Genomic DNA, 56,704 nt, shown 5'->3' on the forward strand with positions numbered 1-56,704 from the left:
GATCATCAGCAGCGCCGGTTTTGCCATGAGTCTGCTCGCAACAATCTACCCGGCGTGGCGGGCTTCGCGGGTCGAGCCGGCGGAAGCGCTGCGCTATGAATAAGGACGCAACCATGAATTCAGATGTACCGGTTATTCACTGCAGTGGGATTACCCGCACCTACAGTGAAGGCCCCACCGAACTGACCATTTTCTCAGATATTTCCCTGACCGTTGCTGCCGGGGAGGCCGTGGCAATTGTGGGTAGCAGTGGTGCCGGTAAAACAACGCTGCTGAACCTTCTGGGCGGACTTGATCGTCCATCGTCAGGGCATATTGCTATCTGCGGCGAAGATATTCATCGGCTGAGCGAGGCCGGGCGGGCTCGTTTCCGTAATCGGCACCTTGGGTTTGTGTACCAGTTCCATCATCTGTTGCCCGAATTTTCCGCGCTTGAGAATGTGATGATGCCATGCGCTCTGGGTGGAATGTCGGTCAAGCAAGCCGCGGCCAAGGCCGAATCCTTGCTGGAGCGTGTTGGTCTGGGGCCACGCCTGGCGCATAAGCCTGGTGAACTGTCTGGTGGTGAGCGTCAGCGTGTGGCTATTGCCAGGGCGTTGGTCAACGAGCCAGAGTGTGTGCTGATGGACGAGCCTACGGGTAACCTGGATGAGCAAACGGCTGATAGTGTGCGGGCGCTGATCGAGTCTCTGCGTGATCAGTTGGGTATTGCGTTTGTGATGGTCACACACGATATGAGAATGGCCCGCAGCCTGGGGCGGGTTTTACGACTTGAGCAGGGCACGCTGGTCGATGAGGTGGTCGTGCAGCCGTGATGATGATATTGCGGCGCGACTTTTCACCCGTCAGTGGTTGTCTTGCTTGAGACGCCGCTGACGGCGTTCTTCCCAACTGGACCTGACCCTTCGGCGCCAGAGAAACTGAATCAGCAGATAGCAGGCGCAGCTCGAGATCGTGGCGATAATCAGTGATCCGAAGTACAGCGGGATGCCGATATCCACCAGGCTTTCCTTGATCCAGCTAACGGATAACTCAAACCGGTAGTCCACCACCGGATGATCGAGAAGCCAGGCGCCGACCTTGTAGTTGAAATAAAACATTGGCGGCATGGTGAGGGGATTGCTGATCCATACCAGCGCTACGGACAGCGGCAAGTTGGCATTGAGCCATATGGCACAGAGTGCGGCGGCTACCATCTGAAAGGGCATTGGTATAAAGCACAGGAAAATTCCGATCAGGAAGCCGCGCGCAATACCATGGCGGTTGATGTGCCAAAGATTCGGTTCATGAAGAATGTCTCCCAGAAAATGCAATGCCTTGATTGACCGGATTTTCTCCGGTGTCGGCATGTAACGCTTCATGAACCGCTTCGGCATCTGGGAGTTCTGCCTGTTTCTATACCGGGGTAGGAAGGTGTTGGTCTGCTTCCAGGCCGTCCGGCGCTAGTCAGTTAACGGACATGGATTGTCCAGGGAGTTACCTTTGCGGATACGGATGGCCGCGTTTTCCTGCGGCGTTATCTTACTGTATCGGGTTGGCGTCATTCCACCCTTGTACGGGCTTATTGCTGCAATCTTGTTGCTTATTCCAGTGTCTTGGGTCACGCCTCGACGAATCTCGCGTGAAACGCTCTCCATTCTGTTATTTGGGATCGTTGGACTGGGTTGGGCGACCGGATTTGCCAGCGATCGCCTGACCCAGCAACTTCCGCAGCAATGGGAAGGTCAGACGTTGATGGTCAGTGGCTATCTGTGTGACATTCCATCCCCCGGTAACTACCAGAGCATTCGCTTCAGCCTCTGTGTAACGGCATGGCCGGAAGTGCCTGAACACGAGGTGCAGGCTGGGCCGTTGCCCGACAAGCTGAGGCTCGCCTGGTACGGAGAGCAGGCGACGCTGGGGTTGCCCCACCGGGTGCGTGCGACGGTTGTGTTAAAACGCCCTCATGGCTCCCTGAATCCGCAGGGCTTCCGCTACGAGAGCTGGCTATTCCGGGCGGGCTATCGAGCAACGGGAACCGTGCGCGGGATTGAGCCTGAAACCAGGGTCCCATGCGGTCTGCGCTGCCGCTACCATCGGTGGCGGAATCTATGGGCATCTGCACTCCACCAGCAATTGTCCAGCACCCGGCATTATGGCCTTGCCGAAGCGCTGCTAATGGGTCACCGGGGCTGGATTGAGCCCTCGCAATGGGCGGTGTTCAAGGACACTGGCACGATTCACCTGGTTGCCATATCCGGGTTGCACCTGGGGCTGATCGCGTTTGGGGTTGGGGCCGTTGTCCGCCGGTTCCTCCTGATCCTGCCGCCGTCATTGGCAACGCCTGGTCGGCTGGGGCTGGTGACGGCGTGCCTGGTGCTGACGGTCTGTCTCGGTTATGCGTTGCTGGCCGGTTTCACGGTACCGACGCGACGAGCTCTGTTGATGGTTGCGGTCGCCTGCTGGGTTATGGTTCGGGCCCGTCAGTCGTCGCCATGGGATGGATGGCTGCTGGCGCTGTGTCTGGTGCTGTTGCTTGATCCGTTTGCGCCGCTCGATCAAGGTTTCTGGCTTTCCTTCGGTGCTGTGGCGGTGCTGATTCTTGTGTTTAGCCGCTGGCTAGGGCGATGTCACTGGGGTGTGGCGCTGCTATTGGCTCAGGCCGCAGTCTTTGTTGGTTTATGGCCGATCCTCGCCGGGTTGGGGCAGCCACAGGTCACCATGGGCGCGCTGGCGAACCTGATTGCTATCCCCTGGGTCTCGCTGGTCGTAATGCCGGTGTTGCTGCTGGGAGGGATCTTGCTTGTTGTGATTCCCGGAAGTGAAGGCGTTGTCGGTTGGGCTTATGACCTGGTGCTGGAAGCGCTTTGGCAGGTGTTGTCATGGCTGGCCGCCTGGTCTGTGCCGTTGCCGGCTGGCAATCTGGTTGTACCTTTGACTCTGGCGGCGGTTGTACTGACGGCCATCCTGATTCCGGTTCGTCATGCCCGTTTGCTGGCGGCGGTTGTCTGTGGGGTGTGGCTGGTCCGCTCACTCGCAGAACCTGGCGCAACGGCTTCCGGTAATGACGTTGTTGCCCGGCCAGAAGTCTGGATTTGGGACGTAGGGCAAGGGTTGTCGGTTCTGGTGCGTCATCAGGACCAGGTTCTGGTGTATGACACCGGGCCTTCATCTCCCGGGGGGTACAGTGCGGTTGAATCGGTTCTGTTGCCTAACTATGCCGCACTTGGTGTGCGATACCTCGACGCTCTGGTGCTGAGTCACGGTGATTCCGACCATTCGGGTGGGCTTGGGACCCTCCTCGCCGCTGTGCCGGTCGGATTGATGGTCAGTGGAGAGCCGGAACGGATTCGGCAGCAACTGGTGGTGGACAACGTCCCGCCGGTTTTGGATTGCGGGGCTGTTGATGGGCGTCGAGTCGGCGAGGTTCTGGTGGCGGCATGGCAATACTCTGAGGACGCCCGGGCGGACGGCAACGAACGATCCTGCGTGGTGAGCCTGCGTTTTGGTGGCATCGAACTGATACTTCCCGGGGATATTCCTGCGTCTGTGGAGCGCGCCTACCTTGCTGACCATGGGCCTCTAACGTCAACTTATAGAGTGGTGGTCGTTCCCCATCATGGCAGCAGGACCTCCTCAGGCGAGGATTGGGTGGCTGCACTGGTGCCGGATGTCGCGATCGTCAGCGCCGGCTACCGCCACCGTTTTGGTCATCCCCATCCGGACGTCAGCGAACGCTACCAAAGGGCAGGGGGCTGGCTTGTGAATACGGCCGAGAGCGGGGCTATCCACCTGCGATTCTTCTCTGACGGTGTGGCTATCAGTCGCGCTCGTGAAAACCCGCCATTCTGGATTGAGGCTGCCCCGCAACGGTTCGCAATTCATTAAAATACCGTGACATTCCAGGTGTGGTCTCTGTCGGTAGCTATGCTAAAGTAGCGCGGCTTGCTAATTATCAGGGAGACCAAGCGTGTTCGAGCTCTTGAAAGCCGGTGGCATCCTCATGGTGCCGATCGTTGCCTGTTCTGTTCTTGCCCTTGCGATCATTCTGGAGCGATTCTGGACCCTTCGTCCGTCCCGCATCGCGCCGGAGCAGACCATCAATGAATTGTGGCTCTGGATCAAGAAAAAAGAGCTGAACGGTCGCAAACTCAAGATACTTCAGGGCTCCTCGCCTCTCGGGCGCATATTGGCCGGCGGGCTGATGAATGCCAAACACGGCCGCGAGATCATGAAGGAAAGCATTGAGCACGAGGCCAGTCAGGTGATTCACGAGCTGGAGCGTTTCCTGAATCCTTTGGGGACTGTCGCCACGATTACACCCCTGCTGGGGCTGCTCGGTACGGTCATCGGTATGATCAAGGTGTTTGCCGAGATCCAGTTGGCCGGGGTTGGCGATGCCGGTAACCTCGCCGGCGGTATCTCCGAAGCACTGATCACCACGGCTGCGGGTCTCAGCGTCGCGATCCCTGCACTGATCTGTCACCGGTATTTCATCCGCCGGGTCGATGAACTGGTCGTTAATATGGAACAAGAAGCCATCAAGCTGGTGGAAGTTGTCCATGGCGACCGCGAAATCGACGTGGAAGGAGCCTGAGCGCCGTGAAATTCAAGCGCCAGAGGAGTCAGGAGGTTGGGGTAGACCTGACGCCTCTTATCGATGTGGTCTTTCTGCTGCTGATTTTTTTCATGGTGTCCACGACGTTTACCCGGGAAAGCCACCTCAAGGTGGAGTTGCCCGAAGCCAACGGTGAAGCGGTGGAGTCCGAGGTCCGTCAGATTGATGTTGTCATCAACGCCCAGGGGCAGTACTCCCTGAACGAACGGGCGCTGGTCAACAACCGTCTGGAAACTCTTGAGCGGGCCGTGCAGGAGTTGTCAGAGGGAGACTCGTCGTTGCCCTTTATCATCACAGCTGATGCCAATACTCCTCACCAGTACGTAGTCCGTGCCATGGACGTTGCCGGACGTTTGGGGTTCGCCAAGTTAAGCATCACCACCGAGCGATCCAGTGAAGAACGTTGATCCTGAGAACGGAGCGGTCATGGCTCAAGAGCCCTCCAACTGGCAGACCTACAAACGCCTGCTGAAATACGTGCGACCCTTCTGGGTCGCCTTTGTTTTTGCCGTCATCGGCAACATCATTTATGCCGCTGCATCCACGGCGATGGCCGCTGCGATGGAATACGTCATCGAGGCGATCGAGAACCCCACTGACCAGAACCGCCTTCTGCTGACCGGGTTGATTGTCGGGGTGTTTGGCCTGCGTGGTCTCGGTACCTTCATGAGCCAATATTTCATCAGCTACGTGGGGCGTAACGTAATCAATGCGTTGCGGGTTCAGTTATTTGACCGATTGTTGACCTTGCCTTCCCGGTATTTCGATGACAACGCCTCCGGGCGGCTGGTGTCGAAACTTACCTTCAACGTCGAGCAGGTCGCCGAGGCCACCACCGATGCGGTGACCATCACCTTGAGGGAAGGTCTGACGGTGATTGGTCTGCTTGGCTTCATGCTGTATACCAACTGGAAACTGACCGTGGTGTTCCTGGTGGTCGGTCCGGTGATTGGCGCGGTGGTCAGCTACGCCAGCAAGCGTTTCCGCCGTTTGAGCAAGCGTATTCAGGGTTCGATGGGGGACATCACGCACGTTGCTTCGGAAGGGATCGCCGGGTATCGGGTGGTCCGCACGTTTGGTGGTGAAGATTACGAGCGTCAGCGATTCCATCAGGTGAGCCAGCATAATCTCGTTCAGAGCCTGAAGATGGCATCGACCCAGGCCATCAGTGTACCGGTTATCCAGGTGTTGGTGGCACTGGCGATCGCCTCGCTGGTGTGGCTGATGTTGTCGCCAGAGATTCGCGGCACCATGTCGACGGGTGAGCTGATTGCGTTCATTACAGCGGCCACCACCATGGCCAAGCCGGTGCGCCAGGTGACGTCCGTGCATGCCAAGATCCAGAAAGGGGTGGCAGCCGCACACGATGTCTTTGAAACCATGGATCAGCCACCGGAACAGGATCATGGTACGTTTGCCCCTGAGCGAGTCACCGGTCAGATCACTCTCGACAAGGTCTGCTTCCGCTACCGTGACCAGCTCGACGACGTGCTTCACAACATCAGTCTCGACATCCCTGCAGGTCAGAGCGTCGCTCTGGTGGGGCGGTCCGGCAGTGGCAAGTCCACGCTGGTGAGCCTGCTGCCGCGGTTTTATGAGTACACTGACGGCGAGATCTCGATTGATGGTCATGCCTTGGCCGATTATCAGCTGCAGGCCCTGCGGGGCCAGATTGCTCTGGTGACCCAGAACGTGGTGTTGTTCAATGACACCATTGCGGCCAACATTGCCTATGGGGCCCTCAAGGATGCTACCCGCGAGCAGATCCGTGAAGCCGCCGCGAAGGCTCACGCCCTGGAATTTATCGACCGTATGCCCGAAGGCCTGGATACCATGATCGGTGACAACGGCGTGATGTTGTCCGGTGGTCAACGTCAGCGTCTGGCCATCGCCCGGGCCTTGCTCAAGAATGCCCCGATCCTGATTCTCGATGAAGCGACCTCCGCTCTGGATACGGAGTCTGAGCGCCATATCCAGGATGCCCTGGAGACAGTGATGGAAGGCCGGACCACATTGGTGATTGCACACCGCTTGTCGACCATCGAGAAGGCTGACCGGATCGTCGTCATGGACGCAGGCCAGATTGTTGAATCTGGTCGCCACGAGGAACTGCTGGCGGCAGGAGGGGCCTACGCCAACCTGCATCAGACCCAGTTTTCAGAATCGGCATGACAGGCCTGGTTGATCGGCTTTGGTATGGCACTGGACGTCCGCTCTGGCCACTCTGGCCCCTGGCCTGGTTGTTCAGGTGGGTGGCCGCGCGGCGGCGCAAGAAGGCGATTGCGCAGCCGCCTCACGAGCCATTGATGTTGCCGGTGGTGGTGGTCGGCAACATTACCGCTGGCGGCACCGGTAAGTCCCCCTTGACGGCTTGGCTGGTACAGACCCTCAGTGACGCCGGATGGTCGCCGGTGATCCTGACCCGGGGGTATGGCGGCAAGTCTGATCACTACCCGTTATTGGTATCCGCGGAGTCCAGCCCTGCCCAGGCAGGAGATGAGCCGGTCATGCTGGCGCAACAGTGTGGCTGTCCGGTAGTCGTCGACCCCCGGCGGTACCGTGGCGGTAGCTGGGCCATTGCTGAGGGGCTCGGTAATATTCTGGTATGCGACGACGGCCTGCAGCATTACGACCTGCCTAGGAATCTGGAGCTGGCGGTGTTTGATGGCCAGCGCGGAATTGGCAACGCCGCGCCCATTCCCGTTGGGCCGCTCCGGGAGCCGGTTGAACGCCTTGACAGTGTCGACTATGTCATCACCAATGGTGCTGAACCTCTTGCTCTGAATCACCGTGCACAATACTGCATGACTCTGAAGCCTTCAGCGCTCCGTAACCTGGCCTCAGGCGAGCACAAGCCATTGGCGTGGCTTGAGGGCAAAAAGGTCAGGGCAGTTGCCGGCATTGGTAATCCCCAACGATTCTTCGATACCTTGACAGGGCTCGGAGCCCGCGTGAGCTCGAAAGGCTTTCCTGATCATCACCGTTTTGGACCGGACGATCTGGCTGCAGACCCGGATGAGGTATTGGTGATGACGGCCAAGGACGCGGTCAAATGTCGGGAGCTGGCACCTGGAAATACCTGGGTGCTGGACGTCACTGCGGAGCTTCCGGAGGTGTTCCGGAAAAACCTGCTCGACAGGTTAGAATGACCGGTAGTGGAACCGCCCGCCGGTACTGAACAGAATCTGAACCATTTACGAGATTGAAACCATGGATAAAAAACTGTTGGCGATGCTGGCCTGCCCAGTCTGTAAGGGTGAGCTTAAGCTGGATCGGGAACACCAGGAGCTGATTTGCTACACGGATGCAATGGCATTCCCGATCCGTGAAGGCATCCCGGTCATGCTGGCGGTCGAAGCCCGCACCCTGAGCACCGATGAGCGTCTTGACCAGCATTGATTTCCACCACCAAACATCAGACAGGGTAGTGTCATGTCATTCACGGTAGTGATTCCGGCCCGTTACGCCTCCACCCGTTTGCCTGGCAAGCCGCTCGCCGATATTGGTGGCAAGCCAATGATTCAGCATGTCTATGAGCGCGCCACTGAGAGCAACGCCGAACGCGTCGTTGTGGCGACGGACGATGAACGGATACTGGCCGCCTGCCGGAGCTTTGGCGCTGAAGGGGTAATGACATCTGCGGATCATGTCAGTGGAACGGACCGGCTCGAGGAAGTGGCCCGAACGCTCGGCTTCTCCGCAGATCACCGGGTGATCAATGTCCAGGGAGATGAACCACTGATTCCGCCCGCGTTGATCAATCAGGTCGCGGCTAACCTGGCGAGTAATCCGGAGGCGTCTATTTCGACGCTCTGCGAGGAAATCCGGGATGCGGAAGCGGTCTTCAATCCCAACGTGGTCAAGGTGGTCTTTGACCATCGTGGCATGGCTCATTATTTCAGTCGCGCGCCTATCCCCTGGGCCAGGGATGCCTGGGCAGGTGGCGATCATCCGGAGGCGTTGCCGGAGGGCTCTCATTTCTACCGCCACATCGGAATCTATGGGTATCGGGTCGGGTTACTGTCCGATTTCGTGACCTGGGCTCCGGCTCCGATTGAAACTACAGAATGCCTGGAGCAGCTTCGGGCACTTTATAACGGCGCCCGAATCCATGTTGCCGAGGCCTGTCAGACGCCGCCCGCGGGTGTGGATACCGAAGGGGACCTTGAACGCCTTCGTCAGCTCATGACTGACGCCACCAGCCATTGAAAAGGGAGCGTTCCATCATGGATCAGGCCAGAGTCCTGTTTGTTTGTCTCGGTAACATCTGCCGGTCGCCTACGGCACAGGGGGTGTTCGAACAGGTGGTTTGTGAGGCAGGAATGGAACGCCGGGTGGTGGTGGACTCCTGTGGTACTGGATCCTGGCATGTCGGTAAGGCCCCTGATTCCCGGGCGATCGATGCCGCCTTGAAACGGGGAGTGGATATTCGTCACCTGAGGGCTCGGCAATTTACGCCGGATGACCTGGACGTCTTTGACTACATCCTGGTCATGGATCAGCAAAATCTGGCAGATACACGATCCCACTGGCTGCAGCGAGGCGGCACCGAGCCTCAGCTGTTTCTCAGCTACGGCGCCGGTTCAGAGTGTCTGGATGTGCCTGATCCCTATTATGGGGGGGAGCGAGGCTTTGAAACGGTGTTGGATCTGATTGAAGACGCCAGCCGGGGACTGCTGGATCAGATTCGGGAGCGTTTATCGTGAGTGCTCCAATCATGGTGGGCGAAGGGGTCAGTCTTGAGCGCTTTAACACCTTGGGTATCGATGTACAGGCCCGTTATTTCACTGAGGTCAAATCCCTTGATCAGCTGACACAAGCTCTGGACTGGGCACGGCAACGATCGCTTGAGGTGCTGGTGCTTGGTGGTGGCAGCAACCTGGTATTTGCGGGCAACGTTGAGGGATTGGTGGTCCGCATTGCGATGGCGGGCCGGCAGTGGGCTGATGTTAACGATGATCATGCAAAGTTGGTGTTAGGGGCCGGCGAGCGCTGGCACGATGCGGTTATCTATGCGGCTAAAGCAGGTTACCGGGGAATTGAGAACCTCGCACTGATTCCCGGAACTGCGGGCGCCGCTCCGGTTCAGAATATCGGCGCCTATGGCGTCGAGCTGAAGGACACACTCACCGAGGTGGTTGCGTGGGACCGGGAAACATCGGCGGTCGTCACGCTATCGGTGGATGAGTGCCAATTTGGCTACCGCGACAGCCTGTTCAAGCGGTGCCCCGAGCGCTACATTATTCTTGAGATTTCACTCTGTCTGTCCCGCTCTGCTCCTCTGAATCTTGGCTATGGGGAACTGCAAGCGTATTTTTCCGAGCGCCAGTCCAGCGACGCTCTTACGGCTCTTGATGTGGCTGAAGGCGTGGTGGCGATTCGGCGCCGAAAGCTGCCGGACCCGGAGTCGTTGCCCAACGTGGGCAGCTTTTTCAAGAATCCGGTGGTGCCGCTGCCGACGTGGGACCGGTTGCGGCAGGAATTCCCCGAGATTGCGGCCTATCCAGCGGAGCATTCCGTCAAGCTGGCCGCCGCCTGGCTGATCGATCAGTGTGGCTGGAAAGGTTACCGTAATGAGCGGGTTGGAGTGCATAGCCGGCAAGCGCTGGTTCTGGTGAACCATGCCGGGGGCAACGGAACGGATATTCTAGACTTGGCGAACCGGATTCGGGCGGATGTCCGGTCGCGTTTTGGTGTCGAGCTGGAAATGGAACCGAGGGTTGTGCCGGCACCAGCCCGGGTCTGACCGGTTCCGGCTGAAGGCTGGCGGCACAGGCCGCCAGCTCAGGGTAAAAGGCCTCAGTGTCAGAGGCCGCCTCGGGGAGAGGCCTTGACCAGGAACGACAGCGCGTCGGCTACCGGAATGTCCTGCTTGTCTGCATCGCGGCGTCCCTTGTATTCCAGGGTTCCGGCTTTCAGGCCGCGGTCGGATACCACAAAGCGATGGGGAATGCCGATCAGCTCCATATCCGCAAATTTCACGCCGGGGCGCTCGTTCCGGTCATCAAGAAGCACGTCGTAGCCTGCCTGACGCAGCTGATTGTAGAGCAATTCAGCGGCTTCCATGACTTCCGGTGATTTGTGAGCATTCAGCGTCACGATGGAAACTTCGAAAGGCGCAATGGCGTCTGGCCAGATAATGCCCCGGTCGTCGTGGTTTTGCTCAATGGACGACGCAACGATACGGGATACCCCGATACCGTAACAGCCCATCTCCATGATGGCCGTCTTGCCGTTTTCATCCAGGACCGTTGCATTCAGCGCTGTGCTGTACTTGTTGCCGAGTTTGAAAATGTGGCCAACCTCAATGCCACGACGGATTTCCAGGGTGCCATTACCGCAGGGGCTGGGATCGCCTTCAACGACGTTGCGAAGATCTTCGACCCGGTCCAGCGGTACATCGCGCTCCCAGTTGACACCCGTCAGGTGATACCCCTCCTTGTTGGCGCCGCAGACGAAATCAGCCAGGTGTGCTGCGCTGCGATCAACAATCACCGGAATGCTCAGGCTGACCGGACCGATGGAGCCAGGTTTGCAGCCAATGGCTTTTTCGATGTCCTCATCGCTGGCCATAGTCAGGGGCTCGGCGATGCCGGGCAGGTTTTCGGCCTTGATCTCGTTAAGGGTGTGATCACCGCGAAGAATCAGGGCAACCAGCCCCTGTTCTTCGTCATCGGCCGCTTCTGCTTTGACCACCAGTGTTTTTACCGTTTGCGTGGCGTCGACCTTGAGGAACGCTGCGACGTCATCGATGGTGCGCTGATCCGGCGTTGCCACTTCGGTCAGTGGTTGGGCCGCAGCGGGTCGTTCGCCAGGAGGGGCGATGGCTTCTGCCTTTTCAATATTGGCGGCGTAATCACTGCCGGTACTGAAGACGATGTCGTCTTCGCCGGAGCTGGCAAGCACGTGGAATTCATGGGAAGAGCTGCCCCCAATGGAGCCGGAGTCTGCCTGAACCGGGCGGTAATCGAGGCCCAGTCGGTCGAAGATGGCGCAGTAGGTTCCGTGCATGACCTGATAGGTTTCGTCGAGGGATTCCTGGTTCAGGTGAAAGGAATAGGCGTCCTTCATCAGGAACTCCCGTGCGCGCATGACCCCGAAGCGGGGGCGGCGTTCATCGCGGAATTTGGTCTGAATCTGATAGAAGTTGGCAGGAAGTTCTTTGTAGCTTTTGAGCTCATTGCGAACCAGATCTGTAATGACTTCCTCGTGGGTCGGGCCATAACAGAACTCGCGTCCGTGACGGTCGTTGAGGCGAAGGAGTTCGCCACCGTACTGTTCCCAGCGGCCAGACTCCTGCCACAGCTCGGCGGGCTGTATTGACGGCATAAGAACTTCCTGGGCTCCGCTCTTGTCCATTTCTTCACGGACGATGCGCTCAACCTTGCGCAACACTCTGAGCCCCAGAGGCAGCCAGGTGTATAGGCCTGCGGCCAGTTTGCGGATCATTCCGGCCCGGAGCATCAACTGGTGGCTGATGACTTCCGCATCGGCCGGAGTTTCTTTCTGGGTCGCAATCAGGTAGCGGCTTGCTCGCATCGTGTCTTCCGTTATCAGTAAACCAGGGAATTCTGCCAATAAAACGCTTGGGCCTTTCGGACCTTGGTCTTAGGCAGCTTTATTTGTTGCATCGTGGGGGGTATTGTACGGAGCCCGTGGGTTAAGGTACAGATTGCCCGGAGTTAAACAAAGACTCCTTAAGGTCTACATTAATAGGAAGGCTACATGAGTCTCAGTGCCAGCGACATAGAGATACTGATCAGGGAAGGGGTTCCGATGGCCAATGATATTGGCTTTAGGGTAGAGGAAGCCCGCTCCGGTTTTGCGAAAACACGGTTGAAGTTTTCGGACCGACAGATCAGGCCGGGTGGGACAATTTCCGGTCCGGTTCAGATGGCTCTGGCGGATGCCTCCATGTATGCGGCCGTTCTGGCCTCTTTGGGCAAGGTAGAAATGGCTGTGACCAGTAACCTATCGATAAACTTTCTGCAGCGGCCCGCGCCCGGAGATCTTTCTGCTGAAGCCGTCGTGCTACGCATGGGGCGGCGATTGGCCTTCTGTGAAGTCCGTTTGCTGTCTGGAGAGGGCAGTGATCAGCAGTTAGTGGCCCATGTCACCGGAAGTTACGCGCTCCCGGCCCAGTAATTAGAGCAGGTCTCAGGATGAACGAAGATTCGATTGACGTAAAACAGCGCAGGAAGCCGGTACAGGCTCGAAGTCGGGAGCGGGTGAGCACCATCCTCCGGCATGCGGCTGAGATCTTCAATGAGTACGGTGTGGACGGAACCAGCATGTCGGCCATCGCTCGCAGTTCGGATATGTCGCTGGCGTCTCTGTATCGCTACTACCCGAACAAGGCGGCCATCGTAAAAGCCATTGCTGAAACCCATGTCACCAAGATGGAGCAGGAGTTACGGGACCGGCTGGCAGCGACCGACATGGAAAACGCGGTTGATGTTCTGGTAGACCTCTATTATGACTTTTACCGTAACGAGCCGGCCTATTCCGCGATCTGGAGTGGTGTCGAATCGATGCCAGAACTCAGGACGCTAGACCTGAACGAGCTTTACACCAATGCCAGGGATCTCGATGCCCGGCTGAAGCAGGAGTTGCCGGGTCTTGCCGATGAGCGTCGTCGAAGCGCCAGTCTGCTGCTGCCACGCTCGGTGGGTACCATACTGCGATTGGCGGTGACTCTGCCCGAGGAAGAAGCAGAGAGCCTTGTACGGGAAATAAAGGTTATGGCACAGGCCTACCTGGCCACTCTTGCGAACTAACGACACTCCGGTATTGGCCTGAAGAGGGAATGTCAGGCCAGGTATCCCAATGGCAGCGCAGTGCTGTCGATCACCCGCCTCAATACAAAGCTGGAATGAACGCCGCTGACGCCCTGTATACGGGTAATGCGGTTCAGCAGAAAGTGGTGGTAATGATCCATATCCGGCACCACAACCTTCAGCATGTAGTCCGCATCCTGCCCGGTGATCAAATAGCACTCCTGGACCTCAGGGTATTCTGCGATCTGTTCCTCGAACGCTGAAAAACGCTCAGGTGTGTGCCGGTCCATCCCGATTAGAATGATTGCGGTCAACGCCAGCCCCAGTTTTTTATGATCCAGGATGGTGGCGCGTTTGAGAATGATACCAGCTTCCTCCAAAGCGCGGACCCGCCTCAGGCACGGAGAGGGGGACAGGCCAACTTTTTCTGCCAGTTCCTGATTGCTCAGTGAGCCGTCTTGCTGGAGATGTTCCAGTATGCTTCGGTCCATCCTGTCCAGTTTTATCAACTCTTGCTTTTTTATGGGCATAAAATGTCCTTGTTAATAATATATGTCGAATTATATTGCCAAAAATAGTGCTTTTTATAGGTAGAACGCAAGCCGATGCCTCGATGATTGCCGTAATCTAGTCATTCATAGATTTTCTCAGTCAGCCATAACGAAGGAAGCACTGACATGTCGTTCGATCACCGCAAATACGTTGCTTTTCCTCCAGTCAGAAAAAGAAATCGCCTCTGGCCGGATCAGGTCATCCAGAAGGCGCCCACCTGGTGTGCCGTTGATCTCAGAGACGGTAACCAGGCTCTGGTGAAGCCAATGAGCGTGGCGCAAAAGCAACGACTGTTTGATTTGCTGGTGAAGTTGGGGTTCAAGGAAATCGAAATCGGGTTTCCAGCGGCCAGCCAACCGGACTTCGAATTCTGCCGCAAGTTGATTGACGAAAACCGCATACCCGGGGATGTCACCATTCAGGTACTGACCCAGGCGCGGGCGGAATTGATTGCTCGAACCTTCGAGGCGTTGAAAGGTGCTTCCCGGGCGGTCGTGCATGTATACAACTCGACCTCGACCGTTCAGCGTGAGCAGGTGTTTGGTCTGGACCGTGAGGGCATTCGCCGAATTGCGGTATCCGGAGCGGAGATCGTACGGGATTTCGCTGCGGGCTATCCGGACACCGATTGGACCTTCCAGTATTCTCCGGAAAGCTTTACCGGAACTGAGCTGGATTTTGCGGTCGAGGTTATTGATGCTGTTAATGATGTCTGGCGCCCCGACTGCGGTCAGAAGGTCATCATCAACCTGCCCGCAACCGTCGAGATGTCCACTCCGAATGTGTTTGCGGATCAGGTGGAATGGGTCTGTGACCATATCCGCTATCGCGAGCATGTCAGTGTCAGTGTGCACACTCACAATGACCGAGGCTGCGCTGTGGCGGCCGCCGAGTTGGCCGTAATGGCGGGTGCAGACAGAGTGGAGGGGACCCTGATGGGTAATGGAGAGCGTACCGGTAATATGGATCTGGTGACCATGGCCATGAACCTGTATTCCCAGGGCGTCGATCCATGCCTGGACTTGTCTGGAATGGCAGAAATCACCGATGTGGTCGAGGCCTGTACCGAGATCCCAACCCATCCTCGCCACCCGTATGCCGGGGAGCTGGTCTTTACGGCTTTTTCCGGAAGCCACCAGGACGCTATTCGAAAATGTCTGGCGCAGTGTGATGAGGGGCAGGCCTGGAATGTGGCGTATCTGCCTATCAACCCCAGCGATGTGGGGCGTCGTTACGATGAGGTTGTGCGCATTAACAGCCAGTCCGGGAAGGGCGGTGTGGCGTATGTGTTGGAGCGTGATTATGGCATCAGTCTGCCGCGTTGGTTGCAAATCGAGTTCAGTAAACTGGTGCAGAAGGAGGCAGAGCGCAATGGTGGAGAGCTCGATTCAGATACTATTCACGGTTTATTTGAATCCTGTTACCTGCAGGTGCCAGAGCCGTGGCGGTTAACTTCCTACGACCTGCATCGGGATGACCAGGGGGTGCGTGCCGAAGTACGGATCGGTGGAGCTGATGAGGTGCTTGCAGGTCGCGGATTGGGTGCAGTCGAAGCCGTGGTTGTGGCCATCAGTGAGCGGTTTGGTATCTCGGTCATGGTCGAGACCTATGATGAATTTGCACTTGGGAAGGGTACGGCTGCCAACGCCCTGGCTTGCATTCGTGTTACTGCAGACGGGCAGGCCAGCAGTGCGGCCGCATTGGCAGAAGATACCGCATCGGCCACTATTCAGGCTTTGCTGTCAGCCGTCGCACGACTGGCGCCTGCCAGAGAGCTGCCTAACGAAGCCGTGGTGGGGGGCGTCGCCCTGGCCTGAACGCGGGGTAGGCCAAACCAGGGTAATAAAAAAGCCGGCATTCGCCGGCTTTTTTAGGTTCCGCAGCCCGTGAGGGGCAGGGGGCAGATCGGAGACATAACCTCAGACCGGGGTTACGTTCTCTGCCTGCGGGCCTTTCGGGCCCTGAGTAACGGTGAACTGTACTTGCTGACCTTCGGTCAGAGTACGGAAGCCGCTGGAGTTGATTGCGCTGTAGTGAACAAATACGTCGCTACCGCCTTCCTGAGCAATGAAGCCAAACCCTTTGGACTCGTTGAACCACTTAACGTGGCCAGTTTTGGTATCAGACATCGATCTTTCCTGTATTCCTGAAATTGTGCCCTCACGGGACCTAAGTATTCCTTGCGGAATTATCAGTGCTGAGAAATTCAGAGAGTACCGAGGATGGAGCAACGAAAAGCTTGCGAGCAGGACGTTGAAACGCAATCACTTAATACCGCTGTATTTTCACAGCAAATTCAGTATAGACCCTGTTTGAGGGTCGTCAACGCATTTTTTGGGCTTTGATCACCAATTTTTAGAGATAAAAAACAATGCCTTGTCACACGCTCTCCATACACCCTGTCACTGCCTTACGCATGCCGTGACAGGGTGCATGGGAGAGGGCTCAGCTGGAAAAATGCTGGCTGATTTCTTCAAGGATAGCGGGGTCATCAATGGTGCTGGGCACCGCATAGTCCTGTCCGTCTGCAATTTGTCGTATCACCCTTCGCAGAATCTTCCCAGACCGGGTCTTCGGTAGCCGGTCGACAATGATCGCCTGGCGGAAACAGGCAATCGCGCCGATACGCTCCCGCACCATCTCGACCAGTTCCTCCTCGAGTTCTTCCTCGGAAATGGTGGCGCCATCCTTAACCAGAACCAGCCCGAGTGGCACTTGTCCTTTGAGTTCGTCATTAGCTCCGACCACGCAGCACTCGGCAACGGCAGGATGAGAGGCAATGATTTCTTCCATCTCCCCAGTGGACAGCCGATGGCCGGCAACGTTGATGACGTCGTCAGTCCGTCCCATGATGAAGACATAACCCTCTTCATCAATGTAACCGCCATCGCCCGAGGCGTAATATCCGGGAATGGGCGACAAGTAGGTGCTCTTGAAGCGGTCGTCATCACCCCATACGGAGGTCAGACATCCGGGAGGCAGGGGAAGCTTAACGGCAACGTCGCCCTGTTCACCGGCCTGAACGGGCAGCCCCTCGGGGTCAAGGACCTGGACATTGAAGCCCGGGGACGGGTACGTCGCGGATCCCGGTTTGGTCTGCACCATATCGATGCCAACAGGGTTGCAGCAAATGGCCCAGCCGGTTTCGGTTTGCCACCAGTGATCGAGTACGGGCAGTCCGGTGTGTTCGCGCAACCATTCATAGGTGGGCGGATCCAGGCGCTCGCCAGCCAGATAAATCCGTTTCAGTGAGCTGATATCGTAGCGGCGAAGCTGGTCGGCCTCCGGGTCCTCCTTGCGTACCGCACGAAAGGCCGTTGGCGCCGTGAACAGGATATTGACCTTGTGGTCCTGGCAAACACGCCAGAACGCCCCGGCATCGGGGGTGCGCACCGGTTTCCCTTCATAGAGGACGGTTGTGCAACCGGTAAACAGGGGGCCATACACAATATAGCTGTGGCCGACTACCCAGCCGACATCCGATGCCGCCCAGTAAACATCACCCGGTCGCGCGTCGTAGACCAGCGACATGCTGTAACGCATGGCAACCGCGTGGCCCCCATTATCTCTTACCACACCCTTTGGCTTTCCTGTCGTGCCTGAGGTGTAGAGGATGTAGAGTGGGTCAGTGGCTTTGACCGGTACCGGGTCTGCAGTAGCGGCACCAGACACAAAGTTGTTCCAGTCATGGTCCCGTTCTGGAATCAGGCTTGCGGTAACTTGTGAGCGTTGGTAGAGAACGCAAAACTCCGGTTTGTGTACGGCCTCGGCGATCGCATCATCCACCAGAGGCTTGTATTCAATGACCCGTGAAACCTCGATACCGCAGGATGCAGTGATGATGGCCTTGGGTTTGGCATCATCGATACGTACGGCCAGCTCGTGGGCAGCGAAGCCTCCGAATACGACCGAATGAATGGCGCCCAGGCGGGCGCAGGCCAGCATGGCAATCACGGCCTGGGGAATCATCGGCATGTAGATGATGACACGGTCACCCTTTTCAACGCCCTGATTGCGCAATGCACCCGCGAAAACTGCGACCTGGTCGCGAAGTTCCTGGTAGGTATAGGACTGCTGGGTATCCGTAACCGGAGAGTCGTAGATCAGCGCTTTCTGCTCGCCCCGGCCGGCGCGGATGTGGGCGTCAAGGGCAATGTCGCTGGTGTTCAGGGTGCCGTCGGGGAACCAGTGGCCATGGCCGTTCTCGAGCTTTTCCCAAATGGTCTGTGGTGGCTGGTGCCAGTCGATCATGGTCGACTGCTCGCGCCAAAAGTCCTCTGGCTGTTCAATCGATCTCTTGAACTCGGAGTGATAAGTCATTCGTCCACCTCGAATCAACGCTTGTTGGAATTATTTTTATGCACGGTTGATAACAGACTTTAGGCCGTTTGAAACTGGGAACCAGTAGACCATAGGCTAATTTGGGGTAGTCCGGAGGTGCGGGTGCGGGCTCAGGCGTCGGGTCCGGAAGGCTTCGAAACAGCGGTAACCGTGGCGGTTATGGAACCTTCTGAAACGCGGGCGTTGATTGTGGTGCCCACGTTGACCTGATTGGCTTGGCGCACGATGTTGCCGGATTCGTCCTGGAGAATGGCATAACCGCGATCCAGGGTGGCAAGAGGGCTGACCACGTTGAGTGTCTGGGCGAGGTGGGCCAGTTGGTCCTGCCGATTGCGCACCAGTCTCCGAAGGCCAGTTTCCAGGTGGGATCTTAGTTGCAGGATCGCATCCTGGTATGTCTGAAGCTGGCGGCTCGGAGACTGGGCGCTCAGGCGGGCGCTGAGGCTATCCAGTCGGGTAATTTCCTGGCGTTGGCGCTGCTTGATGGCGCCTTTCAAACGCACTTCGAGGTCGTCCAGGCGTTGGGCTTTCTCCTGTAACTCCCGTCGGGGATCCCGGAGTCGGGCGGTGAGGTGCTGAAGTTGCGTTTGCTGACGCTGGATATGACGGAGAGCTGCTTGCTGGAGGCGGAACTCCTGCTCCTTCAGTCGCCGCAGCCATTCGCTCTGATCCGGAGAGATTTTTTCGGCGGCCGCCGAGGGCGTAGGGGCTCTCAGGTCAGCGACAAAGTCGGCAATGGTGACGTCAATTTCGTGGCCGACAGCACTGACGGTCGGGATGCTGCATTGCGCTATAGCCCGTGCGACCCGTTCCTCGTTAAAGCACCAGAGATCCTCAAGCGATCCGCCTCCTCTGCCAATAATGAGCACATCGGCCTGATTATGGCGCTGGGCCAGCTGGATGGCGTTAACAATACTATCGGTGGCAGCCTGGCCCTGTACCGCGGTCGGATAAAGCGTGACCGGCACCGTTGGGCACCGTCGCGCCAGTACGGTCAGTATGTCATGAATGGCGGCGCCGGTGGGTGAGGTGACCACACCGATGTGTCGGGGTGGAAAGGGAATGCTTTTTTTTCGCGCCGGGTCAAACAGACCTTCCTGGTTGAGTTTCAGCTTGAGTGCATCAAAGGCCTGTTGCAGCGCGCCCAGTCCGGCCGGCTCCATGTGTTCGACGATAATCTGAAAGTCGCCACGGTTCTCGTACAGGCTCACCTTGCCGCGAATGCGGATCTGGTCGCCTTCCCGGGGCGTTGGCTGAACCCGCTGATTGAACCCGCGAAACATGGCGCAGCGCACCTGACACTTGCTGTCCTTGAGGGTGAAGTACCAGTGGCCGGAGGACGGGCGAGAGAAGCTGGACAGCTCTCCTTCGATCCAGGCCTGCATAAAACTTGTTTCTAGCAAATGCCGAACCTGATGGTTCAGTTCACTGACGGTGAGCGCCCGCGGGCGTGTGGAAAGAGGGAAATTATCCATGGTTTCCTGCGCTTAGATCCGTCACGTATACGTGTTTGCCGAAAAAGGAGGGTGCTAAAAATAGCTAAATTTCAAAAAGATGCAATCGAAAGTACAGATTGCCCCGGTTTACTGTTGTCAGCCACCTAATTTATAATCGGTCGATTAAGGATTTTGCTTTGTAACTGAGCTGGTATGACCGACACCGGACCGGCGGCAAATCCTCAACTTAGCACGTTCAAAAGGCGGGTCCCAATGCTGCGAATAGCCGAAGAAGCCCTCACGTTCGATGATGTCCTGCTCATCCCCGGACATTCCGAAGTTCTGCCAAAAGATGTCAGTCTGAAAACCCAGCTGACCAAGGGCATTTCCCTGAACATCCCACTGGTATCCGCTGCCATGGATACGGTGACCGAAGCCGAGCTGGCCATCGCGATGGCTCAGGAGGGCGGTATCGGCATCATGCACAAAAACATGAGTGTTGAGCAACAGGCTGCGGCGGTTCGCAAGGTTAAGAAATTCGAGAGTGGCGTGGTCAAAGATCCGATCACGGTTTCTCCGGGTACGACCGTGCGCGAGCTGGTGGACATTACCACGGCTAATAGCATTTCCGGGTTGCCGGTGGTGGATGGCAAAGATCTCGTGGGTATTGTGACAGGTCGCGACATTCGGTTCGAAAGCCGTATGGATACGCCGGTCTCCGAAATCATGACCCCGAAAGAGAAACTGGTTACCGTCAAGGAAGGCGCTAATCTGGATGAGGTTAAAGAATTGCTCCACAAGAACCGTATCGAGAAGGTGCTTGTGGTCAATGATGAATTTGAGTTGCGTGGCCTGATCACGGTTAAGGATATCCAGAAAGCCAAGGACTACCCGCTGGCCTGTAAGGATGAGCTGGGGCGCCTGCGAGTAGGTGCAGCGGTCGGTACGGGCGGCGATACCGCCGACCGTGTGGCTGCCCTGGTGGAAGCAGGGGTGGATGTAATCGTGGTTGATACCGCGCACGGGCATTCCAAGGGCGTGATCGAGCGGGTTCGCTGGGTTAAGGAAAGCTTCCCGGAAGTGCAGGTGATCGGCGGAAACATTGCGACGGCAGATGCCGCCATCGCGCTGGCAGATGCGGGTGCGGACGCAGTGAAGGTCGGAATTGGCCCCGGTTCCATCTGCACCACCCGGATTGTAGCGGGTATTGGTGTTCCCCAGATAACGGCAGTATCCAATGTTGCTGCTGCACTGGCTGATCGTGGCATACCGCTGATTGCGGATGGTGGTGTCCGTTTCTCCGGCGACATTTCAAAAGCCATCGCTGCCGGCGCCCACTGTGTCATGGTGGGGAGCCTGCTTGCCGGTACTGATGAAGCGCCTGGTGAAGTCGAATTGTTCCAGGGCCGAAGCTACAAGGCCTATCGCGGTATGGGATCCCTTGGCGCCATGGGGCAGGGTTCCAGCGACCGTTATTTCCAGGATGCCAGTGAAGGTGTTGAGAAGTTGGTTCCGGAAGGGATCGAGGGCCGTGTCGCCTGCAAGGGCCCGATGCGCAACATTGTCCATCAGATGATGGGCGGCCTGAGGGCTTCCATGGGCTACACCGGGAGCGCCAACATGGATGAGATGCGGACCCGTCCACAGTTTGTCCGTATCACCAACGCTGGTATGCGTGAAAGTCATGTACATGATGTGACGATCACCAAGGAAGCTCCCAACTACCGCGTCGGCTAAGCACTATCTTCTGGCCCGTTCCATTCCCGGAACGGGCCATTTTACTTTTTGATTTGAGGACCACATGGCCCAGAACATCCATGACCACCGCATCCTGATTCTTGATTTCGGTTCCCAGTACACGCAGCTGATTGCCCGCCGTGTGCGTGAAATCGGGGTTTACTGCGAGATCCGCGCGTTCGACATCACTGCCGAAGAGCTCGCGGAATTCAATCCCAAGGGGATCGTTCTTGCGGGCGGCCCGGAGTCGGTTACCCAGCTGGGTGGCCCGAGGGCGCCGGAAGGCCTGTTCGAGAGCGGTATTCCGGTTCTTGGTATCTGCTACGGCATGCAAACCATGGCCGAGCAGCTGGGCGGCAAGGTCGCCAGTTCTGACAAACGCGAGTTCGGTTACGCCCAGGTCAAGGTGCGTGCAGAAGGACCGCTGCTCAAGGACATCAAGGATCATCTCGGGCCCAATGGAGAATCCCTGCTGGACGTCTGGATGAGTCATGGCGACAAGGTCGTTACCTTGCCAGAAGGCTTTGAGCTGCTGGCGTCCACTGAGAGCGCGCCCATCGCTGCCATGCAGGATGTAAGTCGCAATCTGTACGGTGTTCAGTTCCATCCGGAAGTTACCCATACGCTGCAAGGCAAACGTCTGCTCGAACACTTCGCACTGGATATCTGTCAGTGCGAACCGTTGTGGACGCCAGCGAAGATTGTCGACGATGCCGTCGAAAAGATTCGTGCCCAGGTCGGTAGTGACAAGGTGCTGCTGGGGTTGTCTGGTGGCGTCGATTCGTCGGTAACTGCAGCCTTGCTGCACAAGGCTATTGGCGATCAGCTGACCTGTGTGTTTGTTGACAACGGCTTGCTGCGCCTCAATGAGGGGGAGCAGGTCATGGACATGTTCGCCCGCAACATGGGCGTCAAGGTAATCAAGGCGGATTCCGAGGAGCAGTTCCTGTCCCGTCTCGCGGGTGTCCAGGACCCGGAGCAGAAGCGCAAGATCATCGGAAACACGTTCATTGAAGTGTTTGACGAAGAGGCTGCCCGGATCACCGACGTTAACTGGCTGGCGCAGGGCACCATATACCCTGACGTTATTGAGTCGGCTGCGTCAAAGACCGGTAAGGCTCATGTCATCAAATCCCACCACAATGTGGGAGGTCTCCCTGAGACCATGAAGATGAAACTGGTCGAGCCACTGCGTGAGCTGTTCAAGGATGAGGTCCGCAAGATCGGCCTTGAGTTGGGCCTGCCTTACGATATGGTCTACCGCCATCCGTTCCCGGGACCTGGTCTGGGTGTCCGGATCCTGGGCGAAGTGAAGAAAGAGTACGCGGATATTCTGCGTGTCGCCGATGCGATCTTCCTTGAAGAGCTGCATCGGGCAGACTACTACCACAAGACCAGTCAGGCCTTTGCCGTGTTCCTGCCAGTCAAGTCTGTGGGTGTAGTGGGTGATGCTCGTCGCTATGAATACGTCATCGCGCTGCGAGCGGTCGAAACGGTCGATTTCATGACTGCGCGTTGGGCGCATCTGCCTTACGATCTGCTGGAGACCGTTTCCAATCGCATCATCAATGAGATCTCGGGGGTTTCCCGGGTGACCTATGATGTGTCGTCCAAGCCGCCTGCTACTATTGAGTGGGAATGATCGCGGTTGGACGGGCATAGCATCGGATTATGACGGTGCGGGCTGATGATGAGTTCTGGATGGCCAGGGCTCTGGAATTGGCAAGGCTGGCGGCGTCGAGGGGCGAGGTGCCGGTGGGTGCAGTCGTCGTTCGTGATGGCTGTGAAATCGGCGCCGGCTTCAACGCCCCGATCAGTGGCTGTGACCCGACGGCTCATGCCGAGGTGCGGGCGCTGCGGGATGCGGCGGCCAGGGTTGGAAATTATCGCCTCACCGGGGCAACCTTATATGTCACGCTTGAACCTTGTGGCATGTGCGCCGGAGCGATCGTCCATAGCCGAATTTCCCGTCTGGTTTACGGGGCAAGGGAACCCAAGGCCGGGGTGGTTGAATCCACCCGGAATGCGCTCGACGATGCATCACTGAACTGGCGGGTTGAAGCCTGCGGCGGGGTGCTGGAGACGGCGTGCAGTCAAGAGATCAGTTCGTTTTTCGCGCGGCGCAGGGAAGAGCGCCGGCGTTTGCGAATGGCCCGGGGTTTACGAGATACATAGTCCCGCTCAGGTTGGGGACTTCAGGGAAGGAGCAAAAACAGATTATGAAAGTGTTGGTAACCGGCGGAGCCGGGTATATTGGAAGTCATGTTGTGCGTCAGCTTGGGCAGGCCGGTCACGAGGTGGTTGTTTACGATAACCTGTCCACCGGCTATCGCTGGGCGGTCACCTGTGGTGAGCTTGTTGTCGGTGATCTTGCGGATGAGCAGGCGCTGGAAGCGGTGTTTCGGGCCCACAGCTTTGAGGCCGTGTTGCATTTTGCCGCCAATATCGTGGTGCCGGAATCGGTCTCCAACCCCCTTAAGTATTACAGCAACAACACCCGTAACACCCTTAATCTGCTCAAGGCTATCGACCGGCACCAGATTCCATATATGGTGTTTTCATCGACGGCGGCTGTCTACGGTATGCCTGAGCAGACCGTGTTGACGGAAGAGTTGCCGTTGGCGCCGATCAATCCCTACGGCGCATCAAAGATGATGAGCGAACGGATGATTATGGACGTGGCGGCGACCTCGGATCTGAAATACGTGATTCTCAGGTATTTCAACGTCGCTGGTGCCAACCCTGAGGGAGTGCTGGGTCAGGCTACGCCGGAAGCAACGCATCTCATCAAGGTGGCGTGTGAGTGTGTTACCGGAGCCCGTGAAGGCATGAGCGTGTTCGGTACCGATTACGATACCCGCGATGGCACCTGTATACGCGACTACATCCATGTTGAAGATCTGGCCAAAGCGCATGTGATGGCGCTTGCCTATATGGCTGAGGGTGGTAAGTCCGATGTGCTCAATTGTGGTTATGGTCGCGGATTTACCGTGCGCGAAGTGATTGATGTGGTGCAGCGGTTGTCAGGGGTGGAGTTTCCGGTCACTGAAACGGGGCGTCGGGCGGGAGATCCGGCGGCACTGATGGCTGACAATCGGCGGATATCCCGGGTTCTGGGGTGGGTGCCTGATCATGATGATCTCGACATCATTGTCCAGACCGCACTGAACTGGGAGAAATCCTGGCAGGCCAGGAAAGATGCCTGACGGGCGGCCGCAAAGGCATGTCGTCGATGTATGTGAACCTTTACGACTGAAAAATCTACAGGGATTCCACGGATGAAAATTACGATTTTTGGTACCGGATACGTTGGCCTGGTCACAGGCGCCTGTCTTGCTGATGTGGGGCACGACGTTGTCTGTATGGACGTCGACCAGGGCAAGATCGACAAGCTGCGTAACGGTCAGATACCGATCTACGAACCAGGGCTTGAGTCCATCGTCAAGCACAACGCCGAATCTGGCCGTCTTTCGTTTACGACGGACCCTGAACAAGCGGTAGCACACGGCCTGATCCAGTTCATCGCTGTGGGAACACCGCCGGATGAAGACGGTTCTGCTGACCTTCAGTACGTCACTGCAGTTGCGCGGACCATAGGTCAGTACATGGACGATTACCGAGTGGTGGTCGACAAGTCGACGGTGCCGGTGGGTACGGGTGACAAGGTCCGTGATGCGGTCAGGGCAGAGCTGGACAAGCGCGGTCTGGAATTGGATTTTGACGTGGTTTCGAATCCCGAATTCCTGAAAGAAGGTGCGGCGATCACCGATTTTATGAAGCCGGACCGGATTGTGGTCGGCACAGATAGTGAGCGCGCCCAAGAGCTGCTGCGGGAAACCTATTACCCGTTCAACCGCAATCATGACCGAATGATTTTCATGGATATCCGTTCAGCGGAGCTGACCAAGTATGCGGCCAACGCCATGCTGGCGACCAAAATCAGCTTCATGAATGAGATTGCCAATCTATCTGAGCGGCTAGGGGCTGACATCGAGGCCGTTCGCCGTGGTATCGGTTCAGATCCTCGGATTGGCTACCACTTTATCTACCCGGGCTGCGGCTATGGTGGTTCCTGCTTCCCCAAGGACGTTCAGGCGTTGGCCCGTACGGCCCGCGGTTGTGACTATGATGCGAAGCTGCTTAATGCTGTTGAGGAAGTGAATCTGTCCCAGAAGCATGTCCTGTTCGACAAGGTCAGTCATTATTTCCAGGGCCAGCTGTCGGGTAAGGTTGTGGCTTTGTGGGGATTGGCATTCAAGCCGAATACCGACGACATGCGTGAGGCCTCATCCCGCACACTGATGGAATCGCTCTGGAAGGCTGGCGCGAGCGTTCAGGCCTTTGACCCTGAGGCAATGGGTGAGACCCAGCGCATCTACGGTGATCAGGAAGGGCTGACCCTCTGTGGCACCAAGGAACAGGCGCTCAAGGGAGCGGATGTGCTGGTTATCTGCACCGAATGGAAAGAGTTCCGTTCCCCGGATTTCGCCAATATTGCCAGTGCCCTCAGCGAGCCAGTGGTGTTTGATGGCCGTAATCTTTATGAGCCCGAAATGCTGGATCGACATGGGTTGATCTACTACGCCATTGGGCGTGGGCGCAACCAGTTCCGGATGGACTGAGGGTACGGTATGACATTTCAGCTTCACCCCCGGTTGCAGGCAGACACCATTTCAATCGGCAGGACTCGCTTGAGTGAGATTTTGCTGATGAATGATTGTACCTGGCCGTGGGTGTTGCTGGTGCCCCGTCGAGAAGGTGTCCGCGAGATCTATGAGCTTGAGGATGCTGAGCAGATTCAGTTGCTGAGGGAGTCGTCAGTTCTGGGGCAGGGTATGATGAGCCTGTTCGGGGGCGACAAGCTGAATGTAGCGGCATTGGGCAACATGGTGCCTCAGTTGCACCTGCACCATATCGTCCGCGTTGAGGGAGATCCGGCCTGGCCTGGCCCGGTTTGGGGCACCCAGGCCCCGGTACCCTATGACCCTGTCGGGCTTAACCATCGTCTGGCCGAGCTGGAACCGGTTGTCACCAGAGTGATGGCGGCGGACTAGTTCAGGCCCAGGTGAGAGAGTGTCTGGGAGCCCACCAGAATCATTCGCAACTCAGCCTTGAGCTTCGTTTTCAGAATTTCCCGCTCCTTGGGTGTGGCATCCAGGGCCTCTGCGCCCTGATTGAATACCAGTGTAACCATCGCTTCGGCCACCAGTCTTGCATCGGACAGCGGCTTACCCTCGTCCTCTGCAAAGCGGCGCAAGTCATCAGCCAATTCCGTTACAAAGTGTTCAATTTCCGTCTGAATGGCGGTACGGAATGGCTTCGAAACGCCGGTGCGCTCTCGCAGCATCAGGCGAAAAAGATTGGCGTTGTTGGCCAGGTACTCCATGAAGGTATCCACAGAGGTGCTTATGGCACTGCCATTGCGGGCGATGCGTTTGCGGGCCTGCCTCATCAGCTGGCGCAGGGCAACCCCGCCTTCATCCACCAGGGCCAGGCCCAGTTCATCCAGTTCCGAAAAATGACGGTAAAAGGACGTGGGTGCGATGCCAGCTTCCCGGGCTACTTCCCGGAGGCTGAGGCTACCGAACCCACGGTCCGCGCTCAGCTGGGCAAGCGCGGCATCCATTAATGCCCGTCGTGTTCGGAGTTTCTGTTCAGCTCGGGATGACACTCGCGTACTCCAGTCAGGTCGTGCGAAAGCTCGCTATTCTAGCCCTTGCACCGGTCACCGTCATCAACGTTGAGTTTTGCGCCGTTGATCCAGCGCTCATCACGGAAAACGAAGCCTGATTTTCGAAGGCATTGTGTTTATAATGTCCCGCTTTTCACGGGGAGCAGAATTCGGGCTCCCCGGCAGGGTTGATTTGTTTGTAGGGTATACGAAAAGGGTATACGCAATGCCAATCTATGAATACGTCTGTGACGCCTGTGGTTTTGAGAAGGATGTGATCCAGAAAATGAGCGATGCGCCGTTGAAGGATTGTCCGACCTGCAACGAGGCATCGTTTCGCAAAAGAATCTCGGCCGCGGGTTTCCGTCTTGCTGGCAGTGGCTGGTATGAAACCGACTTCAAAACAGGCAGCAAGAAAAATCTGGCAGATGGCGGCAAGTCATCGGCTTCAGAGTCAGCGGCAGGCTGAACCAACAATTTACGCACTTTGAAATCAATGGGAATGGGTATGCGCAGTCATTATTGCGGTGGAATCAACGAGTCTCATATTGATCAGGATGTAACCCTGTGTGGTTGGGTCCATCGTCGCCGGGATCACGGTGGTGTTATTTTCCTGGATCTGCGAGACCGGGACGGTATTTCACAGGTTGTTGTTGACCCCGATACCCCTGAAAGCTTTGCGCTGGCAGAAAAGGTCCGCAGTGAGTTCGTTATCCAGATTACAGGTCGTGTTCGTCGTCGCCCTGCGGGCACGGAAAACGACAACATGGCTACCGGGCAGGTAGAACTGCTGGGTAAGCAACTGACCATCCTCAATGCGGCCGCGACACCTCCGTTCCCTCTTGATGAGCACGTTGATGTCGGCGAAGACGTTCGCCTTCGCTACCGGTTCATTGATCTGCGTCGTCCGGAAATGCTTAACCGTCTGCGTTTCCGTTCCAAGGTCACCAGTTACATCCGCAACTACCTCGACCGTAACGAGTTTATGGATGTGGAAACTCCGATCCTGACTCGTGCGACCCCAGAAGGTGCTCGCGATTATCTGGTTCCCAGCCGCACCCATAACGGCTCATTTTTCGCGCTGCCGCAGTCTCCACAGCTGTTCAAGCAGTTGCTGATGGTTTCCGGTATGGATCGCTACTACCAGATCGCCAAGTGTTTCCGGGACGAAGACCTGCGGGCAGATCGCCAGCCGGAATTCACCCAGATCGACATGGAGGCTTCCTTCGTCAATGAGGAAGATCTTATGTCCATCACCGAAGGTATGATCCGTGAACTTTTCAAGGATCTGCTCAAGGTTGAGCTGCCGGCATTCCCACGTATGCCTTACGAAGAAGCCATGCGCCGTTTTGGTAGTGACAAGCCGGATCTGCGGATTCCGCTGGAACTGATTGATGTGGCCGACCTGGTTGAAGGTGTCGACTTCAAAGTGTTTGCCGGTCCAGCCAAGGATCCCAAGGGGCGTGTTGCTGCACTAAGAGTGCCTCAGGGTGGTGAACTGACCCGTAAGCAGATCGACGAATACACCAAGTACGTTGGCATTTATGGTGCCAAGGGGCTGGCTTACATCAAGGTTAACGATCTCAGCAAGGGTGCTGAGGGCCTGCAGTCACCGATCGTCAAGTTCCTCGGTGATGAGGTTGCGCTGGCAGTGATTGAGCGTGCGGCAGCGGAAGACGGCGATATCGTTTTCTTCGGAGCGGATTCCCGCACTGTTGTGAACGAGGCGCTGGGCGCTCTGCGCATCAAGGTCGGTCATGACCTCAACCTGCTGACCTCTGAATGGGCACCGATGTGGGTAGTGGACTTCCCGATGTTCGAGGAGACTTCCGACGGTGGCCTGACGGCGATCCATCACCCGTTCACTGCTCCGTCCTGCACTGCGGAAGAGCTTGAAGCGAATCCGGCAACTGCGTTGTCACGGGCTTATGACATGGTGCTGAACGGCACGGAGCTGGGTGGCGGGTCCATTCGTATCCACGATGAACAGATGCAGGAAACTGTATTCCGTGTTCTGGGTATCGATCACGACGAGGCCCGCAGCAAGTTTGGCTTCCTGCTTGACGCCCTGAAATTTGGTTGCCCGCCCCATGGCGGCCTGGCCTTTGGTCTTGACCGCCTGATCATGCTGATGACCGGTGCGACCTCCATCCGGGACGTGATTGCCTTCCCGAAAACCCAGAGCGCTACCTGCCTGATGACTCAGGCGCCGGGCATTGTTGATGAAAAACAGTTGAAAGAGCTTAATATCCGCCTGCGCAAGCCGGCAGTGAAAGCAGCAGACGCCAGTGCCGGGGAAGGGGACAAAGCCGAGGGCTGATCCCCGTAGTGGTGAACTGAGCGGAGTGATCTATGGCTGGTCACAGCAAATGGTCGAATATCAAACACCGTAAGGCAGCACAGGACGCCCGGCGGGGAAAGGTATTTACCAAGATCATTCGCGAACTGACGGTTGCGGCTCGCCAGGGCGGGGGAAATCCTGAGGATAACCCCCGGCTGCGGGCCGTTGTCGATAAAGCGCTCACCGCCAATATGAAAAAAGACACCATCGAGCGTGCCATCGAACGGGGCGCCGGTGGTGGCGATGACGGTAATTTCGACGAGCTGACCTATGAGGGCTATGGCCCCGGTGGGGTGGCTGTCCTGGTCGAAGCCATGACCGATAACCGCAATCGAACCGTGGCTGATGTGCGCCACGCCTTCAGCAAGACAGGCGGAAATCTGGGTACCGATGGCTCCGTCGCCTATCTGTTCAGCAAAAAAAGTGTCATTGTATTTGCGCCCGGAGTCGATGAAGAGCGGCTGATGGAAGCTGGCCTTGAGGCCGGCGCGGACGACATCGCCGAGCAGGATGATGGTTCGTTTGAGGTGATCGCCGAGGCTGAACGGTTTTTCGACCTGAAGCGGGCCCTGGTCGCAGCTGGTCTGGAACCCGACAGCTCGGAAGTGAGCATGGTGCCGTCTACCCGGGTTGAGCTTGATCTGGAAAGTGCTGAAAAGATCCTCAGGCTGGTGGATATGCTGGAAGACCTCGACGATGTGCAGGCGGTGTACTCAAACGCTGATATTCCCGGGGATGTGATGGAGAAACTGGGCGCCTGAAGCCTGTTTGCTCTGCCCGTACCAACTAGGAGCGTTCGTGGCGATTATACTTGGTGTGGATCCTGGTTCCCGGATTACCGGCTATGGCCTTATCCGTACCCAGGGTCGTCAACTGGAGTACCTCGATAGCGGCTGCATTCGTCTTGGCGAGAAGCCGCTTCCCGAAAGGCTCCAGTCCATTTTCCACAGTCTCGCCACGCTCATCGGCGAATACCGGCCGGACGAGTTTGCCATTGAACAGGTGTTCATGGCACGAAACCCGGACTCGGCCCTGAAGTTGGGCCAGGCGCGGGGGGCGGCAATCGTTAGCGCTGCCAACAGTGGGCTACCCGTCTTTGAATATTCAGCCCGCCAGGTTAAGCAGGCTGTGGTGGGGCGGGGCAGCGCGGAGAAGTCCCAGGTGCAGCACATGGTGCAGGCGATTCTGAGTCTGCCACGAAAACCTCAGGCGGATGCCGCAGACGCACTGGCCATAGCGCTGTGTCATGCCCATATGAATCAAAGCGTGATTCGGGTTGGGGCCGGCTCGGTCGCACTGGATGAGGTAACGCGCGGCAAAGTCCGTGGTGGTCGTATCCGCTGAAAAAAATTCCGAAGATGACGATGATCGGCTACAGGCCAGAGGAGTGTTGCATTGATCGGACGTATTCGAGGCGTACTGCTTGAAAAGTCGCCAGCTCAGGCCCTGGTTGAATGTTCCGGTCTGGGATATGAAGTCGACATTCCCTTTACTACCTTTTTTCATCTCCCTGACACCGGCGGCGAGATTACCCTCCATACCCATTTTGCGGTACGCGAAGATGCCCAGAGCCTCTTTGGTTTTTCGGCGAGGCTCGATCGTGATCTATTCCGGTTGTTGATCAAGGTCAATGGGGTTGGGCCAAAACTCGCGCTTGCCATTCTTTCCGGCCTCGACGCCAATCAGTTTATACAGTGTGTCGAAACCAAAGATATCAACTCGCTGGTCAAGTTACCTGGTGTGGGAAAGAAAACCGCTGAACGTTTGTTGATTGAAATGGCCGACCGGATTGGTCAGCTTGAAGGGCCGTTTGCTGTCGCAGCAGATGCAGGCTCAAAGGGTGTGTCGATGCCTGCAGCGGCCGACAGTGCGGTTGAGGAGGCGGAGTCCGCATTGATCGCCCTGGGCTACAAGCCTCAGGAAGCCAGTAAAGTGGTCGGCAAGGTGGCCGAAGACGGCATGAGTCGCGAAGATCTGATCCGCCGGGCGCTCAAGAGTATGATTCCGGCAGGGCAGTGAGGGTGTGTGCGGTGTGACCATAACGGCGCTGAACCTGTAGAGAGCGTAACGTGACAGCCACCAAGGCGTTTGTACAATAAAGGCAATTCAATATCCGGGGCGTGTGCATCCGGATTTGCCTCAAAACTACTGGCAGGTACATGATTGAATCCGATCGTCTGATCTCCGCCCAGGGTGGGCTCCACGAAGAAGTCCATGATCGAGCCATACGGCCGACCCTGCTCAACGAATATGTTGGTCAGCCGACGGTACGTGAGCAGATGGAAATCTTCATCTCTGCCGCCCGCCGCCGGGAAGAGGCGCTGGATCATGTCTTGATCTTCGGTCCGCCCGGGCTTGGTAAAACGACCCTCGCGAATATCATTGCCAACGAGATGGGCGTCGCCATCAAGACCACATCCGGTCCGGTGCTGGAGAAGGCGGGTGATCTTGCGGCCATGCTGACCAATCTCGAAGAAGGCGATGTGTTGTTCATTGACGAGATTCATCGCCTCAATGCGGCGGTCGAGGAAGTCCTTTATCCGGCGATGGAAGATTATCAGCTCGACATCATGATCGGTGAAGGGCCAGCGGCGCGCTCCATAAAGCTGGATTTGCCGCCATTTACCCTGGTCGGGGCCACGACCCGAGCCGGTTTGCTGACGTCCCCCCTGCGTGACCGCTTTGGTATTGTGCAGCGGCTTGAGTTCTACAATACGGCAGATCTGACCCACATTATCCAGCGCTCGGCGCGGTTGTCGGGTGTACAGATTGACCAGGAGGGGGCCTTTGAAATTGCCCGCCGTTCTCGCGGCACACCCCGGATCGCCAACCGATTGTTGAGGCGGGTGAGGGATTTTGCCGAGGTGCGTCATGATGGCCATATAACCGCAGCGGTTTCCGACGCGGCCCTTAACCTGCTGAAAGTGGACAGTGAGGGCTTCGACCATATGGATCGGCGGCTGCTGTTGGCCATGATCGAAAAGTTTGATGGCGGGCCCGTCGGCGTCGAGAGCCTGGCTGCTGCGATCAGTGAGGAGCGGGGTACCATCGAGGATGTTATCGAGCCATTTCTGATTCAGCAGGGCTTCATGGTCCGCACACCCAGAGGTCGCATGGCGACCTCGAATGCCTACCTTCACTTTGGCGTATCGCCGCCGGGTTCGGCGCAGGAGAATCCCCTTGACTGAACAATCAGTTTCCCATGGGCTTTTCGAATTACCGCTAAGGGTCTATATCGAAGACACCGACGCCGGTGGTATCGTCTTTCATGCCAAGTATCTGCATTACATGGAGCGGGCCAGAACCGAATGGGTTCGTAGCCATGGTATCGGGCTTCGGGATGGCCTGGCTGAGAACATCAGCTACGTTGTGCAAAAACTCAACATTCATTACGCCGCGGCTGCCCGTCTGGATGACGAAGTGGTCGTCACCGCAGAGCCGGTGGGGCATGGTCGTGTCTGGATGGATTTTCGTCAGCGGGTCATCGACCGCAATGACGGTCGCCTTTACGCGGAAGCGACTATCCGGGTGGCCTGTATTGCGCTCGATTCAGGCCGGCCCCGACGGCTGCCGGACTCGTTGGCAGCGCTGTTGGAAAGCTGCGTTGGCTAATAAGCACTGCTCGTTAAAACACTGTAACTGGAATGCGCCAGGAGTAAATCGTGGAGTCTGAAATTTCTGTATGGTCACTCATTGCCAACGCTGGCCCTTTGGTTCAGTTGGTGATGCTGCTGTTGATGGCGGCCTCAGTCATGTCCTGGACGTTGATCTATCAGCGGTTACAGGTGTTCAGCAAGGCCAGGAAAGCCCAGCTGGCTTTTGAAGAGCAGTTCTGGTCCGGCATGGATCTGGGGCAGCTCTACCGGGACGTCAATGCAAACCCAACTCCGTTTTCCGGGATGGAGTCGGTTTTTCGTGCTGGCTTCAAGGAGTTTTCACGTCTTCGCCAGCAAAGCCGCGATGCCGATGCGGTCATGGAGGGGGCTCAGCGTGCCATGCGTGTGGCGTTCTCCCGGGAGCAGGAACGTCTTGAACATCACCTGCCTTTTCTTGCCACGGTAGGATCGACCAGCCCCTACGTTGGGCTGTTCGGAACCGTTTGGGGGATTATGAATTCCTTTCGCGGCCTCGCCCAGGTTCAGCAAGCGACCCTGGCAACCGTTGCTCCGGGTATATCAGAAGCACTGATTGCGACTGCCATGGGGCTGTTTGCTGCGATACCGGCGGTCATTGCCTATAACCGGTTCGCTGCCAAGTCCGATGCTTTGCTGAAAAACTACGAAACCTTTGCTGAGGAATTTTCAAGCATCCTGCACCGACGCGTTCATAGCAGCGACAGTGCTGGGCGTTCGTGATCCACAGGCATAGGGGAGATCGAACATGAAAGGCATGGGAATGATGCCCTCCAACCGACGCAAACCAATGTCGGAAATCAATGTGGTGCCCTACATCGATGTGATGCTGGTGCTGCTGGTCATTTTTATGGTCACCGCACCGATGCTGACCCAGGGGGTTAAGGTCGACCTACCGGAAACCACCTCCGATCCCATCCAGGCGCAGAAGGATGTGGAGTCAATTATTGTGAGTGTTGACTCTACCGGCGCTTACTACCTTGAGATTGGTGATCAGGGCAGTGATCCGATGACATTGCCGGAGGTCAGGGAACAGGTCGCCAAGATACTGTCCGAGCGTAGCAACCGACAGGTACTGGTGCGAGGGGATCAGCATGTGGAATATGGCCGCGTGGTTCGTCTGATGGCTGAGTTGCAGTCGGCAGGTGCAAGCAGTGTCGGGTTGATCACCGAAGCTCCGGGCGACGACGGTTGAGGCGAATGATCTGTGACAGGTAAGGATAGGGACTATACCAGCACCGGGCAGGCTCCCTGGAAGTCGCCTGTTTTGTTCTCGGTCGTGCTCCACGGGATGTTGCTTGTTGTCGTCCTGGTCGGATGGCAATGGTCAACGCCGGTTCACGAAGATACGCCGCGTAGCATTGCCGCGACGCTGGTGTTGCAACAACCGGAGTCTGTTGAGCCACCGACGCCGGCGCCCACGCCTCAGCCGGATCCGGCGGCACAACAGCGTCGTCAGGAGGAGGCCGCCAGGCAGGCCGCAGCCGAGGCTGAGCGACGTAGACAGGCCGAGCGAGAGGAGCAGCAGCGACGGGCAACCGCAGAGCGGGAACGCCAGCGCCAGGCTGAGGCCGAAGAGGCAGCGCGCCTGAAAGCCGCGGCGGAGGCCGAGGCACTGGCCAGGCAGCGCGCCGAGGAGCAGCGACGCCGGGAGCAGGAACAGGCCCGGCAGGCTGAAGAGCAGCGGCGTCAGGAGCAGGAACGCCAGCGCGCGGCTGAAGAAGAACGTCAACGGCGTGAAGCCGAAGCCCGGCGACTGGAAGCGGAGCGGCAACTGAGGGAACAGCAACTGGAAGCCATTGCTGAGCAGGCTGCCCGAGATCAGGCTGAGGCTGAGCGGCAACGGGCAGCTGCGGCGGCGGCAGCCCGTGTGCGGGAAGCTCAGATGCTGAGCGAGAAAGACCGATATCTTGCGCTGATCCGCAGCAAGCTGAGTCGGGCGTGGTACAAGCCACCATCAGCAACAGAGTCCATGGAAGCCCGTCTCCAGATTACCCTGCTGCCAACAGGAGAACTTGCCCGGGTGGAGTTGGTTCAGGGCAGCGGCAATGCGGCTTTTGATAATTCCGCTCTGAGTGCGGCGCGATCCATAGGCAATTACCCGGTTCCTCAGGAACGGGATACATTCGAACGTTACTTTCGTCAGTTTACCATCAGATTTACGCCCAGGGAGCTACGGTGAAAAACTTCCGACTATTGAAGGCTAAAAACCGGACTTGCAGAAAGTTCAGGCCGAACAGGTTCACGACGTACCGCAACGGCTTAGCAGCCCTTATGCTTTGGCTGGTCTCCGTTCAGGCTCAGGCAGAACTGATGATCACCATCAGCGAAGGGGTCGAGAGCGCGATCCCGGTTGCGGTGGTTCCGTTTAAGGAAACCGGAGTGGTTCCCGGGGGTGATCGGCTCAGCGATATTCTTCGTGATGATCTCACCTTGAGTGGTGAATTCAACACCCTCGCGCCAGCCAAGATGCTCAGCTTGCCATCACGCGGCGATGACGTGTTCTATCGCGACTGGCGCTTACTGGGCCAGCGTTATCTCGTCGTTGGTGAGGTGACTCAGCAAGGCGATCGTCTCAACGCTCGCTTTGAAGTGTTTGATGTTGCCAGTCAGCAGCGAATTCTGGGTGAAACAGCCGGGGCGCCTGTTGCCAGCGCGCGCTCACTGGCCCATTACATCAGTGACAAGGTGTATGAGGCCATCACCGGTGTGCCCGGTGCTTTCTCAACCCGTCTGGCCTATGTGACGCTGCAGTCGAACAACGGTCAGCTGTTGTATAAGTTGCAGGTCAGTGATGTGGATGGCAAGCGCGCGCGGGTTCGCCTGGAAAGCCCTGAGCCAATTCTGTCCCCGGCCTGGTCGCCGGATGCCCGTAAACTCGCTTACGTATCGTTTGAGACCGGCAAACCTGTGGTCTATATCCATGAGCTGGCCTCCGGCCAGCGGACGGCCATTGCCGATTTTCCCGGTCTCAATTCTGCGCCGGCCTGGTCTGCGGACGGGCGCTCTCTATTGCTGACACTGTCGAAAGACGGAAACGCGGAAATTTACAAGATGGATATCGCCAGCCGCTCGCTGACACGTCTGACCAATCATTGGTCGATTGATACCGAAGGCAGCTGGTCTGCGGATGGCCGGGGCTTCTTTTTTACCTCTGACCGCTCAGGTGGGCCACAGATCTATCACATGGAGAACGAGCGCGCCGAACCGCGCAGAGTCACTTTTGGCAGTCGGTACAATGCACGGCCCAGGCCCAGTGATGATGGACGCTACGTCTACTACGTCCACCAGCGCGAAGGTGCCTTCCACATCGCCAGGACCCACCTTGAGACAGGTGAGGAAACGGTATTGACCCGGACCCAGCTGGACGAGTCTCCCAGTGTCTCGCCCAATGGCCGGATGTTGATTTATGCCACCAAGCAGGGGGGCAGAAGTGTACTTACCGTAATCACGTCAGAGGGCGGTTCCAGTTACACTCTGCCAGCATCGGAAGGCGATGTGCGCGAACCGGCCTGGTCGCCCATTGTTCGATAATGATTCACTCGATAATTTTTAATCAAAACGGAAGGAAAGAAAAATGAGCCTCTCTATGAAGACTAAGGCATTCGCAATGGCACTGTCCCTCGGACTGGTTGCTGGTTGTAGCTCCACCGGCGATACCGGTGAAACAGGTGATGCCTACGGTTCAGACGTGTCTGCGGTTGATCAGCAGGGTGGCACTGTCTATGGCGGTGCAGAGGATGCTGGTATTTCCGCGGGTGGACTGACTGACGCCGAGCGTGATCGGGCCCGTGCAGCAGCCGAACAGGCGGCTGAAGAAGCCAAGCGCGCGATCACTACGTTCTATTTCGATTTCGATACCTCTGAGATCAAGCCGGCAGCCCGCGATGTGCTGATCGCCCATGCTGCGTTCCTCGCTGCCAATCCTGGCCAGCAGGTTCGTCTGGAAGGTCATGCTGACGAGCGCGGCACCAAGGAATACAACCTGGCTCTGGGCGAGCGTCGCGCCAATGCTGTTCAGCGTTTCCTGATCGTAAATGGGGCGAATCGTGGCCAGATTGAAACCGTAAGCTACGGTGAAGAAAAGCCGGCGGTGATGGGCACCGACGACAGCTCCTGGGCACAAAACCGTCGTGTTGAGCTGATTTTCAAGTAAAGTACTGATTTAATAGTACGACTGAAAATCAATTCCGACAGGAAATACCATGAGACAAATCCTCATGGCGACCTTCGCACTATCGCTGGCCGGTAGTGCGTTGGCGCAATCAGCAACACCAGCCTATCAGGATGGCCGGTCTCAGGCGCAGCGCAGTGCTGATGCCGGGCAGGCGAACGCCGAACTGTTTTATATGATTGAGCAGTTGCAGGGAGAGGTCCGTCAGTTACGTGGCGAGCTCGAAGAGCAGCGGAATCAGCTGGACCGGTTATCCCAGCAATCCCGCAGCCGGTACATCGACCTGGATCAGCGTATTCTGGGGTTGAGTGAGAAAGTCAGTGACCAGGAAGCGGTAGCGGCCAGTGAACCGGCAGTGCCGGTGGCAGAACGCCCGCAGCCTCGTGACTACCGTGCCCCGTCAGATGAAGAGCGACAGGCATACCAGCATATTCAGGCACTGATCCGCGACGATAAGAACTATGACGCGGCGATTGGCGAATTATACGACTTTATCGGCAAGTATCCGGAAGGTGACCTCACTGTTAATGCCTACTACTGGTTGGGCGAGGTGTATCTCGTTAAGCCGCAGCTCGAGCAGGCCAAGCAGGCGTTCACGATTGTCGCCAGTCGTTTTGCCGATCATCGTAAGGCGCCTGACGCGGCCTACAAGCTGGGTGTTACCCTGAACAAGATGGGGGACACGGAGGATGCTCGTCGGCAGATGGATGAGGTGATTCGCAACTACCCAGACTCGGGAGCGGCGGGCTTGGCCCGTAGTTTTCTGGGTGCGCAATAAAATCTGAAAATTTCCTCCAAAAAGGGGTTGAAAGGCGCAAAAATATCAGTACTATATGCGCCTCGCTTGGGTCGTTAGCTCAGTTGGTAGAGCAGTTGGCTTTTAACCAATTGGTCGAAGGTTCGAATCCTTCACGACCCACCATTATTTCGGACCGGCTGTTTCTCTGAGCGACAGTCCAGTTCGGGAGAAGAGCGGGCTGATGCCCAATCTGATCCAGCCTGTTACGGGTCGTTAGCTCAGTTGGTAGAGCAGTTGGCTTTTAACCAATTGGTCGAAGGTTCGAATCCTTCACGACCCACCAATAGAATCGCCGTGACATGTTCATGGTGGATCGAAAAAAAGAGCCTTCGGGCTCTTTTTTTTTGCCTGTCAGACCATACACCTAGTGTCTTAAGGCTTTGATTGCCAGAGCTGTGTGACCAATGCATGAAGCGTTTCTCTCGGTGGTATACTTGGCCACGAGAGGCGTAATTCGAGATATAGGCTATGACACGATCTGAAGACAGAATACTGGTACAGGAACATCTGGCCCATGCCGCCGAGCCGAAGGCGCTGAGTGATGAAGAAAAGCTGCGTCTTGAGGGCGCTATCCGTGATGCCCTGAAAGCCCAGGACGCTGTTCTTGTCGCCCATTACTACACCGACCCGGATATTCAGCGACTGGCCGAGGAAACGGGTGGCTGTGTCGCCGATTCACTGGAAATGGCGAGGTTCGGCAATCAGCATCCGGCATCAACCGTGGTTGTGGCCGGGGTACGCTTTATGGGTGAGACAGCCAAGATTCTCAATCCGGAAAAGCGCGTGCTGATGCCAACCCTTGAGGCTACCTGCTCCCTGGATGTTGGCTGTGAGGCCGATGAATTTGCTGCATTCTGTGATCAGCACCCCGATCGCACCGTTGTGGTTTATGCCAATACCTCGGCAGCGGTCAAAGCCCGTGCTGACTGGGTGGTAACATCAAGCTGTGCGCAGTCGATTGTTGAGGATCTTGACGCTCGCGGCGAAAAAATTCTCTGGGCGCCAGATAAGCACCTGGGACACTACGTCCAGAAAACCACAGGTGCCGATATGCTGTTGTGGGATGGTTCCTGCATCGTACACGAGGAGTTCAAGCATCGTGGCCTTGAAGATCTCAAGGCGTTGTACCCGGACGCGGCCATTCTGGTGCATCCGGAATCACCGGATGCGGTTGTTGAAATGGCGGATGTGGTCGGATCAACCTCGCAGCTCATACACGCGGTGCAGACGCTGCCCAACGATAAGTTTGTCGTGGCAACGGATAACGGCATTTTCTACAAGATGCAGCAACTGGCGCCCAACAAGACCCTGATTGAGGCGCCGACGGCGGGCAATGGCGCAACTTGTCGCAGTTGTGCTCATTGTCCGTGGATGGCAATGAATGGTCTGGAGAATCTACTGGCGGTTCTGGAGCGTGGTGATCAGGAGGTTCACGTGGATGATGCTCTGCGTGAGCGGGCATTGAAGCCACTGCAGAGAATGCTGGACTTCACCGCAGGTATGAACCTGCAGGCTGCCGGCAACGCCTGATCAGTCAGCTGAGGGAGATCAGCGGATTGCCGCCTGATCTCCGGTTGCTGCTGACAGTGCAGTCAGACGTTCGGTAATCTGTTGGTAGGTTGGTGAACCAGGCAGGGCTCTCTCCTGGGCCTGAAGCAACTGGCGCCTGGCTGACGAGTAATCCCCTATGAGTAAATCGTACTCAGCTCTGGCCTGGTGCACGCCAACAATGTTTCGTGCCTGTCCTTCGGCTTCTGCCAGTCTACGCCAAAGTGTTTCTTTGTCCGGATAATCCCGGGTCAGCCTCTTAAGCGTAGCCGCCGCTGCAGCGCTGTTGCCAAGCGCCAGTTCAGTGCGGGCAAGCATGTCTGTGATCGGGAGGTTGTTCGGGTTGCGGGTCAGTGCCTGGCGAATGAGTTTGTTGGCTTCTTCATTGCGATCCTGGGCGAGGAGCGCCTCCGCCAGTGTAACCATGTAGGTGATGCGTCCGGGTTGGTGCGACAGCAGTTCACGGAGGATTTCCTCGGCCTCGCTGGTGCGATTGCCGGCAAGCAGTGCCACGGCGAGTCCGTACCTGGTGGCCGGATTGATCTGGCCAGGGAACTGGGCATCCAAACGCTGAAACTGCTCAATGGCCCGTTCCGGTGTGCCCAGGTAATGCACCTGGACGCGGGCTCGCGCAAGGTGAAATTCAAGGCTGTCCTCCACGTGCCGGTCGGGATACTGTTCGGCCCGTGCCCAGGTATCGGATACCCGGCTCTGGGTCAGTGGGTGTGTGGACAAATATTCGGGAAGCCGGCTGCCCTGGAGACGGTTCTCGCGCATCATCTGTTCAAACATTTCCGGCATGCCCTTCGGATCCAGTCCCGAATCCGCCATGATTTGCAGCCCGATTCTGTCGGCTTCCTGTTCGTGGGCGCGGCTGTATTGAAGCATGTTCTGGGCGGTGAGTGCCTGGGTGCCTACGATTGCTGCAATACCGACATCCGAGCGGGTCATGGCGGACAATACGATCCCTGCAATCATGCCTGCAAGGGCCATCGGCGTGTTGGTTTGTTGCTGTTCAAGGCGGCGTGAAAAATGGCGCTGGCTGAGGTGGGCAAGTTCGTGGGCCAGTACAGAGCTGAACGCCTGTTCGGAGTCAGTGTGGAGGAACAGGCCGCCGTTCACCCCAACGATGTTGCCGGGTACTGCAAATGCGTTAAGTGCCGGACTGTCGATCAGGACGAGATGAATGTTCTTGTCGTTGAGTGGTACTGACGGGAGCAGCCTAAAGATCAGGGAGCGAAGGTAATCTTCCGTCAGTGGGTCGTCAATGCGCGCTTCACTTCGTCGCAGGTAGGTGAGCACCTGTTCGCCAATTTCGGTTTCCTGCTGTTGTGAAATCAGTCCGCCCCCAAGGCCGCCAATGGTGGGCAGCTCCTGGTTCTGGGCGAGGGCGGGGTTGATCGTTGAGCAGAGCAGGGTGCAAGACAGCAGGGCTCTGGCTGCCAGGTGGCGATATCGCTGTGTGCGATGGGGCTTGGCGCTCATGTCTTGATTCAGTGTCCCTTGCCGTGTGCTGAATGGGGAAATCTGCATATTTGTTCGTGTATACGCGAGTTGGTTCCTTTGCGTATTGTCATCAGATCCATGGCTGTTTGCGTTGAGCCATGATGGTAATATGCTGCATTGGCCACCGGGATGCCGGTGTGCTGTGTTGATCTTGTTAATCAAAACTTTGGTGATTCCCTACAGTGCCAGATCGAATCCTTGATGCTTCCGGGCTTCAGTGCCCGATGCCCCTGCTCAAAACCAAGCTTGAGCTGAATTCCATGAGTCCGGGTCAGGAGCTCGAGGTCATTGCGACCGACGCCGGATCTGCTAAAGATATTCCCGCTTTTCTCAAGCTGTCGAGCCACGAGCTGGTAAGCGCCTCGGAGTCCGATGGCGGTTATCGCTTTGTGATAAGGTGCGGCCAACGCTAAGTGTCCACGGAGCAGTCAATGGTCAGAATTCTACGCGGTCTTGCCGATAAATACTTTTCAGATGACGAAGCTGTCATCCTTTTGCTGCTGCTCATAATCGGCACCCTGGCGATTATCTACCTAGGCGCGATGCTGGCACCGGTTATTGCAGCTGTTATTGTGGCGTTCATTCTTCAGGGCCTTGTGGCCAAACTCCTGAAACTTGGTGTTCCTCAGGGCGTAGCGGTCATCGGGGTTTTCCTCCTGTTCCTTGGGATATTGGTTGGCTTCCTGTTCGGGTTGCTCCCTCTGGTCTGGACCCAGGTGACGGCGCTGGCTGGTGAGGCACCGCGGATTCTGCGCGAACTGCAGATTTATATCGAGGTGCTGCCCGAAGAATACCCGAACCTGGTTTCCATTGATGCGCTGCAGGCAGTCTACCAAGAGGTCACGTTTGAAGCGGCGAGAATGACGCAATGGCTGGTATCGTTCTCGCTCAGCAGTATTCCCGATCTCGTGGCGGTCATGATCTACATGGTGTTGCTGCCGATCCTGGTGTTCTTTTTTCTCAAGGACCGAGCAGTGCTGCTGGGCGCACTTGGGAAGCTGTTGCCCCATCAGCGACCGCTGATGCTGCACATCTGGGAAGAGGTCAATCTGCAGTGCGCCAACTATGTGCGCGGAAAGGCGGTTGAGATTCTTATTGTCGGTGGCTCGACCTATATTGCTTTTAAGCTTTTTGGTGTGCCGTACGCAGCGCTGCTGTCGTTCCTTGTCGGTTTGAGCGTTGTCATTCCCTATATCGGCGCCGCTGTGGTGACAGTGCCTGTGGCTATTATTGCTCTGGTGGCATTCGGATGGGGAAGTCACTTTATCTGGGTGATGGTGATCTATGGCATCATTCAGGCGCTGGACGGCAATGTCCTGGTGCCGTTGCTGTTTTCCGAGGTAAATAACCTCCACCCGGTGGTCATCATTATTGCAGTGCTGTTTTTCGGTGGAATCTGGGGGCTCTGGGGCGTGTTCTTTGCCATCCCTCTGGCGACGATGCTGAAAGCGATTTTCTCGGCATGGCCGGTAAAGGGGGAGCTGCCGCCGACGACAGAGACGGGGCAGCATTAACGGGGTAGGGCGGGTCAGAGGTTGCGGGCGCTTGCCAGCACCTCTTCGACATGCCCTTTGACCTTGACTGTACGCCACTGCTCACGCAACACGCCTTCCTTGTCAATCAGGAAGGTACTGCGGTCAATGCCCAGGTATTCCTTGCCGTAGAGCTTCTTAAGCTTGATGACATCAAAGTGCTTGCAGAGGGTCTCATCCGGGTCCGAAATAAGCTGGAACGGGAACTCATGCTTGGTGCGGAAGTTGGTGTGGGTTCTCAGGCTGTCTCGGGATACCCCGAAGACCACCGTATCGGCGGCTTCAAATTCGGCATAATGGTCACGGAAGTCCTGGCCTTCAGTCGTGCAGCCCGGAGTGTTGTCCTTGGGGTAGAAATAGATAACGACATTTTTCTGACCCCGGAAGTCCGAGAGTCGAATGGTTTGCTCGTCGGTTGCGGCTGCTTCGAAATCGGCCACCGGTTTGTTCAGTTCAACCGTAGACATGGGTTCTCCTCTATTTCCCTTGTGTCAGTCAGCACCCAACATTACCATAACCGTTTTATCTGGACGGAGTCTTTATGATTACTGGTAGCCTCGTCGCACTGGTGACGCCAATGCATGCGGATGGCAGCATCCACTGGGAGCATCTGGACGCACTGGTGGACTTCCATCTTGAAAACGGTACAGATGGCATTGTAGCCGTCGGAACCACCGGTGAGTCCGCTACCCTGGCTCCGGAAGAGCATTGTCAGGCAATCGGTCACATCATCAAGCGCGTCAATGGACGCATTGCGGTTATCGCTGGCACCGGGGCCAACAGTACCCGGGAGGCGATCGAGCTTACCGCAGAAGCGCACAAGCTTGGCGCAGACGCCTGTTTGCTGGTGGTACCGTATTACAATAAGCCGACTCAGGAAGGCCTGTACCGTCATTACAAGGCCATTGCTGAAGCGGTGCCGGTTGATCAGATTCTTTACAACGTGCCCGGTCGTACCGCGTGTGACATGTCGAACGAGACCGTTCTGCGTCTGGCTGATGTTCCCAATATCGTGGGTATCAAGGACGCGACGGGGGATATCCCCAGAGGGATTGAGTTGATCGAGTCGTTGCAGGGGCGCCTCGCGGTGTATTCAGGCGACGATGCGACTGCGGCTGAGCTGATGCTGGCTGGCGCGAAAGGCAATATCTCTGTGACGGCGAATATCGCCCCTAAGGCAATGGCGGACCTGTGTCGTGCGGCAATGGCCGGAGACCGTGACGAAGCTGCGCGCTTGAATGAGCTCTTGATGCCGCTGAATCACAAGCTGTTTGTTGAAGCCAATCCCATTCCCGTCAAGTGGGCCCTGCATCGTATGGGGCTCATCGGTGAGGCCATTCGCCTGCCATTGACGCCGCTGGATGTGAAGTTCCAAGGCGTGGTTGAAGACGCCATGCGGGCGTCAGGCGTACTCAATTAATCAAATCCGTGGTTTGAACTGGAGAAGCTTGATGGTAGTTCCTTTCCGGAAACAGTCGCACCCGAAGCGATGTGTGCTTGGTGTGGCTGGGGCCATGGTTTTCGTGACTTTGGCGGGATGCAGCTTTCTGGAGGATCGTTCCGAGCGTTATGTCAGTGCGCCATTGGGTGAGCCGCTGAAAACCGTCGACGAGCGGCAGCGCAATCGGATCGGTGAGGCGTATCCGATTCGTGAGATCGATAACGCTGAGGCCGGCCGTCTTTATCCGGATGAGTTGCCGGTGCCGCCAGACATGACCTCAGAAATCCTGGAGCAGAACTATCTGGTTGAGTCTCTCGATGACCAGACCTGGCTACTGGTCAATGAATTGCCGGGACAGGTCTGGCCCAGTGTGACTGCTTATCTGAATGACCGCGGTTTCAGCGTAGCGTATGACAACCCTGCATTAGGGCTCGTTCAGAGTGAACTGGTAAACTACAGCCGTCAGGCTCGTGGTCTGGTGGGGTTGGCGGACGTAGCCGGTAGCGAATCACTGGTGGTGGTTCAGGCGCGGGTCGCGTCGGGTGTACGCCGAAAGACCACTGAGATCCAGCTTCGTCCACGGATTGTTGAAAGTGACCCGGACAGGTTGTATGCCTGGCAGTCCTTGTCGAGAAATCCGGAGCTTGAGAAGTCCCTGCTGGAAGATCTGGCAGCGTTCCTGAAGGAGCGGGAGGGGACCAAATCCTATTCCCGTGTGGCATCGGGCATCACTAATGAGCCATTGGTGAATCTGGTCAGCGACAATGAACTGCCGGTTGCTATTCGTATGGACCTGGAATATGGCCGGGCGTGGAGCGAAGTAAAGCGTGCGCTGGAAGAAGCCAGTGTTGCGATTGTCGATCTGGATCGCAGCTCAGGGAATTTCTTGGTGGACTATCGTTCCCGTGAAGAGCGGGATCCGGGTATGTTCAGCTGGTTCTCGGATGAGCCTGAGGCGCAATACACCTTCGATGTTCAGCTGGTTCAGCAAGACAGTTTTGTGTTGGTCACCGCAGGGCGTGCCCCTGACTACAGTGGGGCGGATCGCTCGTCGCTTCTGCTGAACCAACTCTTTGATCACCTCTATTAAATACATAGGCAAGGCGGAGCTGGCTTCGCTCTGGTTTCTGGAGACAGTAAATGGAAAAGCGTGAAGAACTTTACGCAGGCAAGGCAAAATCAGTCTATCGCACAGACGATCCGGAGCGGTTTGTGCTCGAATTTCGTGATGATACCTCTGCTTTTGATGGCGAAAAGAAAGAACAGCTGAACCGCAAGGGTATGGTGAATAACCGCTTCAACGGATTCATCATGGAAAAACTTGAGCAGGCTGGCGTTCCCACGCATTTTGAAGGTTTGCTGTCGCCGACCGAGTCTCTGGTCAAGAACCTCGACATGATTCCCGTGGAGTGTGTTGTCCGTAATATTTCTGCAGGAAGTCTGTGTCGTCGTCTCGGGGTGGAAGAAGGCTTGAACCTTAACCCGCCGACCTTTGAGCTGTTCCTGAAGAACGATGCTCTGCATGATCCTATGGTGAACGAATCCCTGGCGGTCAGCTTCGGTTGGGCCACGGAGGAAGAGTTGGCCCGCATGAAGGCGCTCACCTTCAAGGTCAATGACGTGCTCAAAGGATTGTTCGACGACGCCGGCATGCTGCTGGTCGACTACAAGCTTGAGTTTGGCCGTTCTGGTGGTGAAATCGTCCTGGGTGATGAGTTCAGCCCTGACGGTTGCCGTATCTGGGACAAGGAAACCCGCAAGAAGATGGACAAGGACCGGTTCCGCCAGGGACTCGGTGACGTTATCGAGATGTACGAAGAGGTTGGTCGTCGGCTTGGTATGTCGTTCGACTGATCGGGTCGATCTATAAAAACATAAATATAAGGGTGTTTTATGCGTAAATTGATAGTAGCCGTTGGTGGCTCCCTGGTTCTGGCAGCTCCGCTGGCCCATGCAGATATTGTTGGTGTAGGCGCATCGGTAAGCTACTGGGATTCAGAGACTTCAGGTCAGGCCGCGTCGGGTAATGACGTTGTCGACATGGAAAATGACCTGAATCTGGACAGCGATAGCACGACCAACGCCACTCTCTATTTTGAGCACCCGGTCCCGTTGCTGCCGAATGTCCGCCTTAACCTGACAGCGATTGAACAAAGCGGCCGAGGCCGGCTGAGTTCTGGTTATGGTCCTATTGTGGTGGGCTCCGACGTCACGTCTGACCTGGATCTTCAGCAGATCGATCTGACTCTCTACTACGAAGTGCTGGATAACTGGGTCAACCTGGACCTGGGTTTGACCGCCCGGGATCTGTCCAGCGAGCTGACAATCAAGCAGGCCCAGTTGGGCGGCGTTGTGGTGGACAAGACCGAAGTGGATGTGATTATTCCCATGGGTTATGCCGCTGCACGTTTTGATCTGCCGTTGACCGGGTTGTCTGTTGGGGGAGAGATCAATGCGATCGGGTATGGCGGCGACTCTATTTATGACGTCAACGCCTACGGTCAGTACGAGATCTCTCTGCTTCAGTTGCAGTTGGGTTATCGTCAGATGTCCGTTGATTATGAGGACGGTGACGACAAACTTGATATCGATATTGACGGCCCCTTTATCAGTGCTGGTCTGACATTCTGATGTTTTGTCCGAGCTGAAAAAAAGCGCCCCGAAGGGGCGCTTTTTTTATGAATGTACGGATGGGCTGCATCGTCCGCTTCGTATCCGGTAAAATGGGTGCAACCCTCTCGATTGATTACGAGCTATGGAGATGCCATTTTGAAAATTCTGGTCACAGGGACTGCTGGATTCATTGGTTCACACCTCGCCCATCGTTTGCTGGATCGTGGCGATGAGGTGATCGGTGTGGATAACGTCAATGACTACTACGACGTATCACTCAAGGAAGCTCGTTTGGCCAGGCTAACCGTCAAACCCGGATTCACCGAGGTCCGGCAGGACGTGGCGGACCGGGAGGCGATGGCAGAGGTGTTCAAGGAACACCAGCCGGAACGGGTGGTACACCTGGCGGCCCAGGCTGGTGTGCGTTACTCCCTGGAAAACCCGCATGCCTATGTGGATGCAAACCTGGTCGGCTTCATGAATATTCTTGAAGGCTGTCGCCATAACGAGGTCAAGCACCTGGTTTATGCCTCCAGCAGTTCGGTGTACGGCGCCAACGAGGCGATGCCGTTCTCGGTCCACGACAACGTTGACCATCCACTCAGTCTCTACGCCGCGTCCAAGAAGGCGAATGAGCTGATGGCCCATACCTACAGTCACCTCTATGGATTGCCTACGACAGGGCTGCGTTTCTTTACCGTATACGGCCCCTGGGGGCGTCCTGATATGGCGCTGTTCATCTTTACCCGCAAGATCCTGGCCGGTGAGCCAATTGATGTGTTTAATCATGGCCACCACAAGCGCGACTTTACGTATATTGACGATATCGTAGAGGGCGTTATTCGTACGCTGGATCATGTGGCTGAGCCCAATGCCAGCTGGTCAGGACAAAATCCCGATCCCGGTACCAGCAAGGCGCCGTACCGTATTTACAACATCGGCAGCAATAACCCGGTTGAGCTATCCCGCTTCATCGAGATCATCGAAGAGCGGGTTGGTCGGAAAGCGCAAAAGAATCTGCTTCCGCTACAGGCCGGAGATGTGCCGGCCACCTATGCCGATGTGGATGCCCTGATAGATGATGTGGGCTACAAGCCTGCCACGACGGTGGACGAGGGTATTGCCAACTTCGTCGACTGGTACAGGGACTTCTACAAGGTCTGAGAGGGTGTCGTACGCCTGTGTAAGCGAAGAGTGAAAGGGAAGCGAGGCTTCCCTTTTTTATGTTTCCTGTAAGGCGTCTCCTGCGGTGCCTGCCTTCCTGGACACAAAAAAGCCGCTGACTGTTTCCAGTAGCGGCTTTTTATGAATTCTTTTGCAGAAATGGTAGGACCACCCAGATTCGAACTGGGGACCTCTACCATGTCAAGGTAGCGCTCTAACCAACTGAGCTATGGTCCTGTGTCCTGCAACGGGGACGCATTATGCTGATTGCGGTGGGTGCGGTCAAGCCCTTTTTACCAACCATTTTTTTAGTGCCCGCCCGAGGGTGTGCCAACGATTCACCAGCAGGGCAGCAAAGATCAGGGCGCAGCCTGCCAGTTGCGTCGTCGTCATGGTTTCTCCGAACCATCCGGCGGCAAAAATCGCGACCCAGACGGGTTCCAGCACCATAATCACGACACCGTGACTGTGGCTGGACAGGCTTTGGGCATAGGTTTGCAGGAAGAAGCGGCCGGCGGTACCAATAATCGCGCTGGCGAGTATCCAGCCGCCAAGTATCCAGCTGGCGTTGTTCACGGTTGCTTGCCACGGCTCAAGAGCAAAAGATTCAATCAGCGCGAAGGTGCCAACCGTAAGCAACGAAATGGCGCTGAGGGGGAGGGCTGGGATGGGGGATATGGTTTTGTGAGTACCGTCGGGCTGGCGCTCACTACGGGTGTTAGCCGCTCGGGTGTTCATAAGGAAGAACAGCGCAAAAATACAGGCAGCCAGTACAAAGAATATTTGCCCGGCTTCAATGCGGAATCCATTTTCAAGAGAAAGGCACGCGAGACCGCCAACCGCGATAGGGATAGCCATCCATGTGCTGAGCGGTTGGTGCTGGCGAAACACCAGCCGATCGACAATCGGTACCAGTACGACACCGAGGCTGGTAAGAAACGCACCTTCGCCCAGGTGATTGCCGTAGAAAAGGCCCATGATCCAGCAGCTCATGGCGATGCCAAAGACAATGCCCACGTTGATTCCGCGACGGATCTGGGCTCGGTTCAGGCGGCGTAATGATGAGGTGGCCGCGAAGGCCAGTATGGCTCCGGCAATGAGGAATCGTAGCGCCATGAACAGCAGGGGCGGCATCAGCAGCACCGCTTCCTTGGAAAACATCCAGCTGATGGCTGCCAGTAGAGTGACACCGACCAGCAATAGGTCTGATTTATGAGTATCTGAAACGGCCATCGGCGTAGCTCTTGGATTGATAGGTACCTTATCGATCGCTGAGCATATCACGGGTAGGGTGGCGTTGGTCCCGGGTGGAGTTAATTCCACGCCGGGTTTGTCAAATCGCTGATTCTCGGATGTAATGTCTGGGTGTTCCGTCTGGCTAACTGTTTAGAGGGTAACTGAACCATGCGTTATATGGAGTCTTTTAACCGGCGGCTCAGGGGTGTCCGCGAACGACTGTCGTTGTCGACCGCGGAACTCGCCGAACTGTGTGGAGTAGAGGAACGCGAGGTATTGGCATGGGAAAGTGCCGACCCCAGACAGCGCGGGTTTCCCGCGGTGGCCGAGTTGATGGATCTGTGTGTGTGTACGGAAACACCCCTGGAAACCCTGCTGGACTTTGGAAGTCAGGTCGACGAGGGGCAGATGGAACTGCCGGGATTGGCCTTTAGTAACGGCGGGGATCTTAACCGGGTGCTGGAGGAGCTGGAGCAGGCGTTGCAGAACGTTCAGCTGACCGAGCAGGAGCTGGAATTGTTGAAGCGGTTTCGCAAGACTACGGCGGACAATCGCCAGATGATACTTCAGTTGCTTGGCGAATAGCGGCTACGGAGAGCGATACAGGGCGGGCTGGGCTCCGCCCTGTGTTGACGGGCTTACTTTTCGTTCTTGTAGATGTTTTCGTAGACGTAGTTGGTGGCCTGGACAAAACCGTCGATGCTTCCGCAATCGAACCGCTTGCCCTTGAATTTATAAGCCAGAACACAGCCGTTCTTGGCCTGCTCCAGCAGGGCGTCGGTGATCTGGACTTCGCCGTTCTTACCCGGTGGCGTCCGCTCAATAATGTCGAAAATATCCGGAGTCAGGATGTAGCGACCGATAATCGCCAGGTTGCTCGGCGCGTCCTCGGGAGCCGGTTTTTCGACCATATCTGTAATCCGGTACAGCCCGTCTTTCATCGACTCGCCAGCGATCACGCCGTACTTGTGAGTCTCATCTTCCGGGACTTCTTCGATGGCGACAATTGAACAGCGGAATTGATTGTAGAGCTTCACCATCTGGGTGAGGACACCATCTTCTTCGCCATCCGCCACACAAAAATCGTCAGCAAGTACAACGGCAAACGGATTGTCGCCAATGAGGTTACGGCCGGTAAGAATGGCATGGCCAAGACCTTTCATTTCATTCTGGCGGGTAAAGGCAAAGCTGTTGTTATTGATCAGATCCCGGATCGACGTGAGCAGGTTTTCCTTACCTGAGCCGGCAATCTGGTGTTCCAGTTCATAGCTGATGTCAAAGTGATCCTCGATGGCCCGCTTGCCCCGTCCGGTCACGAAACCAAACTGGTTAATTCCCGCATCGGATGCTTCTTCCACCCCGTATTGCACCAGGGGTTTGTTGACAATTGGCAGGATTTCCTTGGGCATGGCTTTGGTTGCAGGAAGGAATCGGGTGCCATAACCGGCGACGGGGAAAAGGCATTTCTTGATCATCTTGACGTCCTTATTCATAGAAGGTCTGTAAGCGTATGGGTTCGGAGTTTAGCGGACTTGAGAGGCCTGTGGAACGGCGACAGGCAAGGTGGCTCTCTGGGCGGTGTTGGATTGTCTGCAATTCGTCCCGGATTTAAGGTTTGGATTGTTGACAATTTAAGCTTAGGGGCGTAGTTTTCGTACAATTCAACCCATTATTGTTGACAAACCATGGCTGACGTTCCTGTTTCTGTGATGACCCGTGCTGATGAGGCCTTTGATTGTCTGCAAACGGCCATTGTCAAAGGAGAGCTCGCGCCCGGTGAGAAGATTGGCGAAGTTGAGCTGTGTGCCCGCTTTGACCTGACCAGGGGGCCCCTGAGGGAGGCGCTGGGGCGCCTGGAATCCCGTGGATTGCTGGTCAGACGGCCTCATGCGGGTGTGAAGGTTGTGTCTGTCAGTGCGGAAGAATTACTCGAGCTTTACCGTATCCGCGAGGTCATGGAGGGGCTGGCGGCGCGACAGGCCGCCGAACGTATGCCGGAGGACGAAATCCGGGCGCTTCAGTCGACGCTGGACAGTCACGAACACCTGATCGAACAAGCCAAGGGGCAGGCCTACTATCAGGCTGAGGGTGATTATGATTTCCATCACCGGATTGCCACCGGAAGCCGGAACACCAAACTTGCCCAAATGCTGCTCGGTGATCTGTACTACATGGTCCGGATGTATCGTTATCGTCTCAGTACCTCAGCCGGCCGGCCGCACATGGCGTTGGAAGAACATCGCCGTATTGTCGAAGCCATTGCCCGTCGCGATGGCGAACTGGCGGAATTTCTTATGAAGCGGCACATCAATGCTGCGCGCTGCAATATAGAGAAAAAGTTTCAAGAAGGCCTTTTAACCTTCTGAAATTAAACAACTTACAAAAGCCATCAGGCTAAGGAGTTTGAATATGTCAGCCATCTTGTCGCCGGGCGCCCGTTTCCGGAAGGCCCTCGAAGAGAACAAGCCCCTGCAGATTGTTGGAACCATCAACGCCTATGCCGCCATGATGGCAGAACGTATTGGTCACCAGGCCATCTATCTGTCAGGCGGTGGCGTCGCTAATGCCTCCTACGGACTGCCTGACCTTGGTATGACCAGCCTGAATGACGTAGTAGAAGACGTTCGTCGTATTACCTCTGCATCCTCGGTGCCGCTGCTGGTGGACATTGATACCGGATGGGGTGGGGCGTTCAATATTGCCCGTACCATCCAGCAGATGGAAAAGGCGGGAGCCGCTGCCGTTCACATTGAAGACCAGGTTGCCCAGAAGCGCTGTGGTCACCGCCCCAACAAGGAAATCGTTTCCGAGGCGGAAATGGTGGATCGCATCAAGGCGGCGGTTGACGCCCGTACTGATGAAAACTTCTTTATCATGGCCCGGACTGACGCCTTTGCCCAGGAAGGACTCGAGGCTGCAATCGAGCGTGCGCAGGCCTGTGTAGCCGCCGGCGCTGACGGCATCTTTGCCGAGGCAATCAAGACCGAAGAGCATTACCGCGCTTTTGCTGAGGCCCTTGATGTGCCCATTCTTGCCAACATCACCGAGTTCGGCCAGACCGAACTTTGGAACCGCGAGCAGCTGGGCGAGTGGGGAGCTGCGATGGTGCTCTACCCGCTGAGCGCCTTCCGGGCGATGAACAAGGCTGCGGAAACCGTGTATAAGAGCATCCTTGAAGAAGGTGACCAGAAGAAGGTCGTGGACATGATGCAGACCCGTATGGATCTGTACGATTACCTCAATTACCACGACTTCGAGCAGAAGCTGGATGCACTGTTCGCCGAAGGCAAGAACAAGTAAGTAACGCGACAATCCAAAACCCATTCCATGGCGGGCGCCGGACGCCGGGTCGCCCGTCCAGAAGAGGAGTCTAGAGCAATGGCAAAACAACTGAGTGGTGCTGGCCTGCGTGGTCAGGTAGCTGGCAAGACCGCACTTTCAACTGTCGGCAAAAGCGGTTCCGGATTGACCTACCGTGGTTACGACGTCAAGGATCTTGCAAACAACTGCATCTTCGAGGAAGTGGCCTACCTCATTCTCAAGGGCGAATTGCCGAACCAGGAACAGCTGACGGCCTATCAGAGCAAGCTGAAAGGACTTCGTGGCCTGCCTCAGGCGCTGAAAGATGTTCTTGAGCGCATTCCTGCCTCTGCGCATCCGATGGATGTGATCCGCACCGGCTGCTCCATGCTGGGCAACCTGGAAACCGAGGAAAGCTTCGATCAGCAACAGGACGCCACCGACCGGATGCTGGCGGCTTTCCCGGGCATCATCAACTACTGGTACCGTTTCTCTCACGACGGTGTTCGTATCGAGACCGAGACTGACGACGACACCATCGGTGCCCATTTCCTGCATCTGCTGCACGGGGAAAAGCCCAGCGAGCTGCATGAGCGGGTAATGAACGTTTCTCTGATTCTCTACGCTGAGCATGAGTTCAACGCGTCGACCTTTACTGCCCGCGTCTGTGCGTCAACCCTGAGTGATATCCACTCCTGCATTACCGGCGCCATCGGCTCCCTGCGTGGCCCGCTGCACGGCGGCGCGAACGAGGCTGCGATGGAACTGATCGAGGGCATGAAGGATCCTGAGCATGCTGAAGAATCCCTGATGGGCATGCTTGAGCGGAAAGAAAAGATCATGGGCTTTGGCCATGCCATCTACAGCGAATCCGACCCCCGTAACGAAATCATCAAGGTGTGGTCCGAGAAGCTTGCGGCTGAAAAAGGCGACGCCCAGCTGTACGACATTTCCGTGCGTTGTGAAGCGGTCATGTGGCGAGAGAAAAAGCTGTTCTGTAATGCCGACTTCTTCCACGCCTCTGCCTACAACTACATGGGTATCCCGACCAAACTGTTCACGCCGATTTTCGTCTGCAGCCGTCTGACTGGATGGGCCGCTCATGTGATGGAGCAGCGTGCAGATAACCGCATCATCCGCCCAAGCGCCGAATATGTGGGTGCTGAGCCCCGCAGCGTTGTACCCATCGCTGAGCGTTGATTGATCGCGGATCAAAAAATTGAGCTGAAGGAAGGCCGGTGTGACCGGCTTTCCGGAACGAGCCCCTGAGATTGAGAGAGCCCCCTAGCCATGAACACCGATTATCGTAAATCACTGGCTGGTACCGATCTGGAATACTTCGACACCCGTGCGGCCGTCGATGCGATCCAGCCCGGAGCCTATGACAAACTTCCGTACACGTCCCGAATCCTGGCTGAGCAGTTGGTGCGCCGGTGCGAGCCTGAAGCACTGACGGATTCGCTCAAACAGCTGATTGAGCGCAAGCGTGAACTCGACTTTCCCTGGTACCCGGCCCGGGTGGTGTGCCACGACATCCTTGGTCAGACCGCACTGGTCGACCTTGCAGGCCTGCGTGATGCGATTGCCGAGCAGGGGGGCGATCCTGCGCAGGTTAACCCGGTGGTTCCGACCCAGCTGATTGTGGATCACTCACTGGCTGTTGAACACCCCGGCTTTGAGAAGGATGCCTTCCAGAAGAACCGCGACGTGGAAGAGCGTCGTAATGCCGATCGCTTCCACTTCATCAACTGGACCAAGACTGCGTTTGATAACGTTGACGTGATTCCTCCGGGCAACGGCATCATGCACCAGATCAACCTGGAGAAGATGTCTCCGGTGGTTCAGGTGCGTGACGGTGTGGCGTTCCCGGATACCTGTGTCGGTACTGACAGTCATACCCCGATGGTCGATGCCCTTGGGGTAATTTCTGTGGGCGTAGGGGGGCTTGAGGCCGAAAACGTCATGCTCGGAAACCCGTCCATGATGCGTTTGCCGGACATTGTCGGTGTTGAGCTGACGGGCAAGCTCCATCCGGGCATCACCGGTACCGACCTGGTGCTGGCATTGACCGAATTCCTGCGCCGTGAGCGCGTGGTGGGTGCCTACCTGGAGTTCTTCGGTGAAGGCGCGAACAGCCTGTCAGTCGGTGATCGTGCGACCATTGCCAACATGACGCCGGAATACGGTGCGACCGCTGGCATGTTTTTCATCGATAACCAGACCATCGACTACCTGAAGCTGACCGGTCGTGAAGACGAACAGGTGGCTCTGGTGGAGACATTTGCGAAGGAAACCGGCCTGTGGGCAGACAGCTTCAAGAATGTTGAGTACGAGCGTGTTCTCACGTTTGATATGTCGACCGTTGGCCGTAACCTTGCTGGTCCTTCCAACCCTCATGCTCTGTTGCCAGTATCTGAGCTGCACAACCGCGGCATTGCCAAGGCATGGGAAGAGAAAGAAGGTGAAATGCCGGATGGTGCCGTCATCATTGCGGCGATCACCAGCTGCACCAACACCAGCAACCCGCGCAACATGATCGCGGCGGGCCTGATTGCCCGCAATGCGAACAAACTTGGTCTGGCGCGTAAGCCTTGGGTAAAGTCCTCCCTGGCCCCCGGTTCCAAGACCGTAAAAATGTACCTGGAAGAAGCCAACCTGTTACCAGAACTGCAGCAGTTGGGCTTTGATGTGGTTGCATTCGCCTGTACGACCTGCAACGGCATGTCTGGCGCTCTGGACCCGAAGATCCAGAAAGAGGTGATTGACCGCGACCTGTACGCGACTGCCGTGCTGTCCGGGAACCGGAACTTCGATGGTCGTATTCACCCTTACGCCAAGCAGGCCTTCCTCGCATCGCCCCCACTGGTTGTGGCCTATGCCATTGCGGGCACCATGCGCTTTGATATCGAGAAGGATGCACTTGGTTACGATCAGGATGGCAATGCCATCACCCTGAAAGACATCTGGCCGAGTGACGAAGAAATCGATGCTATCGTCAAGGCCAGCGTGAAGCCTGAGCAATTCCGTCAGACCTATATCCCGATGTTTGACGTCACTAACAAGGACGAGACCAAGGGCAACCCGCTCTATGATTGGCGTCCGATGTCCACCTATATCCGCCGTCCGCCCTATTGGGAAGGCAACATGGCGAAGAAACGTGAACTCAAGGGGATGCGTCCGCTGGCGATACTGCCGGACAACATCACCACCGATCACCTGTCTCCATCCAATGCGATCCTGCTGGACAGCGCTGCGGGTGCCTATCTGCACAAGATGGGGCTGCCAGAGGAAGATTTTAACTCCTACGCAACCCACCGTGGCGATCATCTGACCGCCCAGCGTGCGACCCTGGCCAATCCGAAACTGTTTAATGAGATGGTGAAAGACGAGCAGGGCAATGTGAAGCAGGGATCCCTGGCACGGGTGGAGCCGGAAGGCAAAGTGATGCGTATGTGGGAAGCCATTGAAACCTACATGGAGCGCAAACAGCCGCTGATCGTAATTGCAGGTGCGGACTATGGTCAGGGCTCGTCCCGCGACTGGGCGGCCAAAGGTGTTGCGCTGGCCGGTGTCGAGACCATCGTGGCCGAAGGCTTCGAGCGTATCCACCGTACCAATCTGATCGGCATGGGTGTCATGCCGCTTCAGTTTGAGGAAGGTACCACCCGTAATACCCTTGGCCTCGACGGCACGGAAATCTTTGACGTTGAAGGTGAGCCGGCACCACGGAGCACTCTGACGCTTGTCATCCATCGTCAGAGCGGTGAGGTAGAGCGGGTTCCTGTGACCTGTCGTCTCGACACAGCCGAAGAGGTTTCGGTCTATTCTGCGGGCGGAATCCTGCAGAAATTCGCCAAGGAATTCATGGCGACCGCAAGCTAAGGCAAGAGTTACCTCCTGTCTGGCCCTTGTTCCGTTCTCGGGGCAGGGGCCGATCTATGTCCGTAACGTGTCATTTATCAAAAGGAAGGCAACTATGCCCCATGCGCCACAGATCAAGATTCCCGCCACGTACATGCGTGGTGGCACCAGCAAAGGTGTGTTCTTTCGTCTGCAGGATCTCCCCGAAGCCGCGCAGGTTCCCGGCGCAGCCAGGGATGCTATCCTCCTGCGGGTGATTGGTAGCCCTGATCCCTATGGCAAGCAGATTGACGGGATGGGCAACGCGACCTCCAGTACCAGCAAAACGGTCATCCTGTCGGCAAGTTCCCAGCCAGACCATGACGTTGACTACCTCTTTGGTCAGGTGGCCATCGACAAGCCCTTTGTCGACTGGAGTGGTAACTGTGGCAACCTGACAGCAGCCG

At 56.7% G+C, this 56,704-nt stretch carries 58 protein-coding genes and 3 tRNA genes (2 of these 61 cut by a window edge); 49 read left to right on the plus strand and 12 right to left on the minus strand.

Features of this window, described 5'->3' with window-relative positions; translation table 11 throughout:
* Together BLV11_RS05645 and BLV11_RS05650 are read left to right on the plus strand one after the other, a co-directional pair.
* Positions 1-103, plus strand: the end of a protein-coding gene (locus BLV11_RS05645) for a lipoprotein-releasing ABC transporter permease subunit (protein WP_091811997.1). The gene continues 1,142 nt to the left of window position 1, outside the view; the window shows 103 of its 1,245 coding nt (coding positions 1,143-1,245); its start codon lies off the left edge, out of view; it ends in the stop codon at positions 101-103.
* Positions 104-113: 10 nt separating this feature from the next.
* Positions 114-815 carry an ABC transporter ATP-binding protein gene (locus tag BLV11_RS05650; RefSeq protein WP_091811998.1) on the plus strand — a complete coding sequence of 234 codons (702 nt, stop codon included), beginning with the start codon at positions 114-116 and terminating at the stop codon, positions 813-815.
* 30 nt (positions 816-845) lie between these two features.
* On the opposite strand, the gene BLV11_RS05655 is transcribed toward BLV11_RS05650, so the two are convergent.
* Complete coding sequence (locus BLV11_RS05655) at positions 846-1,376, minus strand: DUF2062 domain-containing protein (RefSeq protein ID WP_091811999.1); 531 nt, start codon at positions 1,374-1,376, stop codon at positions 846-848.
* Positions 1,377-1,494: 118 nt separating this feature from the next.
* Between BLV11_RS05655 and BLV11_RS05660 the strand changes: the two genes are divergently transcribed.
* The 9 genes from BLV11_RS05660 to murB all read left to right on the plus strand — a co-directional run bounded on the left by BLV11_RS05660 (position 1,495) and on the right by murB (position 10,343).
* Positions 1,495-3,867 carry a DNA internalization-related competence protein ComEC/Rec2 gene (locus BLV11_RS05660; RefSeq protein ID WP_091812000.1) on the plus strand — a complete coding sequence of 791 codons (2,373 nt, stop codon included), beginning with the start codon at positions 1,495-1,497 and terminating at the stop codon, positions 3,865-3,867.
* A gap of 82 nt (positions 3,868-3,949) precedes the next feature.
* A complete protein-coding gene (locus BLV11_RS05665; RefSeq protein WP_091812001.1) occupies positions 3,950-4,576 on the plus strand; it encodes a MotA/TolQ/ExbB proton channel family protein in 627 nt (208 codons plus the stop codon).
* Positions 4,577-4,581: 5 nt separating this feature from the next.
* Positions 4,582-5,004 carry an ExbD/TolR family protein gene (locus BLV11_RS05670; RefSeq protein WP_091812002.1) on the plus strand — a complete coding sequence of 141 codons (423 nt, stop codon included), beginning with the start codon at positions 4,582-4,584 and terminating at the stop codon, positions 5,002-5,004.
* A gap of 19 nt (positions 5,005-5,023) precedes the next feature.
* A complete protein-coding gene (msbA, locus tag BLV11_RS05675) occupies positions 5,024-6,769 on the plus strand; it encodes a lipid A export permease/ATP-binding protein MsbA (RefSeq protein WP_091812003.1) in 1,746 nt (581 codons plus the stop codon).
* Positions 6,766-7,746 carry a tetraacyldisaccharide 4'-kinase gene (gene lpxK / locus BLV11_RS05680; protein WP_091812004.1) on the plus strand — a complete coding sequence of 327 codons (981 nt, stop codon included), beginning with the start codon at positions 6,766-6,768 and terminating at the stop codon, positions 7,744-7,746. The genes msbA and lpxK overlap by 4 nt, the downstream gene beginning before the upstream one ends.
* A 61-nt stretch (positions 7,747-7,807) precedes the next feature.
* Positions 7,808-7,996 carry a Trm112 family protein gene (locus tag BLV11_RS05685; RefSeq protein ID WP_091812005.1) on the plus strand — a complete coding sequence of 63 codons (189 nt, stop codon included), beginning with the start codon at positions 7,808-7,810 and terminating at the stop codon, positions 7,994-7,996.
* 33 nt (positions 7,997-8,029) lie between these two features.
* Positions 8,030-8,806: a 3-deoxy-manno-octulosonate cytidylyltransferase gene (gene kdsB / locus BLV11_RS05690; protein WP_091812006.1), complete on the plus strand. Its 777-nt coding sequence runs from the start codon at positions 8,030-8,032 to the stop codon at positions 8,804-8,806.
* Positions 8,807-8,820: 14 nt separating this feature from the next.
* Entirely contained in the window at positions 8,821-9,303 is a 483-nt protein-coding gene (locus tag BLV11_RS05695; protein WP_375177172.1) for a low molecular weight protein-tyrosine-phosphatase, read from the plus strand.
* Positions 9,300-10,343, plus strand: a complete 1,044-nt coding sequence (gene murB / locus BLV11_RS05700; RefSeq protein ID WP_425433821.1) for a UDP-N-acetylmuramate dehydrogenase — start codon at positions 9,300-9,302, stop codon at positions 10,341-10,343. Before BLV11_RS05695 ends, murB begins: the two co-directional genes overlap by 4 nt.
* A gap of 59 nt (positions 10,344-10,402) precedes the next feature.
* Here the strand turns inward: murB and BLV11_RS05705 are convergent, their stop codons facing one another.
* Positions 10,403-12,136 (minus strand): proline--tRNA ligase, encoded by a 1,734-nt coding sequence (locus BLV11_RS05705; RefSeq protein ID WP_091812008.1) that lies wholly within the window; start codon positions 12,134-12,136, stop codon positions 10,403-10,405.
* Between the two features lie 186 nt (positions 12,137-12,322).
* On the opposite strand from BLV11_RS05705, the gene BLV11_RS05710 reads away from it, so the two are divergent.
* The gene (locus tag BLV11_RS05710) at positions 12,323-12,742 is read left to right on the plus strand and encodes a PaaI family thioesterase (protein WP_091812009.1); all 420 of its coding nucleotides are present in this window, start codon (positions 12,323-12,325) and stop codon (positions 12,740-12,742) included.
* Positions 12,743-12,759: 17 nt separating this feature from the next.
* Positions 12,760-13,374 carry a TetR/AcrR family transcriptional regulator gene (locus BLV11_RS05715; protein ID WP_091812010.1) on the plus strand — a complete coding sequence of 205 codons (615 nt, stop codon included), beginning with the start codon at positions 12,760-12,762 and terminating at the stop codon, positions 13,372-13,374.
* A 32-nt stretch (positions 13,375-13,406) separates the two neighbouring features.
* Here the strand turns inward: BLV11_RS05715 and BLV11_RS05720 are convergent, their stop codons facing one another.
* Entirely contained in the window at positions 13,407-13,904 is a 498-nt protein-coding gene (locus BLV11_RS05720; protein ID WP_091812011.1) for an Lrp/AsnC family transcriptional regulator, read from the minus strand.
* 147 nt (positions 13,905-14,051) lie between these two features.
* Here BLV11_RS05720 and leuA point away from each other — a divergent pair, with 147 nt between their 5' ends.
* Entirely contained in the window at positions 14,052-15,743 is a 1,692-nt protein-coding gene (leuA, locus tag BLV11_RS05725) for a 2-isopropylmalate synthase (protein ID WP_091812012.1), read from the plus strand.
* A 102-nt stretch (positions 15,744-15,845) separates the two neighbouring features.
* Here leuA and BLV11_RS05730 read toward each other — a convergent pair whose 3' ends face one another.
* From BLV11_RS05730 to xseA, 3 genes are all read right to left on the minus strand, one after another.
* A complete protein-coding gene (locus tag BLV11_RS05730) occupies positions 15,846-16,055 on the minus strand; it encodes a cold-shock protein (protein ID WP_091812013.1) in 210 nt (69 codons plus the stop codon).
* Between the two features lie 316 nt (positions 16,056-16,371).
* On the minus strand, positions 16,372-18,246 hold the full coding sequence (locus BLV11_RS05735) for a propionyl-CoA synthetase (RefSeq protein WP_091812014.1): 1,875 nt from the start codon (positions 18,244-18,246) through the stop codon (positions 16,372-16,374).
* Positions 18,247-18,377: 131 nt separating this feature from the next.
* Positions 18,378-19,742, minus strand: a complete 1,365-nt coding sequence (gene xseA, locus BLV11_RS05740; protein ID WP_091812015.1) for an exodeoxyribonuclease VII large subunit — start codon at positions 19,740-19,742, stop codon at positions 18,378-18,380.
* A 234-nt stretch (positions 19,743-19,976) separates the two neighbouring features.
* Between xseA and guaB the strand changes: the two genes are divergently transcribed.
* From guaB to BLV11_RS05770, 6 genes are all read left to right on the plus strand, one after another.
* Entirely contained in the window at positions 19,977-21,440 is a 1,464-nt protein-coding gene (gene guaB / locus BLV11_RS05745; RefSeq protein ID WP_091812016.1) for an IMP dehydrogenase, read from the plus strand.
* Between the two features lie 64 nt (positions 21,441-21,504).
* Entirely contained in the window at positions 21,505-23,082 is a 1,578-nt protein-coding gene (gene guaA, locus BLV11_RS05750; RefSeq protein ID WP_091812017.1) for a glutamine-hydrolyzing GMP synthase, read from the plus strand.
* Positions 23,083-23,111: 29 nt separating this feature from the next.
* Complete coding sequence (gene tadA / locus BLV11_RS05755; protein WP_091812018.1) at positions 23,112-23,615, plus strand: tRNA adenosine(34) deaminase TadA; 504 nt, start codon at positions 23,112-23,114, stop codon at positions 23,613-23,615.
* A gap of 44 nt (positions 23,616-23,659) precedes the next feature.
* Entirely contained in the window at positions 23,660-24,646 is a 987-nt protein-coding gene (gene galE / locus BLV11_RS05760; RefSeq protein WP_091812019.1) for a UDP-glucose 4-epimerase GalE, read from the plus strand.
* Between the two features lie 72 nt (positions 24,647-24,718).
* Positions 24,719-26,062 (plus strand): UDP-glucose dehydrogenase family protein, encoded by a 1,344-nt coding sequence (locus BLV11_RS05765; protein WP_091812020.1) that lies wholly within the window; start codon positions 24,719-24,721, stop codon positions 26,060-26,062.
* Between the two features lie 9 nt (positions 26,063-26,071).
* On the plus strand, positions 26,072-26,494 hold the full coding sequence (locus BLV11_RS05770; RefSeq protein WP_091812021.1) for an HIT domain-containing protein: 423 nt from the start codon (positions 26,072-26,074) through the stop codon (positions 26,492-26,494).
* Here BLV11_RS05770 and fabR read toward each other — a convergent pair.
* Entirely contained in the window at positions 26,491-27,111 is a 621-nt protein-coding gene (fabR, locus tag BLV11_RS05775) for an HTH-type transcriptional repressor FabR (protein ID WP_091812022.1), read from the minus strand. The two genes, BLV11_RS05770 and fabR, sit on opposite strands and share 4 nt — an antisense overlap.
* A 226-nt stretch (positions 27,112-27,337) precedes the next feature.
* Here fabR and BLV11_RS05780 point away from each other — a divergent pair, with 226 nt between their 5' ends.
* The 16 genes from BLV11_RS05780 (at position 27,338) to nadA (ending at position 39,587) form a co-directional block, all read left to right on the plus strand.
* The gene (locus tag BLV11_RS05780) at positions 27,338-27,580 is read left to right on the plus strand and encodes an FmdB family zinc ribbon protein (protein WP_091812023.1); all 243 of its coding nucleotides are present in this window, start codon (positions 27,338-27,340) and stop codon (positions 27,578-27,580) included.
* A 39-nt stretch (positions 27,581-27,619) separates the two neighbouring features.
* Positions 27,620-29,431, plus strand: coding sequence for an aspartate--tRNA ligase (gene aspS, locus BLV11_RS05785; RefSeq protein ID WP_091812024.1), 1,812 nt, complete (start codon positions 27,620-27,622; stop codon positions 29,429-29,431).
* Between the two features lie 32 nt (positions 29,432-29,463).
* The gene (locus BLV11_RS05790) at positions 29,464-30,213 is read left to right on the plus strand and encodes a YebC/PmpR family DNA-binding transcriptional regulator (protein ID WP_091812025.1); all 750 of its coding nucleotides are present in this window, start codon (positions 29,464-29,466) and stop codon (positions 30,211-30,213) included.
* Positions 30,214-30,250: 37 nt separating this feature from the next.
* On the plus strand, positions 30,251-30,796 hold the full coding sequence (ruvC, locus tag BLV11_RS05795) for a crossover junction endodeoxyribonuclease RuvC (RefSeq protein WP_091812026.1): 546 nt from the start codon (positions 30,251-30,253) through the stop codon (positions 30,794-30,796).
* 51 nt (positions 30,797-30,847) lie between these two features.
* Complete coding sequence (gene ruvA, locus BLV11_RS05800; protein WP_091812027.1) at positions 30,848-31,471, plus strand: Holliday junction branch migration protein RuvA; 624 nt, start codon at positions 30,848-30,850, stop codon at positions 31,469-31,471.
* A gap of 140 nt (positions 31,472-31,611) precedes the next feature.
* Complete coding sequence (gene ruvB / locus BLV11_RS05805) at positions 31,612-32,640, plus strand: Holliday junction branch migration DNA helicase RuvB (protein WP_091812028.1); 1,029 nt, start codon at positions 31,612-31,614, stop codon at positions 32,638-32,640.
* Positions 32,633-33,064, plus strand: a complete 432-nt coding sequence (locus tag BLV11_RS05810) for a YbgC/FadM family acyl-CoA thioesterase (RefSeq protein WP_091812029.1) — start codon at positions 32,633-32,635, stop codon at positions 33,062-33,064. Before ruvB ends, BLV11_RS05810 begins: the two co-directional genes overlap by 8 nt.
* Before the next feature lie 50 nt (positions 33,065-33,114).
* A complete protein-coding gene (tolQ, locus tag BLV11_RS05815) occupies positions 33,115-33,807 on the plus strand; it encodes a protein TolQ (RefSeq protein WP_091812030.1) in 693 nt (230 codons plus the stop codon).
* A 25-nt stretch (positions 33,808-33,832) separates the two neighbouring features.
* On the plus strand, positions 33,833-34,279 hold the full coding sequence (gene tolR, locus BLV11_RS05820) for a protein TolR (protein ID WP_091812031.1): 447 nt from the start codon (positions 33,833-33,835) through the stop codon (positions 34,277-34,279).
* 12 nt (positions 34,280-34,291) lie between these two features.
* Positions 34,292-35,266: a cell envelope integrity protein TolA gene (gene tolA / locus BLV11_RS05825; protein WP_091812032.1), complete on the plus strand. Its 975-nt coding sequence runs from the start codon at positions 34,292-34,294 to the stop codon at positions 35,264-35,266.
* A 92-nt stretch (positions 35,267-35,358) separates the two neighbouring features.
* Complete coding sequence (tolB, locus tag BLV11_RS05830) at positions 35,359-36,618, plus strand: Tol-Pal system beta propeller repeat protein TolB (protein ID WP_091812033.1); 1,260 nt, start codon at positions 35,359-35,361, stop codon at positions 36,616-36,618.
* A gap of 43 nt (positions 36,619-36,661) precedes the next feature.
* Positions 36,662-37,240, plus strand: coding sequence for a peptidoglycan-associated lipoprotein Pal (gene pal, locus BLV11_RS05835; protein WP_091812034.1), 579 nt, complete (start codon positions 36,662-36,664; stop codon positions 37,238-37,240).
* Positions 37,241-37,289: 49 nt separating this feature from the next.
* Positions 37,290-38,036, plus strand: coding sequence for a tol-pal system protein YbgF (ybgF, locus tag BLV11_RS05840; protein WP_091812035.1), 747 nt, complete (start codon positions 37,290-37,292; stop codon positions 38,034-38,036).
* Between the two features lie 68 nt (positions 38,037-38,104).
* Positions 38,105-38,180: transfer RNA gene (locus tag BLV11_RS05845), tRNA-Lys, on the plus strand.
* An 84-nt stretch (positions 38,181-38,264) separates the two neighbouring features.
* A tRNA-Lys gene (locus BLV11_RS05850) sits at positions 38,265-38,340 on the plus strand.
* Between the two features lie 185 nt (positions 38,341-38,525).
* The gene (gene nadA, locus BLV11_RS05855; RefSeq protein WP_091812036.1) at positions 38,526-39,587 is read left to right on the plus strand and encodes a quinolinate synthase NadA; all 1,062 of its coding nucleotides are present in this window, start codon (positions 38,526-38,528) and stop codon (positions 39,585-39,587) included.
* A gap of 18 nt (positions 39,588-39,605) precedes the next feature.
* Here nadA and BLV11_RS05860 read toward each other — a convergent pair whose 3' ends face one another.
* Complete coding sequence (locus tag BLV11_RS05860) at positions 39,606-41,090, minus strand: M48 family metalloprotease (protein ID WP_091812037.1); 1,485 nt, start codon at positions 41,088-41,090, stop codon at positions 39,606-39,608.
* A 203-nt stretch (positions 41,091-41,293) separates the two neighbouring features.
* Between BLV11_RS05860 and BLV11_RS05865 the strand changes: the two genes are divergently transcribed.
* Both BLV11_RS05865 and BLV11_RS05870 read left to right on the plus strand, forming a co-directional pair.
* Positions 41,294-41,524: a sulfurtransferase TusA family protein gene (locus BLV11_RS05865; protein WP_091812038.1), complete on the plus strand. Its 231-nt coding sequence runs from the start codon at positions 41,294-41,296 to the stop codon at positions 41,522-41,524.
* An 18-nt stretch (positions 41,525-41,542) separates the two neighbouring features.
* Positions 41,543-42,625 (plus strand): AI-2E family transporter, encoded by a 1,083-nt coding sequence (locus BLV11_RS05870; protein WP_091812039.1) that lies wholly within the window; start codon positions 41,543-41,545, stop codon positions 42,623-42,625.
* A 14-nt stretch (positions 42,626-42,639) separates the two neighbouring features.
* On the opposite strand, the gene BLV11_RS05875 is transcribed toward BLV11_RS05870, so the two are convergent.
* A complete protein-coding gene (locus BLV11_RS05875; RefSeq protein ID WP_091812040.1) occupies positions 42,640-43,110 on the minus strand; it encodes a peroxiredoxin in 471 nt (156 codons plus the stop codon).
* A gap of 74 nt (positions 43,111-43,184) precedes the next feature.
* On the opposite strand from BLV11_RS05875, the gene dapA reads away from it, so the two are divergent.
* The 5 genes from dapA to BLV11_RS05900 all read left to right on the plus strand — a co-directional run bounded on the left by dapA (position 43,185) and on the right by BLV11_RS05900 (position 47,861).
* Positions 43,185-44,063, plus strand: coding sequence for a 4-hydroxy-tetrahydrodipicolinate synthase (gene dapA / locus BLV11_RS05880; protein ID WP_091812041.1), 879 nt, complete (start codon positions 43,185-43,187; stop codon positions 44,061-44,063).
* Positions 44,064-44,157: 94 nt separating this feature from the next.
* Positions 44,158-45,174: an outer membrane protein assembly factor BamC gene (gene bamC, locus BLV11_RS05885; protein ID WP_245725927.1), complete on the plus strand. Its 1,017-nt coding sequence runs from the start codon at positions 44,158-44,160 to the stop codon at positions 45,172-45,174.
* Between the two features lie 50 nt (positions 45,175-45,224).
* Entirely contained in the window at positions 45,225-45,938 is a 714-nt protein-coding gene (gene purC / locus BLV11_RS05890; protein ID WP_091812043.1) for a phosphoribosylaminoimidazolesuccinocarboxamide synthase, read from the plus strand.
* A 39-nt stretch (positions 45,939-45,977) separates the two neighbouring features.
* Entirely contained in the window at positions 45,978-46,715 is a 738-nt protein-coding gene (locus tag BLV11_RS05895) for a TIGR04219 family outer membrane beta-barrel protein (RefSeq protein ID WP_091812044.1), read from the plus strand.
* Positions 46,716-46,853: 138 nt separating this feature from the next.
* Positions 46,854-47,861 (plus strand): NAD-dependent epimerase, encoded by a 1,008-nt coding sequence (locus BLV11_RS05900; protein WP_091812045.1) that lies wholly within the window; start codon positions 46,854-46,856, stop codon positions 47,859-47,861.
* Between the two features lie 160 nt (positions 47,862-48,021).
* Here BLV11_RS05900 and BLV11_RS05905 read toward each other — a convergent pair.
* Both BLV11_RS05905 and BLV11_RS05910 read right to left on the minus strand, forming a co-directional pair.
* Positions 48,022-48,098 (minus strand) — tRNA-Val (locus tag BLV11_RS05905).
* A gap of 45 nt (positions 48,099-48,143) precedes the next feature.
* Positions 48,144-49,094 carry a DMT family transporter gene (locus BLV11_RS05910; RefSeq protein ID WP_091812046.1) on the minus strand — a complete coding sequence of 317 codons (951 nt, stop codon included), beginning with the start codon at positions 49,092-49,094 and terminating at the stop codon, positions 48,144-48,146.
* A 171-nt stretch (positions 49,095-49,265) separates the two neighbouring features.
* Here BLV11_RS05910 and BLV11_RS05915 point away from each other — a divergent pair, with 171 nt between their 5' ends.
* Entirely contained in the window at positions 49,266-49,682 is a 417-nt protein-coding gene (locus tag BLV11_RS05915) for a transcriptional regulator (protein ID WP_091812047.1), read from the plus strand.
* 53 nt (positions 49,683-49,735) lie between these two features.
* Here BLV11_RS05915 and galU read toward each other — a convergent pair whose 3' ends face one another.
* Complete coding sequence (galU, locus tag BLV11_RS05920) at positions 49,736-50,572, minus strand: UTP--glucose-1-phosphate uridylyltransferase GalU (RefSeq protein WP_091812048.1); 837 nt, start codon at positions 50,570-50,572, stop codon at positions 49,736-49,738.
* Positions 50,573-50,782: 210 nt separating this feature from the next.
* On the opposite strand from galU, the gene BLV11_RS05925 reads away from it, so the two are divergent.
* The 5 genes from BLV11_RS05925 to prpF all read left to right on the plus strand — a co-directional run.
* The gene (locus BLV11_RS05925; protein WP_091812049.1) at positions 50,783-51,463 is read left to right on the plus strand and encodes a GntR family transcriptional regulator; all 681 of its coding nucleotides are present in this window, start codon (positions 50,783-50,785) and stop codon (positions 51,461-51,463) included.
* A 43-nt stretch (positions 51,464-51,506) separates the two neighbouring features.
* A complete protein-coding gene (prpB, locus tag BLV11_RS05930; RefSeq protein ID WP_245725928.1) occupies positions 51,507-52,397 on the plus strand; it encodes a methylisocitrate lyase in 891 nt (296 codons plus the stop codon).
* A 78-nt stretch (positions 52,398-52,475) separates the two neighbouring features.
* A complete protein-coding gene (gene prpC, locus BLV11_RS05935; protein ID WP_091812050.1) occupies positions 52,476-53,597 on the plus strand; it encodes a bifunctional 2-methylcitrate synthase/citrate synthase in 1,122 nt (373 codons plus the stop codon).
* 90 nt (positions 53,598-53,687) lie between these two features.
* On the plus strand, positions 53,688-56,279 hold the full coding sequence (gene acnD / locus BLV11_RS05940) for a Fe/S-dependent 2-methylisocitrate dehydratase AcnD (RefSeq protein ID WP_091812051.1): 2,592 nt from the start codon (positions 53,688-53,690) through the stop codon (positions 56,277-56,279).
* Between the two features lie 94 nt (positions 56,280-56,373).
* Positions 56,374-56,704 carry the start of a 2-methylaconitate cis-trans isomerase PrpF gene (gene prpF / locus BLV11_RS05945; RefSeq protein ID WP_091812052.1) on the plus strand. The gene runs 848 nt beyond the window's last position, so only the first 331 of its 1,179 coding nucleotides appear in the window; its start codon is at positions 56,374-56,376; the stop codon falls past the right edge of the window.

The sequence above is a fragment of the Marinobacter mobilis genome (assembly GCF_900106945.1).
Classification (GTDB): Bacteria; Pseudomonadota; Gammaproteobacteria; order Pseudomonadales; family Oleiphilaceae; genus Marinobacter; species Marinobacter mobilis.

Bases quoted from the DNA above. Each gene is read 5' to 3' on its own strand.
- BLV11_RS05650 (WP_091811998.1), top strand. From the start codon at position 114: ATGAATTCAGATGTACCGGTTATTCACTGCAGTGGGATTACCCGCACC.
- BLV11_RS05655 (WP_091811999.1), bottom strand. From the start codon at position 1,376: ATGCCGAAGCGGTTCATGAAGCGTTACATGCCGACACCGGAGAAAATC.
- BLV11_RS05660 (WP_091812000.1), top strand. From the start codon at position 1,495: ATGGCCGCGTTTTCCTGCGGCGTTATCTTACTGTATCGGGTTGGCGTC.
- msbA (WP_091812003.1), top strand. From the start codon at position 5,024: ATGGCTCAAGAGCCCTCCAACTGGCAGACCTACAAACGCCTGCTGAAA.
- lpxK (WP_091812004.1), top strand. From the start codon at position 6,766: ATGACAGGCCTGGTTGATCGGCTTTGGTATGGCACTGGACGTCCGCTC.
- BLV11_RS05685 (WP_091812005.1), top strand. From the start codon at position 7,808: ATGGATAAAAAACTGTTGGCGATGCTGGCCTGCCCAGTCTGTAAGGGT.
- kdsB (WP_091812006.1), top strand. From the start codon at position 8,030: ATGTCATTCACGGTAGTGATTCCGGCCCGTTACGCCTCCACCCGTTTG.
- BLV11_RS05705 (WP_091812008.1), bottom strand. From the start codon at position 12,136: ATGCGAGCAAGCCGCTACCTGATTGCGACCCAGAAAGAAACTCCGGCC.
- BLV11_RS05710 (WP_091812009.1), top strand. From the start codon at position 12,323: ATGAGTCTCAGTGCCAGCGACATAGAGATACTGATCAGGGAAGGGGTT.
- BLV11_RS05715 (WP_091812010.1), top strand. From the start codon at position 12,760: ATGAACGAAGATTCGATTGACGTAAAACAGCGCAGGAAGCCGGTACAG.
- BLV11_RS05720 (WP_091812011.1), bottom strand. From the start codon at position 13,904: ATGCCCATAAAAAAGCAAGAGTTGATAAAACTGGACAGGATGGACCGA.
- leuA (WP_091812012.1), top strand. From the start codon at position 14,052: ATGTCGTTCGATCACCGCAAATACGTTGCTTTTCCTCCAGTCAGAAAA.
- BLV11_RS05730 (WP_091812013.1), bottom strand. From the start codon at position 16,055: ATGTCTGATACCAAAACTGGCCACGTTAAGTGGTTCAACGAGTCCAAA.
- BLV11_RS05735 (WP_091812014.1), bottom strand. From the start codon at position 18,246: ATGACTTATCACTCCGAGTTCAAGAGATCGATTGAACAGCCAGAGGAC.
- xseA (WP_091812015.1), bottom strand. From the start codon at position 19,742: ATGGATAATTTCCCTCTTTCCACACGCCCGCGGGCGCTCACCGTCAGT.
- guaB (WP_091812016.1), top strand. From the start codon at position 19,977: ATGCTGCGAATAGCCGAAGAAGCCCTCACGTTCGATGATGTCCTGCTC.
- guaA (WP_091812017.1), top strand. From the start codon at position 21,505: ATGGCCCAGAACATCCATGACCACCGCATCCTGATTCTTGATTTCGGT.
- tadA (WP_091812018.1), top strand. From the start codon at position 23,112: ATGACGGTGCGGGCTGATGATGAGTTCTGGATGGCCAGGGCTCTGGAA.
- galE (WP_091812019.1), top strand. From the start codon at position 23,660: ATGAAAGTGTTGGTAACCGGCGGAGCCGGGTATATTGGAAGTCATGTT.
- BLV11_RS05765 (WP_091812020.1), top strand. From the start codon at position 24,719: ATGAAAATTACGATTTTTGGTACCGGATACGTTGGCCTGGTCACAGGC.
- BLV11_RS05770 (WP_091812021.1), top strand. From the start codon at position 26,072: ATGACATTTCAGCTTCACCCCCGGTTGCAGGCAGACACCATTTCAATC.
- BLV11_RS05780 (WP_091812023.1), top strand. From the start codon at position 27,338: ATGCCAATCTATGAATACGTCTGTGACGCCTGTGGTTTTGAGAAGGAT.
- aspS (WP_091812024.1), top strand. From the start codon at position 27,620: ATGCGCAGTCATTATTGCGGTGGAATCAACGAGTCTCATATTGATCAG.
- BLV11_RS05790 (WP_091812025.1), top strand. From the start codon at position 29,464: ATGGCTGGTCACAGCAAATGGTCGAATATCAAACACCGTAAGGCAGCA.
- ruvB (WP_091812028.1), top strand. From the start codon at position 31,612: ATGATTGAATCCGATCGTCTGATCTCCGCCCAGGGTGGGCTCCACGAA.
- tolR (WP_091812031.1), top strand. From the start codon at position 33,833: ATGAAAGGCATGGGAATGATGCCCTCCAACCGACGCAAACCAATGTCG.
- tolB (WP_091812033.1), top strand. From the start codon at position 35,359: ATGCTTTGGCTGGTCTCCGTTCAGGCTCAGGCAGAACTGATGATCACC.
- pal (WP_091812034.1), top strand. From the start codon at position 36,662: ATGAGCCTCTCTATGAAGACTAAGGCATTCGCAATGGCACTGTCCCTC.
- ybgF (WP_091812035.1), top strand. From the start codon at position 37,290: ATGAGACAAATCCTCATGGCGACCTTCGCACTATCGCTGGCCGGTAGT.
- nadA (WP_091812036.1), top strand. From the start codon at position 38,526: ATGACACGATCTGAAGACAGAATACTGGTACAGGAACATCTGGCCCAT.
- BLV11_RS05860 (WP_091812037.1), bottom strand. From the start codon at position 41,090: ATGAGCGCCAAGCCCCATCGCACACAGCGATATCGCCACCTGGCAGCC.
- BLV11_RS05870 (WP_091812039.1), top strand. From the start codon at position 41,543: ATGGTCAGAATTCTACGCGGTCTTGCCGATAAATACTTTTCAGATGAC.
- BLV11_RS05875 (WP_091812040.1), bottom strand. From the start codon at position 43,110: ATGTCTACGGTTGAACTGAACAAACCGGTGGCCGATTTCGAAGCAGCC.
- dapA (WP_091812041.1), top strand. From the start codon at position 43,185: ATGATTACTGGTAGCCTCGTCGCACTGGTGACGCCAATGCATGCGGAT.
- bamC (WP_245725927.1), top strand. From the start codon at position 44,158: ATGGTTTTCGTGACTTTGGCGGGATGCAGCTTTCTGGAGGATCGTTCC.
- purC (WP_091812043.1), top strand. From the start codon at position 45,225: ATGGAAAAGCGTGAAGAACTTTACGCAGGCAAGGCAAAATCAGTCTAT.
- BLV11_RS05895 (WP_091812044.1), top strand. From the start codon at position 45,978: ATGCGTAAATTGATAGTAGCCGTTGGTGGCTCCCTGGTTCTGGCAGCT.
- BLV11_RS05910 (WP_091812046.1), bottom strand. From the start codon at position 49,094: ATGGCCGTTTCAGATACTCATAAATCAGACCTATTGCTGGTCGGTGTC.
- BLV11_RS05915 (WP_091812047.1), top strand. From the start codon at position 49,266: ATGCGTTATATGGAGTCTTTTAACCGGCGGCTCAGGGGTGTCCGCGAA.
- galU (WP_091812048.1), bottom strand. From the start codon at position 50,572: ATGATCAAGAAATGCCTTTTCCCCGTCGCCGGTTATGGCACCCGATTC.
- BLV11_RS05925 (WP_091812049.1), top strand. From the start codon at position 50,783: ATGGCTGACGTTCCTGTTTCTGTGATGACCCGTGCTGATGAGGCCTTT.
- prpB (WP_245725928.1), top strand. From the start codon at position 51,507: ATGTCAGCCATCTTGTCGCCGGGCGCCCGTTTCCGGAAGGCCCTCGAA.
- prpC (WP_091812050.1), top strand. From the start codon at position 52,476: ATGGCAAAACAACTGAGTGGTGCTGGCCTGCGTGGTCAGGTAGCTGGC.
- acnD (WP_091812051.1), top strand. From the start codon at position 53,688: ATGAACACCGATTATCGTAAATCACTGGCTGGTACCGATCTGGAATAC.